Raw genomic sequence first — 57671 nt, forward strand, 5'->3', positions numbered from 1 at the left:
AGCATTTATTACAGCGAATCCTATATTTCCGTTAGCAAACCCTGCAATCATATCTGTACCTGCAGGATTTATCGGAGCGTTCTTAGGAACGTATTTAGGTAAAGCGGAATCTGAAGATAAGTTTAGAGAAGTTGAAGTAAAGTCTGTGACAGGTATTGCTCATTCTGAAGTGACACATTAAGCGTAAATTTGGCACCGTGCCAATTTCGAGCAAGAAAAAGAGGGTGAATTTGGCGCCATGCCAATTTCACCCTTATACTTTATCTTTCTTTTACTAATTTTCCGCCTTCTAATCTTAATATATGATCTGCATATTTAAAGATACGTTCGTCATGTGTAATAATAATACATGAACTGTTATTCTCTTTCACACGTTCTCTGATGACTTCAACAACTTGTACAGCACGTTCAAAATCTAAACTCGCTGTCGGTTCATCTGCTAAGATGAGAGAAGGATGGTTCATAAACGCACGTGCAATCGCGACACGTTGTTTCTCTCCGCCTGATAAGCTCTTAGGGTAAACTTTCGCACGATGTGATAACCCAAATGTTTCGAGCAAATCATCTGCTTTTTTCATCGCTTCTTTTTTATCTATACCATTTTCTAATGCCACATGTAAGAGTTGTTCTTTCACAGTAAGGAAGGGGACAAGATGAGAGGCCTGAAAGATAAATCCAATATCATCAAGGCGCATCTTTGTAATTTCGGTTTTTGATAAGTGTGATAACGATTTATCATTGATAATTACTTCACCGCTCGTGGGTTGAAGGAGTGCACCGATAATCGTAAGTAGTGTACTTTTACCAGAACCAGAGGGTCCGTACAAGCATACAACTTCCCCATCATTTACTGTAAAGTTAATATCTTTTAGTACTTCAGTTGTAGTATCTCCTTGTTTAAAGGATTTAGATATATGTTTTACGTCTATCATAATTATTCTCCTCCGATTGCTTGAATTGGATCAATTTTTAGTACTTTATATATTGAAAGCATTACACCGATTAATGCGACCACTAAGAATAAACCGATAAGTAAGAAAATAAGGTTAGGATTCAGGAAAAACGGCATTGTTGCCGGTAAATTCATGTTGATGATATAAATAACGCCGATGCTTATGAGCACACTAACCATTACAACAACGATAACTTCCTGCATAAGTTTGAAGATAAGCTTTCTATTACTTGTGCCAATGGCTTTTAAGATACCGTACTCTGTTGTTTTTTGAATTGTGATGACATAGAAGAATACAGTAATCACGATTGCTGAGATTAAGAATAAGAAGATAACCATTAAGTTTAACGGCATTTGTTCTGCTTCATAACTTGGTATTCCTTTCATCGCTGTATCAGGTGTAATCAGTTTTGCATCTTTTAAGTCATCATTAAGCTGATTCATATCAGACTTTGACATTGATTTGATAATACCGGCATTTACGGGGGCCTCTTTGAAGTAGTTGTTATAAGTTTCCTGTGAAACGAGTCCGACAGGCATATGTGCAAACATTTGGTGACGTGTGAATTCTGAAATTTTTAGTTGTTTGTCTTGATCTTTAAGTTTTAAAGTATCGTTTTCTTTAAATGTCTTTGAAGCATGTGAATCAAGATTAACTGTGTTGTCAGCAGGTAGCTTCATATAGTCTTCAGTTACTGTTGCTAATAGAAACTTTTCGTTTTTTTGTGCCTTTACCGGTTGTAACTTAAGTAACGGTATATTTTTATCTTCTAATACTTTTTGGTCATGTTTAGACAAAGGTGTATTCATTAGATTGTTATCTGCATCTTTAGATATTACATAATGACTTGCATCGATTTGTTCGATGAATGATACGTTATCTTTTCCAAGTCCTTGTGCTAAACTAGATACAAATAATACTAAGAATGAGAGTAAGAAGATAATTGCTGCAATCAGCAAGTATTTCACTTTATAATATTTAATTTCTTTTAGTGCTAAGTTCATAATGATCAACCTTTCGCTTTGTTTGTAATACATATATTAAAGGTTGAATATGAACGGAATATGAACGGAGGACATATTGTGCAAAATAATATATTAGTTGTAGATGATGAAATGGCTATTCGTCGCGAAGTTAAAGAAGGTTTTTTGCACCATGATTTTCAAGTGTATGAGGCTAGGAACAGTGATGAAGCGATTAATCTGCTGGATAATGAAAGTATCGATTTATGTATCGTCGATATTATGATGCCAGGTATTGACGGATTCCAGCTGTGCGAGCAAATTAAACAGCTCTATCAACTGCCTGTTATAATGCTTACTGCACGAGATGCATTGGGGGATAAGAGGATTGCGTTTCAAGCAGGAAGTGATGATTATGTTACTAAGCCGTTTGAGATAGAGGAAGTTATCTTTAGAGCACAAGCAATATTAAAGCGTTATGAGAAGGCGGTAGAGAAGATTGAATTCGGCGAGCTGATAATCGATGCAGAAAGTTATGAAGTGATGATGGAAGACGAGTCTTTATATCTTCCAAGAAAAGAATTTGAACTTCTATATTATTTAGTCAGACATTATCCGAAAGTTGCAACGAGAGAACAGCTTATAGAAGAGATATGGGGATATGACTTTGATGGAGATGAACGAACAGTAGATGTACATGTGAAACGTATTCGTAAAAGGTTAGGTGCATTTGACAGTGGTGTAGAAATTCAGACTGTACGCGGTGTAGGGTATAAGGTGCATCATGTTTAAAAGACTGTCTACCCGATTTATAATTGGTACATTCCATGTCATTCTCGTCAGCTCATTACTTTCGTTTATCATCGCAAACATTTATTATCACTTAACGCTAAAAGAACAGAACGACACACGTATAACGAACACTTTAATAACACAGAAGAAATATATCGAATCACATCCAGAAATAAAACCGGAAGCATTTTTCACACAACTCGCAAATTTAAATTTTCAAGTAGTAACAGTCAAGGATGGTAAGAAAGCTTTCTATGGTACACCGTTTAGAGTGAAAAATTTACCGGATAATAGCCCGTTAACGGAAACGTATCATGGAATTAAAGAACGGCCATTTAATGTATTTATTACGGGATTCTTTGATAATGAGACTAGAAATACAGTCGGTATGCCGATGAAAGTTAATAATGAAATATATGATGTTTACATTAGACCAGATGTCGGAGCGAGTATGCATGAATTTAGAATTTTTCTTGCAATACTGTTTCTATGTATTATTGTATTTTCCATCTTATTTGTATTTATTTCATCTAAATATATCGTGCGTCCTGTTGTTCAGCTAAAGGAAGCAGCCCGCAAAATTGGAGATCAGAGTGGTTATCAGACGCAAGTAAAACGTAAGGATGAAATCGGTGTATTAGCACATGAGATGAACATAATGAGTGCTAAAATACTGCATCACGAAGAAATGAATCAACGTTTTGTTGCAAATGTCAGTCATGAAATTCAATCACCTATAACTAATTTACTTGGACAAATTAAACAACTCAGACAAACGAAAGACTTTAGTTTGTTAGATGACATTGAACACCAGTCACAACGTTTAAGTGGACTAACGAAACAATTGCTGATGCTCGCTTCTCTTGAGAAGACTGATACTATAATCGACAAAGAACATTTCAATGGAAAAACACTCATTCAGGAAGTTATACGTAATCATATGTATGCTCTTGATCAAAAAGAAATTTTTGTTACAACGAAACTTAAAGATATTGAAATACTTGGTCATCGAGATTTATGTTATCAAATGATAAGCAACCTACTTTCTAATGCGATTAAATACAGCCCTGAAGATACTCAAATTAAGTTTGAATTAGGAGAGGGAACGTACAAATACATAAAGATTTCAGATGAAGGTTACGGTATGTCTGATAAAACTAAGGAATTATTGTTTGAAAGATTTTATAAAGCTGAAGTACATGAAGATAAAGCACCGTCTAATGGTCTTGGGATGGCAATTGTAAAAGAAATTGCTGATCTACATGACTTTGAAATAGAAGTGGAGAGTGAATTAGATAAAGGGACAATAATTACTATTAAGCTCTCATAAAGAGTACCAGATTGATAAATAATCTGGTACTTTCTCTATCTCTTTGATGTATAGTTTTATACCCTGGATAATTAAACAAGCAACGATAGGGTATAGGTAATTATACAAATCAAGGAGGTCATACTATGTCAAATCCATTAAATAAATATTATAATACGTCTTATGAAAAGCAACCACAAGCATACCCAGGTATTCAGAGTGAAATGAAGCCGGTACCAGATTGTGGCGAACATTCATATAAAGGGACAGATAAGCTTACTGACAAGAAAGCATTCGTTACCGGAGGAGACTCAGGTATTGGTAGAGCAGCTGCAATTGCTTATGCTAAAGAAGGTGCAGATGTCGCAATCAACTATCATCCAGATGAACAAAAAGACGCAGAAGATGTAAAGCGTGTCATTGAAGCTGTAGGCAGAAAGTGTGTGTTATTGCCCGGTGACTTACGCGAGGCAACATTTGCGCGTGAAGTAGCAATTAAAGCATATGAAGCATTAGGCGGATTAGATATACTAGTATTAAATGCAGGTATGCAGCAGTTCGAATATGATATTGAGCAATTAGATGAACAGCAAGTACGAGATACGTTTGAAGTGAACGTTTTCTCAAATATATTTACAATTCAAAGTGTATTAAAACATTTAAGACCTGGTGCCAGCATTATCATGACAAGCTCAATTCAAGGTGTAAAACCAAGTGCACATCTTGTTGATTATGCTATGACGAAAAGCTGTAGCATATCTATGACAAAGAGTTTGGCAGCGCAACTTGGACCTAAAGGCATTCGAGTGAACAGTGTAGCGCCTGGGCCAGTGTGGACACCACTTCAAATAAGTGGAGGTCAACCACAGGATAATATCCCAGAATTCGGTAAAAAAGAACCGCTTGGTAGAGCAGGGCAACCCGTAGAGCTCGCAGATGTTTATGTTTTACTTGCAAGTGACAATGCAAGCTATATTACCGGACAAGTTTATGGTATTACCGGTGGCTCACCAATCAACTAAAATCTCCCGTTAAGGGAGATTTTTTTGTCAAATATACTTATATAGTATCAGTTTTGATTTTTTGCGATATACTGTATTATCAAACCATTATTGATTTGAAAGGAACACCCTATGGTCTTAATGAAAAATATGTTGAAACGCTCAGGATTACAGTGGTTTTCATACAGTTTGACTTTAATCATATGTATTGGAGTAATTGTATTCACGCTTAATAATGATGCACTTTACAAGCTAACAATTGCGAAGGTGACTCATGTGGAAGTTATATCGAAAGAAAGTACAATTGATGCGAATCACCGCAAAGATATTGTATATAAGCAAGTTGTAGAAATGATAGGTACGAATCATAACCATAAAGGTGAAAGGTTCATTGTTACGAATACATATACTAAAAGTAGTGCTTATGATGAGCAATATAAAAAAGGTCAGAAAGTATTTATAAAAGCCGGAGATAAATCGCAAATTATAGGTGAGAAGAGGGATACAGTTTTAGTGACTGCGCTTTCTGTGTTTACGCTACTGCTTATCATTATGGTCGGTAAGAAAGGATTCTATTCATTAATCAGTTTAATTTTAAATTTCTGTATTACGTTATTTGTATTTAATTTCTATTTATCACATAAACATATTCCGATGATACTAATAGCGAGTGTTGCAGTTGTATTATGTACAATACTCACACTCACATTCATTAATGGATTTACGAGGAAAACATGGATTGCGATTGTCAGCACACTCGCAGCCACTTTAGTAACATTGCTCGTTGTGCAAAGCGTGATATATTTAACCTCAGCTGAAGGAATTCGCTATGAAACAATGTCTTACTTGACGATTCCGCCAAAGAAAGTATTTTTGACGACCATCCTTATCGGAACCCTTGGAGCTGTTATGGATATAGCGATCACAATTACGTCATCATTACACGAGATAAAAGTAACGCAGCCTTTATCGAATACCAAGTCACTACGTGCATCGGGGTATGAAATTGGAAAGGATATCATCGGTCCGATGACAAATATTTTATTATTCGCATATTTAAGTAGTGCGATGCCAATTATTATATTGTATTTAGCAAATCATTCACCGATATGGCAGACGTTTAGTTTACATTGGTCGCTTGAACTTGCTCGTGCAGTATCCGGCAGTATCGGTATCGTACTTTCAATACCAATTACGATATGGATCGCGAGCGTGATGCTTGGAGGCGAGGTGAGGCGATGAAGACATTAACATTACTTATTATTATATTATTCATTCTCATGGCAATCGTTGGAGGTAAAAATGGAATAAAAGCTTTTCTTGCAATATTTATGAATATATTCATGTTGGCAGTCGCGATACTTTGTGTTGTGCTTAATGCAAATGTCATATTGGTGGCACTATGTTTCAGCATAATAATGGGATTATTTAATATATTAATCATTAATAAATATGACAATGTGAGTATCTCTGCTTTGATTTCAACATTTATTACGTTTATTATTTCTCTTATCTTTATATATGGAGCAACAAAATTCGGTATGATTCAAGGGTTCCCGATGGAAGATGGGGAAGAGATTGCGACATATTCATTACGTATAGGCGTATCGTTCTTCAATGTCATGCTCTTTGTTATTATGATCAGTGTGTTAGGTGCAATCATTGATTTGTCTGTTTCAATTGCATCAAGTATGGAGTATATTTATCTGAATGAGCCACATTTAACGCGTAGCGAACTGTATCGTTCCGGATTGAATGTTGCAAAAGACATATTATGTACGACAACGAATACATTATACTTTGCCTACTTAGGTACAGGGATGACACTGATAATATGGTTTAAAAATGTAGGTTATACATTTGAACAAATTATTAACTCTAAAGTATTTTCCCAGGAAATATTAATGATTATTTCTGGAGGAGTTGCGGTTGCAATCGCAATTCCTGTGACGTGTGTAACAGCAAGTTATATTATTTATCATCAATTAATAGAGCACAGCGTGTAATTACGCTGCGCTCTACTATTTCAATCCATTATGAATTGTTTTTATATTATGTTCCATCATTTTATAATAACTATCTCCGTCAGTGCCCTTTTGACCGATAGAATCTGTATAGACTTCGCCATAAATCGGTGTTTTAGTCATTTCGCTGAGTGACTGCATACTACGTTTATCGACACTCGTTTCGACGAATAAAGATTTAACCTGATGTTTTTTGACAAAGTTTATTGCTTGTTTCATCTGTTCTGGTGTACCTTGTTTTTCCGTATTAATCTCCCATATATAAGCGTGGCTCAAATCATAGTCTCTACTGAAGTATTTGAACGCGCCTTCACTCGTAATTAAATGACGCTCTGACTTTGAAATATCATTGAATTTATCTTTATACTGCGCGCTTAATGTAGTTAAGCTTTTCGTGTATTGCTCCATATTATTATGGTACACTTTTGAATGATTTTTATCTGCTTTCTCAACTGCTTCAGCGATATTTTTGCTATAAATAATCCCATTATCAATACTTAACCAGGCATGTGGATCAATTGCATTATCGTCATGACGCTCATTTAAGAAAATTTTCTTAACGCCATCACTCACAGCGATAACATTGTCATCGTCTAATTTCTTATCACCTTGTTGTAATGCTTTTTGAAACCACCCGCTTGAAGTTTCTAGGTTTAAGCCATTAAATAACACTAAATCAGCATCAGTAATTGCTTTAATATCTTTCGGTTTAACTTCATAGTCGTGCGGATCTTGTCCAATAGGTACGATATTAGTAATGATTGCATGATCACCCGCAATCGTTTTAGTCATATCATAGATAATAGAGTTTGATGTTACAATTTTTAATTTTCCTTCTTTTTTATCTTGTGAACATGCGCTTAATAAAATTGTTGCCAGCGCAAAGAAGACAATTATTTTAGAAAAATTTTTTGTGTTCATGAATTTCATCCTTTCGTAATAAATATTTTCGTTGTTTTATTGAGTGTAAATATAATGAGATAGATTATAGTTGCGATAATAACAATACATGCGCCACTTGGGACGTTCAATATATAGCTGATATAAATGCCGGTAACTGCACTGAATAATCCAAATGCAGCAGATAAAAGCATCATCTTGTGTAAGCTTTTAGAAATTAAATAGGCGCTTGATGCGGGTGTAATCAACATTGCAACGACGAGTATGATGCCTATTGTTTGTAAGCTAACGACTGTAATAAGTGCTAACAGTATCATTACAGTATAATGCCAGAAGGATGGATTAATACCATTCATTCTGCTGAAGATTGGATCGAACGTCGTTAATTTAAGTTGTCTATAGCAGACAATAATAACGAGGAGTACAGCGAGACTGACAAAGAGCGTTGTATACATTGCTTCTTTCGTTACCGTAAGTATATCTCCGAACAATATGTGATATAAATTTGTCGTCGTCTCCATCATGCTGATCATTACGACACCAACAGAGAAGAATAGAGTAAACGCAATACCAATTGCAGCATCTTTTTTCGTTTTAGAGTGGTCAGTTATTGCGCCGATAAACAAGCTTGTTAATAGACCGGTGAATAATGCTCCAATAAACATTGGTATATGCAATAGAAAACTTAGAGCAACGCCTGGCAATACAGCGTGACTCATCGCGTCACCCATTAAACTTAATCCACGTAATATAATGAGACATCCGACTACTCCTGCTGCGATTCCGACAATCGCTGCTGTAATTAATGCACGTGATAAGAAAGGATAGTTTGAGATTTCAGTAATAAAACTCATTTAAACACCTCCTTGTACAAAATATGTTTGTTTAATATTATCTTCAGTAAGTATGCTTTTAGTGGGTCCTTCAGCAATAATCCCTTTATTCAGTAGAATACATTCATCAAACAAATCAGAAGCTGATCTTAAATCATGATGAACGATAAAGATAAGTTTATGATTTGATTTTAATTTAAATATGCAATCTTTAATGATTTCATAACTTTTGAAATCAATACCAACAAAAGGCTCATCCAGAAAGTAAATATCTTTCTCCTGCATAAGGCTTCGTGCAATCAATACACGTTGTAATTGTCCGCCACTTAAATCGCTGATCAGTTTATGCTGAATATCATTTAATTCCATCAAAGTCATTAATTCATTTACCTTTTTATTATCAGAACGATGTTTCATTAAAGATGAAGCGTATAAACCAGAATGTATTGTATCAATAACAGTGATAGGAAATTCGATATCAATAGATGATTTCTGAGGGATATATGCACAACGTGTGAGTTGCTTAATTAATGGCTTATTATTGAGACTTACTGCTCCGGTTGAGCGAATAAAACCAAGCATACCTTTAAATAATGTAGATTTTCCGGCGCCATTCGGGCCTAAAACTCCTATAAGCTTTCCTGTTAATTGTTGTGTATAATTAATGTCATGAAGAATATGACGTCCATCTATAGAAACGTTTAAATTATGAATTGAAAGCATAGAGACCATCCCTTTTACAAATTTTAAAAATAAGTTTAGGCAAACCTAAACTATATTTAATATAATACTTAAAAAATAATAAAGCAATGGGAAATTTTTCATAAAATTTAAATTTTGGAGGAAGAAGTATGTTAACTGAAGAAAAAGAAGATTATTTAAAGTGTATTTATCATAACAATGGTTTAAATGACTATGTTTCGAATAAAAAAATTGCGACACATCTTGGAATCAAGCCACCGTCTGTAACTGAGATGACGAATCGATTAGAAAAAGAGGGGTATATTACTACTAAACCTTATAAAGGTGCAATGCTGACAGAAGTTGGAGAAAAAGAAGTAGCTCGAGTTGTAAAACGTCATCGTTTAATTGAATGTTTTCTGATTGAAACATTAGGCTATCGTTGGGATGAAGTACATATTGAAGCAGAAGTTCTCGAACACCGTGTATCAGACTTATTTATAGAACGTCTCGATGAAATGTTAAGCTATCCTAAATATTGTCCCCATGGGGCATTAATTCCAAGAGGCAGTTTACAGGAAGAGACACTCCATGCTATTACAGAACTGAATACTGGTGATTCATTCACACTGTCAAAAGTTCGTGATGAAGTGAGGTTGTTATCATACCTATACGAAAATGACATAAAGATCAATGATACATTAGTAATTCAATCTATAGACGAAGCGAATCATATTATGTATTTGAATAAAAATGATCAGCTTGTAAGCTTGAGTATGGAAAATGCGAAAAAACTATACTATAAATAATAAAAACGCCGAACTCTAGTTCGGCGTTCATTATTATCCTTCTATTTCATTTCTACTTCCGTTTAAATATGCATAAACAAGTCCTACAAAGATGCCGCCTCCGATGTAGTTACCGATATAAGCGAAAACAATATTTTTTAGAACATCAATCCATGATAATGCATCGATGTTATAGAACATCATTCCTGCAAACAACCCTGCATTGTAAACAACGTGTTCGTATGCCATAAATACGAATATTACAACACCGACACCGATAAAGAATACTTTTGCCAACATTTCTTTGCATTGAAGTGAGATATAAATTCCGATATTGATAAAGAAGTTTGCGAAAATCCCTTTTATTAAAATTGTAAGCCACGTAGAATCAATCGTTTTTGCGTTAACCGTTTTTGTAAGTGCAGCGACCATTTCCGGCGTCATAACTTTAGTTCCTGTCATCATACCGAATAGTATGAAGCCCCCAATGATGTTACCTATAAAACAGTATGTAAAAATCTTCATCACCTTAGGCATTGAAATAACTTTATAATAAAGACCAACAGTCATGAACATAAAGTTACTCGTTAGTAGTTCCGAGTTTGTCAGCACAATCATAACGAGTGCGATACTAAATGAAATTGCACCAAGTAAATTAATTAAACCTGGATTCGCCCCTGCAAACTGTGTTTTGACTGCGAGCATTAACACCGTCATAATTGCAAGTAAAAATCCAGACATGACAGACTTCAGTACGTATCTGCCCGGTGCACGGTCAACCATGATTTCTTTTGTAGCTACTTGACCAACAATATTTTCGATATTAGGTTTTGAAGCGTGTGTATCTTCAAGTGTTTTTACAGGTCGTTCCAGTGTCATAATACCCCTCCATATGTATGTGCATCATTTCACAATAATTTTAACACAATCAATCAATTTTATATATAGTAATAATACAATTATTATACAATATATTTAAGGATTAATAATGACAAAAAAATTAGGATAATTATTACTATCTCTAAATGAGAATTATAGGAATTAAATGATAAAATTTAATAGGATAAAACAATTCAATAATGCTAGTGACAACTTTAATTAAAATAATTATAAAATTAAATGTCTTTAGTTGACTTGTATTACCCATCATGTATAATAAGAAATGTAGAAATTAGAATTATTCTAAATAAGAATTTTATTAGAATTTCAGGAGGAATTTATTTATGTCATTAATCAACAAAGAAATTTTACCGTTTACAGCACAAGCGTATGATCCAAAAAGTGATGAATTTGTAGAAGTATCAAATGAGTCAATGAAAGGTTCTTGGAGCATCGTATGTTTCTATCCAGCGGACTTCACTTTTGTATGTCCAACTGAATTAGAAGATTTACAAGATCAATATGCAACATTACAAGATTTAGGTGTGAACGTATACTCTGTATCATGTGATACACACTTCACGCACAAAGCTTGGCATGATCACTCAGAAGCAATCTCTAAAATACAGTACACTATGATTGGTGACCCATCACATGTGATTGCACGTAACTTCGATGTGTTAGATGAAGAAGCTGGTCTTGCACAACGTGCTACATTCTTAATCGATCCAGACGGCGTTATTCAAACGATGGAAATTAACAACGATGGTATCGGTCGTGAAGCAAGCGTGTTAATTGATAAAGTGAAAGCTGCTCAATACGTAGCATCACATGATGGTGAAGTATGTCCGGCGAAATGGAAAGAAGGATCTGAAACTTTAACACCTGGTTTAGACTTGGTAGGTAAAATTTAATTATTTAACTTAGCGTTAATATCTATAGTGCCACAACGTATATATTGCGTTGTGGTCTCTATTATCTTTAAGGTGTATAAATATACAATAAAAGGAGCATAAGTAAATGTTAGACAGTAGTTTAAAACAACAATTAAGTCAATACCTTGAGTTACTTGAAGGTGAGATTATTTTAACAGCAAGTAAAGGTGAAGATAAAACTTCACAGGATATGATGGCATTATTAAATGAAATTAGTGAAATGTCGGACAAAATATCTATTAAAGAAGCAGTGCTTAAGAGAACACCTAGCTTCACAGTTGCGCGTCCTGAAGAGGAGGCACGTGTTACTTTTGCAGGTGTACCGTTAGGTCATGAATTTACATCGTTAGTGCTTGCTTTACTGCAAGTGAGCGGCAGAGCTCCAAAACTTGATGAAGCGGTAATCAATCAAATTAAAAAGATTAATCAGCCCTTAAATTTTGAAACGTTTGTAAGTCTAACTTGTACAAAGTGTCCTGATGTTGTCCAAGCATTGAACGTAATGTCGGTGCTTAATCGAAACATTACGCATACAATGATTGATGGTGCAGTATTCAGAGAAGAATCGAAAGATATTATGGCAGTACCTAGTATTTTCTTAGATGGTGAAGAGTTTGGCAGCGGCAAAATGACGGTTGAAGAGATCGTTAATCAAGTTGGTGGAGGCGCTGATGCATCAGAATTTGATGCAAGAGAGCCTTTCGATGTCCTTGTTATTGGTGGAGGACCTGCAAGTGCAGCAGCTTCAATCTATGCTGCGCGTAAAGGTTTAAGAACTGGTATTGTTGCAGAACGTATCGGGGGACAAGTAAATGATACTGCTGCAATTGAAAACTTTATTTCTGTAAAAGAAACGACAGGTCCGGAGTTTGCTCAGAACTTAGTTGATCATATTAAGAGCTATGATATTGATGTGATGAATGCAGTGCGTGTAGAATCGATTGAGAAAATTGATGATATGAGTTATGTCACACTTGAGAACGGTGGAAAGCTTTCAAGTAAAACATTGATTATTAGTACAGGTGCAAAATGGCGTAATATGAACGTGCCAGGTGAAGCTGAATATAAAAATAAAGGTGTAGCTTATTGCCCGCATTGTGACGGTCCTTTATTTGAAGGTAAACGTGTTGCAGTTATCGGTGGCGGAAACTCTGGTGTAGAGGCTGCGATTGATCTTGCTGGTATTGTAGAGCATGTCACTTTACTTGAATTTGGTGAAGAACTAAGAGCTGATAAAGTATTGCAGGACCGTCTTGCTTCGTTAAAAAATGCAGAGATAATTAAATCTGCAGCTACGAAAGAGCTAACAGGTACAGATAAGCTTCAAGCCTTAACTTATATAGATCGTACTACAAATGAAGAACATACAGTTGATTTAGAAGGTGTCTTTGTGCAAATTGGTTTAGTGCCAAGCACTGAATTTGTTGGAGATTTAGTAGAGCGCAATAACCGTGGTGAAATCATCGTTGATCGCAATGGTGCTACAAATGTTCCGGGTATATTTGCAGCAGGGGATTGCACGGATCAAACATATAAACAAATTATTATTTCTATGGGTGCAGGTGCAACGGCAGCATTAAGTGCCTTCGACTATTTAATTAGAAATTAAGATTATCATCAATACCACTTAAGTAATAACTTACATTAAGTGGTATTTTTATTTTGTTTGTGCTTATAATAAAATGAGGAGGAATATTATGAAAAAATTATTTATCATTCTATCAGCAGTTTTATTATTAAGTGCGTGCAATCAAACAGAAGAAATTAAGCAGCAAAAAGATAAAAAGATCATTACGGTATCTGCAGCAGCAAGCTTGAAAGATGCGCTGAATGAAATTGAACAAAAATATGAAAAAAAATATCAGGCGATTGATTTAAAATTTAACTATGGTGCCTCAGGAACACTTGCTCAGCAAATAAAATCAGGTGCGCCTGTGGATATATTTATTTCTGCTGCTGAGGATAAAGTAGACATGCTCGTTGAAGATAATAAAATAAATAAAGATGAGAAAAAATCACTACTTAAAAATCATCTCGTACTTATCTCTAACAGTCCAATCAATAATGTACATGATTTAACATCTAATAAAATAGATAAAATTGCACTGGGCAACCCTGAATTAGTTCCTGCAGGAGCATATGGTAAGCAAATGCTTGAAAATGCTAATCTTTATCAGAAACTAGAAAATAAATACATATTAACTAAAGACGTGAGACAAGTTTTGACTTATGTTGAGACAGGGAATGTAGAAGCTGGCATTGTATATGCCTCAGATTTGAAATCTAGCGAGAAGATAAAGTATTCATTTACAATTAAAGATACATTGCATGACAAAATTATATATCCAGTAGCGATTATAAAAGATACGCATCACAAAGAAGAGGCACAAAAATTCTTTAACTATGTAGCACAGCCAGATACACTTAAAATATTTGAGAAATATGGCTTTGATCCAATAATATAAGGGATGAAATAGAGAAATTAAAATTAATCGTATAAAAAGTACCGAGATAAAATTATGATCGGTAAAGGAATCATGGAGTCAATTTAAAAGCTTGATAGAACTATCTATCGAGCTTTTTATTATTGATATGCATCGAATCACAAAATTAAAGATTCGAGAAGCGAAATGTTCAAACTATATTTAAATCTTTCTAATGTAAAGATGACGTATTCAAATGCATACGGTGAATTTTCAGCTAATAAACAGGTGTTAAAATATTATTATTTAATAATATTTTTAAAAGAACAAATCACATTTTTATTAAACAGACAATTAAGGGATGGACATACAAGATGTATAGATGACGAAGTACTAGGTCATTATTTACTAGCATTTGAAAGGGTGGCGCAACAGCTAGAAAAAGGTATTTTGTTTCCTTCAGTAACACTAGAACCAATTGAGGGTTCGCATCAATTACAACAATTATTAAGTGAACTCCAACAAATAAAATTATTGAAATAAAAAGAAATTTACACTTGTTACAGAATTTATAATAAATTAATGTTATCATCCTAGAATATATATATTATTATATATATAAAATAATTTTAGGAGAAACTATGAAAAAAGATATTAAATTAATGCTATCATTACCAATTTTAAGCTGGGCACTTTATGACTTTAGCAACACTATTTTCAGCGCCAATATCATTACATTATTCTTTCCTCAATTTGTAACAGAACACTTTGGTCAAAATCCGGTAACTGAGCAATTAGCATCTACTTGGATTGCATATTCAGCAAGTATCTCGGCTTTATTGCTTATTATATTGAGCCCGATATACGGTATATATATTGATCGGACGAATCATAAGAAGAAGTGGGTTATTATATTTACTTTGATAGTATTTTTATGCACATTTGGTATGGGTTATGTCTATAAGCATCCTTTAGAAGGCAGCTTTTTAGATGTACCCTTAACTTTTTTAATCATTATAATCTTGTTCACTATTGCTAAGTTTATGTATAACTCAAGTCTTGTATTTTATGACGCAATGATGCCGAGTTTAACAAGTAAAGAAAATCACTCTGTCATTTCTGGTTACGGTGTAGCATTGGGGTATATGGGAACATTATTTGGTGTAATTTCAATCATGACGTTTGTAGGGACGAAAGAAGCTGGAGAGACTTTTATCCCAACCGCGATAATGTTTCTTGTATTTAGTCTGCCGATTTTTATGTTCGGTAAAGACGGAAAAAGACAAAAAGAAGTGCATCACACTTCATTGAAATCTGGATATAAAGAAGTGGTAGAAACATTTAAATTAGCGAAATCAAAGCCAGCAATTTATATCTTTTTGATTGTCTACTTCTTCTTAAACGATGCGCTAGCAACAGCAATTAGTATGATGCAACCTTATGCTACAACGGTTGTCGGTTTTACGAGCCAGCAGTTTATAGTTGTATTCATGGCAGCAACAGTATTCAGTATCATCGGGGCATTTGTGTTTGGATATATCGCAAAACATATAGGATCATTAAAGGCGCTGCATTACGTCGGACTCATATTGATGATTGCATTAATACTAGCGAGCCTACCTCTGCCTAAAGAAGTCTTCTATATATGTGCAGTGCTGTTCGGGATTGCGATGGGTTCGATATGGGTAATTTCCAGAACGTTAATTATTGAATTAGCACCGGAAGAACACGTCGGACAATTTTTCGGTTTGTTTTCGATGAGCGGGAAGTTGTCAGCAGTAATCGGGCCGTTTATATATGGAACCATCACACTGTTGTTAAAAGACTATGGCCCGCTTGCGAGTAGAATAGCGATATTATCTTTATTTATTATGGCGTTATTTGCATACATTCTTCATTTCAAAGTTATTAAAACGTCAAAAGTTCAATAAGATAATTATTATTTAAATAAAATATAATATTACATGGCTATAGTTAGTTAAATATAGCGCTTATGAATTTTTGTATTAAATTCAAGGGATTATATATAGAGTAACAAAATAATATAAATGGATTTATTTTGAAGATAACTATTTAAGATAAAAATAAAGTCTGATATGATTGAGTTAACAAACCAAGGAGGATTATCATTTATGAAGAAATCTAAAGGCTTGATCATCGGACTTATCGCGGCACTCGTATTGATTGGTGGAGGCGCAGCTGCATACTTTTTTATGACAAATACACCAAAAAATGCTTACCTATTAAGCGAGAAAAAATCGATGGATAACATGTCGAAGTATGTAGAAATGAGGTTTCCAGAAGAATCTAAATTTCAGCAAAAACTAAAAGATGAAAGTTATGCATCTAATTTAAAATTAGGTGTAGATGTTCCTGAGAATTTAACGGATGGATTAGGTGTTTCTAAATCCATGATTGATTCATCGAACATTATTTTAGATTTAGCGCATAATGGTAAAGAGAAAAAATCGAAGATAAGTCTTACTCCGACAATTGCGGATAACAATATAGGAGCATTTACGTGGAGTGCAGATAAAGATAATCAATATTTGGATGCACCTGTACTAGATAAACCTTTAAATGTTCCTAATAATAAGATTGTTGATACGCTTGAAAAATTAAATCCAACATTGGTAGAAGAAGGCATGACGAATGAATCGTTGAATTTAAACAATATATTAAGTGGTGCAACGATTTCTGAGGAAGATGTTAACAAAATTGCTGAGCGTTACATTAAGATCGTTGTCGATAGCGTCAAAGATGAAAATTTTAAGAAAGACAAAGAAAAAGTAAGTGTCTTTGGTAAAAATATGGATCTAGACAAGCTTACAATGCATCTTAAAAGAGAGGATGTTAAGAAAGTTGTTCTCGCAGTGCTTGAAGAAGCAAAGGATGATAAAGAGTTACAAGAATTATTAAAGTCTCAGAATCAAGGTAAGGATGTAAAGCAAGAGATAGAGAAATTAATTAAAGATGCTAAGAAAGAAGAAGTGAAGAACTATCCTGAAATCAATTCAATTATTTATGTTGATGGAAAGGATATATTGAAACGTGATCTAACAATCAAAGGGCAAGATGATAAAGATGTAAAGGTTCTAGGGTCTTCTCAAATCAATGATAATCTTAAATTAGACTATCATCTTTCAGCAGGTGATGAGGAGATTTTAATTGTAAAAGGTGAATCTAAAAAATCAGACAAGAAATTTGAAGATTCATATCAGCTGTTATTTAATGACGGTGAAGAAAAGGAAGTATCGTTTACAAATGTGTCTACAGCAGATGGCGGAAAGCGAAATGATAAAGGGACAGTCGACCTTACACAATTGGCAGGTAGCGATATGGTACTGAATTTCAATAATGAGATGAATACAGATATAGGTAATAATGAACAAAAACAAAAAGCGGAAGTATCATTTGATGTTGAAGGAGAGGCAGTAAAAATCCTGCTTGATAGCAATACAAAGCTGAAACAAGATTTTAAAGTGGCTAAGAAGGATGCGCGTAATTTAAATACGATGTCAGATAGCGAATTATCTGATTTGCAAACAGAAGTAGAAGATAAATTTGATGAGATTTTCTCAGATGTTACGCAAGACTTTGAATAAATGATAAAGGAGTGATAAATGTGAACTATAAGTTGTTTAACATTTATCACTCTTTTTTATATAAAAAATGGTATTTGCTGCTCTATCTATTGTTACTGTTTGCTACGATTGTCGGTGTCATGATGGTTATAACGTATACTCAAACGAAAGATGAGCGATTTCGTATTGGACTTGTCGATAATGATCAGTCTTCTGAGACACGATTAATCTTAAAGTCTATTGGAGATGGCAAGAGTATCGGCAATAATCTGGAACTTAAACAAATGCCGGAGCATAAAGCAGAAAGATTATTAAAACAAAATAAGCTGGATGGTTATTTTGTTTTAGATAAAGGAATGACAGATTCTTTCTATAAATATGGAACATTGCCGATATCCGTCTATACTTATGATAAGTCATCTGTAAGAAGTGTCGTGATTTATCAGCTTACAGATTCAGTATATAGTAGGCTGATGTTATCTATGGGTGGCATTAAAAGTTACAAAGTGCTGTATCCTGAAGCCTCAAGGGAAGAAATGCTTGAAATGATGACAGATATGCTTTTTACAGGATTGAATCGCAATGGTGCATTTGATGAACAACCTGTGAAACTATATAATTCATACGCATACTATACAGTGAGTGCAATATTTATTTCAATTTATTTATTCTATTTATCATTATTTTCAGTGCTTAAGATGAATCAAGAGCATGCACTGCTTGATCGTTTAAGTCTTTTAAGATTTTCAATCGAAAAATTAACATTTGCACGAAGTATCGTAACATTATTTTATACAATAAGTTTTACGGTTTTTATGTTACTTATTTCTAATATGATGATGAACTATAAGTTTGAATACTATAATTTACAAGCATTGATAACGATAATGGTCATGTATGTAATATTAATTTCGGGACTGCTATTTTTCATAGACTGCTGCTTTACAGGGATGTTAAACATTTTATTTAAGGCAATACTGACAATAGTTATTATATTGTTCTCTGGTGCTACGATACCTTCTGTTTATTTTAAGGGGCACAACGATTTCTTGTACGAACAGCCATTCAGCTATATATTCAATCAACTCGTTGAACTGCTTCTCAATAATTATTTAATTGATCAACCAGGTTACTTATGGCTTTATTTAGTCCTTAGTGTACTTACTGCCTTCATCATCTGGGTATGGAGGTATAGAAGATGAAACCTCTTATTAATTTAATATTTTTAAAGCAATGGAAAGCGTATATAGTACTTCTGACAATCCTGATATCTGTAATATGCACTACACAAGTAGTGCAACAAGCTGTGAATCAAGTATTTAGTATGCCGATTGCAATACAAGATATGGATGAGACCCCAGAGTCTCGTAAGTTGATTGATAAAGTTAAGGATGCTCCTTTCATTAATACGCAATTAATCGAGAAAGATGAAGCCTATATTGATGATGTAATTAAAAGAAAAGAAGCGATTGTTGCTTTTACAATACCAGAAGGATTTTCAAAGCGATTATCAGAACATGACATGAGGGATGCGCTTCCGTTATTTTATAGAGATGACTTTGCGGGATCTATTGCCCAGGAAATTGTAAGTAAGGCACTATATGATATGCAGATTCCATACATCGTTAAGAAGTATGTCGATAAAGATCACGAAGTCAATAGAGATAATGTAGTGCAAACATATAAAAAAGAAACACCAAAGAGCAAAATTAAACAGTTTGCAGTCAATCGAGTTGAATCACATTCAGTATCGATGAATTTTATAGTCAGTCTATTATTACTCTGTGCATCATTACAAATTGTATTACATCGAAATATTGCACAACACGCAGCATTATCGAGAATATTCATGTTTCCTCATACACGCATACAGTACCATTTATTATATGTGTTAATCCACACATTGCTTATTATGTTTTGTGTCGGGGCTGCGAGTATTATTCTTGATGCTCAGATGAGCTTATATTTTTATATTGTTGTACTCTTTACAGTAATCATTTATGAATATGTATTATCTGCACTGCTGATTTATATTAAGACGATAAGTCATAAGATGTTTATGACGGTAACTTTTTCTTTAACAATTATTACGGTATTAAATCTCTTACTGTTTGGGTGATATTATGATAACAATAGACAATTTATACAAGAAATATAAACGTAAAGTTATATTCGAAGGATTGAATACAACGTTTCGTGATAAATCATTGACCATGTTACTTGGTGAGAATGGTGCTGGAAAATCAACATTACTTCGCATGATTGCAGGGCTTGAAAACCAAGATGAAGGATACATCTTTTATAATGAACAACCATTAGATAAAAAACACATACATAAAATCCTTGGTTATATTCCACAAGATATTGCATTGTTTGAACATATGTCTGTAGATGACAACATTCATTTATTCAAAGGATTGAATCAACAAGTATTAGATGAAGATACAATTAATCGATACAAGAAGCTACTTAATCTTAATGAAACGACAGCATTAATCAATACGTTATCAGGTGGGACGAAACGTAAAGTGAACTTACTGATCGGGCTCTTAGGGAAGCCAGAAATAATTATTTTAGATGAGCCGACAGTCGGCATAGATATGAAATCTAGATATGATATCCATCGCCTGCTTAATGAATTAAAGCAACACACTTTAATGATTATGACGACGCATCATATGGATGAGGTAGAGGCCATAGCAGACGAAATTAAATTAATTGGTAAAGATCCTTTCTACAAAGAGGTACTCGCAGACTCAAACTTGCATTTTGAAAATATGTTGAAAACAGAGGATGACAATGGAACAATTTAGTGAATATCTGGAAAGTATTCAAGATGCACAAAAAATCGAAAAGATTATTCGTTTCAATATTGAAGCCAAAAAGATGTCGATACGTTCTGGAGAAAATAATAAATTTTACACTTTGAAATTAATCGGTTGATTTTATTATATTATATGGTATATTAAATATACCGAGTATATTAATTAAATCAAAGGGAGTAATTTATTATGACAAAAGTATTATATATTACAGGTCATCCAAATGACGAAACAGTTTCAAATTCTATGGCAGCAGGTAAATCATTTATCGAAAGCTATAAACAATCAAATCCAGATCACGAAGTTGTGCATATCGATCTTTATGACACATTCATTCCATTAATCGATAAAGAAGTATTTGATGGTTGGGGTAAATTACAATCAGGTAAAGGATTCGAAGCGTTATCTGAAACAGAACAACAAAAAGTTGCTCGTTTAAATGAATTAAGTGACGAATTTGCAGCAGCAGATAAATACGTATTCGTTACGCCGATGTGGAACCTGTCATTCCCAGCAGTAGTTAAAGCATATATCGATGCTGTCGCTGTAGCGGGAAAAGCTTTCAAATACACAGCAGAAGGTGCTGTAGGATTATTAACAGACAAAAAAGCATTACTTATTCAATCACGTGGTGGTATTTATTCAGAAGGACCAGCAGCAGACTTGGAATTAGGTAACCGTTACTTACAAACAATTCTTGGATTCTTCGGTGTGCCAAGTGTTGAAGAATTAGTTATCGAAGGCCATAATCAAATGCCAGAGAAAGCAGAAGAAATTAAAGCAGACGGTGTACGTCGTGCAGAAGCATTAGGAAAAACATTTTAATATAAACGAATGAAGCGGAGAGACTGTAACAATCTCTCCGCTTTTTTATGTTACGCAATATGTTTGATAGGGTCTATCTTTCGGCCCGGGCTGCTTATATCTATCAGCATGATCTGGATTAAAGGGCTGTGATAGTACTTGCAGTAAAGCTTTTACAGCAGATAAATCGCCGTGAATGGCATCATCTAAAGCTTCTTCTACAATATGATTTCTAGGAATCACAACTGGATTAACCTTACGCATCAATTGAATTGGATCTTTTTCGGTTTTGAGTCTATCTTGCCATTTCGTTATCCATGATGATAAAGATTCAAGTGAAGATGTTTCTTCATTTTGTAAAGCTAGAAAAGTATTTGTATAGTCCATTTCATGTTGCTCCATAAGCGATAACAGCTCATCAATCAGCACCATATCTTCTTCGCTCGGTGACTTAATACCGATTTTCTGTCCCATCATTGTTCTGTAATATACCGTATAGCTATGCTGAAACTTCTCAAGTGCGGACTCGGCTAGATGAATCGCTTCATGTTCATCAGTATGAATTAAAGGTAATAAAGTCTCGGCAAATCGAGTTAAATTCCATAACCCAATTGCAGGCTGATTGATATAAGCATAACGTCCTTGCATATCGATAGAACTAAATACAGTATGTGTATGATAATAGTCCATAAATGCACATGGCCCATAATCTATCGTTTCCCCGCTGATTGTCATATTATCAGTATTCATTACACCATGTATAAAACCAACAGACTGCCACTGTGCAATCAACTGCGCTTGTTTGTCGATTACAGTATCTAATAACTTCAAATACTTATTATTTGTGTGTATTAAATCAGGAAAGTGTCTGTCGATTGTATAATCTGCAAGTTCTTTTAAGTGTTCATATGCTGTACGGGCAGCATATTCAAATGTTCCTACTCGGATATTACTGTTAGCAGTTCTTGTAAGGACCGCACCAGGCAGCATGTTTTCGCGTAAAACTTTTTCTCCTGTTGAACAAATTGCAAGACTTCTTGTTGTAGGTATATTTAAGTGATGCATGGCTTCACTGATGATATATTCACGCAGCATCGGTCCGAGCGTAGCTTTTCCATCCCCAGAACGAGAGAAGCGCGTGCGACCAGATCCTTTAAGTTGAATATCGTATCGTTTATTTTGAGGTGTAATGTGTTCACCTAATATATGCTGTCTGCCATCTCCAAGCATCGTAAAGTTCCCGAATTGATGTCCTGCGTAGGCAGTAGAAAATGGACGTGTTCCATCAATAACAGTGCTTCCTGTTAATATTTCAGGGTGTGCCTTTAGTTGGAGAGATATATTTAGTTCACGAGTTAATCCATCATTAAATAGCACATATTCAGGATGAGAAAAAGGGTGTGGATTATTAATCACATAAAAAATCTCATTTAAATTCGTATAGGTTGTATCAAAGTTAAAAAAATTCATGAAGTACTCCTTTCATGGAATATTTAACAATATTTTCAATAAAATTTAACATTTTAATATTGTTGTTAATTGATAAAGCGTGTATTATTAAGAATGTGTAACAAATATATTACAGAATTGTTAAAAGGATGGCTAGACATATGAATCGAAAATATCTTCCTGGATTAGATGGGATTAGAGCAATTGCAGTTATTGCGATTATAATATTTCACTTAAATCCAAAATGGCTGCCCGGGGGGTTTCTTGGCGTTGACACTTTCTTTGTTATATCTGGTTATTTAATTGCAATGTTATTGATAAACGAATATGAAAAAACTGGAACAATCAATATTCTCCAATTCTGGATACGCCGAATGAAACGACTTTTCCCACCTGTATTATTTATGATACTTATCGTGATTCAATATATCATATTTTTTGATCAATCGTTATTATATCAACTTAAGAAAGATGTTATTGCAGCATTATTATATATTTCGAACTGGTGGTATATATTTGATGGACTTAGTTATTTTGAAAGTTTTGAAGCTAGACCACTTGAACATTTATGGTCGCTTGCCATCGAAGAACAGTTCTATTTGTTATTTCCGTTAACATTGATGCTACTCCTTAACAAATGGTCTAAAAAGAAAATACTGCTATTATTTTTTGTTGTTTCTATATTGTCAGCGATATTGATGTTAACACTCTATGACCCTGCTGCAAACGTGTCGCGTATATACTTTGGTACGGACACGCGTCTTCAGACATTGCTGTTAGGAGTAATGTGTGCATTTATATGGCCGGCATTTAAATTGAAGCAAGATGCACCGAGAATTTTAGTAGTCATCATTGATTTTCTAGGCTTCATAGGTTTAATAGTCTTAATGTATAGTATCTATAAGCTAAATGAGCACAGTGCATTTTTATTTAATGGTGGATTCTATATACTTGGGATCTTTACATTATTGATTATTATGGCAGCAGTTCATCCATCATCTATAATGAGCAAGCTACTTGGTATAAAGCCGCTGACGGTGATTGGGAAATATTCATATAGTTTATATTTATGGCATTATCCGGTGATAGTATTGATGCAGAAACATTTTGTTCAAGGGCAAATTCCTATTTATATCCATATTTCATCTGTGATGCTCACAATCGTGCTGGCAGTATTGAGCTATAAGTTAATTGAACGTCCATATCGATTAAATGGTTTTAAAGTATTTACAATAATGTCTATTAAATATTTTATTACAGTTATTGTAACTTTGTATTTATGTATTTCTACACCTTACTTATTATCTGTCGTTAAAGCCGAACAACCGCAAATGCATCATGAAATTACGAAGACACTATCTAATATTCCTGATATAAAACGTATTAGCCCATTGACACCGGATGAAACGACTGAACAATTAGTGAAGAATGCTACGCCGTTACTTATCGGTGATTCTGTACTTGTTGATATAAATAATCAATTGAAAGAAGTATTGCCGAATGCTACTGTAGATGGTGAAGTAGGGCGAAATATATATAAAGCATTGAATGTTGCCGATAAATATCACTCATTTAATCATAAGGATGGAGTCGTCATCCTATTTATCGGAACAAATGGAGATTTTGAGGATGTTCAGATGAACATTTTGTTATCTAAATTTGATAAAGCGCAAGTATTTCTTGTGACTTCCAGAGTTCCAAAAGATTATGAAGCACACGTTAATGAAGAGATGTATAAAGCTGCTCGTTTATATAAGAACGTCCATATTATTGATTGGTATGAAACTTCACAGGGCCATACAGAATACTTTGCACCTGATGGTATACATCTTGAGTATCCAGGGAGTAAACGTATGGTGTCGCTCATATATGAAGCACTTATTAACTTCGAAGAAAATAGGGAATAATATTTCTTTTTCTGACAAGCGCTAATTGTTCACGTTATAATGATGGTGGAGGTATATTATGTTTAGTTTGTTTATTCTATTGTTAGAGCGTGTTGGATTGATTATTATTGTCGCATATTTATTGATGAACGTCCCTTACTTTAAGAAGATGATGTCTGAACGCTCAAAGCTATCTTCTCAAATACAATTATTAATCGTATTTGGTTTATTTGCAGCTGTATCCAACTTTACAGGTGTTGAAATACGTAATAATGAAATATTATCAAGCCAGATATTCAGTAGGATATCAGACGATGCAGTTATTGCGAATACACGCGTACTTACAATAAGTGTTGCGGGCTTAATAGGTGGACCTATTGTCGGTATCGGAGTTGGGATTGTATCAGGAATTACTCGTTATCTAATTGGTGGGATAGATGCATATACATATGTTGTATCATCGGCACTTATTGGTCTTGCTTCGGGGTATTTCGGTTATCGTGCGATGAAAAATAATCGTTATCCTAATGTCTTTACTGGAGTAATACTCGGTGCAATTATGGAAGTTATTCAGATGATCTGTATCATTGTTTTTGCTTCGAATACAGAATATGCCTTAGATATTGTGAAACTCATTGCTTTACCGATGATACTGATTAATAGTTTGGGTGTTGCTATATTCTTGTCCATTATTATTTCTACAATTCAGCAGGAACAACGTATGCGTGCTGTACAGACGCATGATGTATTGAACCTGGCGAATCAAACATTACCTTATTTCAGAGCTGGATTGAATGAAGTATCTGCGACACAGGCAGCGCAAATTATAAAAGACTTAATGAAAGTATCGGCTGTATCAATCACTAATAAGACGGATATATTAGCGCACGTCGGAGCAGCAAGTGATCATCATGTGCCGCGCAAGAAAATTATTACTGACCTGTCGAAACAAGTTATTAAATCCGGTGAAATTAAAGAAGCACATAATAGGCATGAAATTGGTTGTACGCATCCTGGATGCCCGCTTGAAGGTGCGATTGTTATCCCTTTATATGTACATAACGAAGTAACAGGCACATTAAAACTGTACTTTACCGATAGCAATAAATTAACTTATGTCGAACGACGCCTTGCTGAAGGATTAGCGAATATATTCTCAAGTCAGATTGAACTCGGTGAAATAGAAACGCAATCTAAATTATTGAAAGACGCGGAAATTAAATCATTACAAGCACAAGTGAATCCACATTTTTTCTTTAATGCGATGAATACAATATCAGCGCTTATCCGTGTAGATAGCGAGAAAGCAAGAGAACTTCTGCTTAATTTAAGTAACTTTTTCCGTTCGAATTTACAAGGCGCAAAAAGTACGAGCATCACAATTGAAAAAGAAATTCAACAAGTAGAAGCTTATTTATCGCTAGAACAAGCACGATTTCCCGAACGTTTTAACATTCATTTTGATATAGATGAAGGGTTAAAGTATGCAAAAGTGCCGCCATTTATCATTCAAATATTAGTTGAAAACGCATTTAAACATGCGTTTCATAATAGAAAGTCTGGTAACGATGTTTACGTAAAGGTGAAAGAAGGACATCAGACAATTGAAATATCAGTAGAAGATAATGGATTTGGTATTCCGGAAGAAAAACGCGTGCATATCGGACACAATGAAGTTGCGTCTACTTCCGGGACCGGGAGCGCACTTGAGAACTTAAATAAACGTCTTATTGGATTGTATAATAGCAATGCGCGACTGAATTTCACGACAAGTGATACAGGTACTAAATTTTATACATCTATACCTTTAGAGAGGGAGGAAGATGCATGAGAATATTAGTTGTAGATGATGAACCCCTGGCAAGAAATGAATTACGTTACTTACTCAATAACATTGATGGTACATTAGTTATTGATGAAGCGGATTCTATAGAAGAAACATTGACCTCATTATTATCAGAAACGTATGAATTGTTGTTTTTGGATATCAATTTGATTGATGAAAGTGGCCTTGAACTTGCTGAAAAGATTAACAAGATGAAGCATCCGCCTAAGATTGTCTTTGCTACAGCACATGATAGTTTTGCTGTGAAGGCGTTTGAATTGAATGCATTAGATTATATATTAAAACCATTCGAACAAAAGCGTATTGAGGCAGCACTTAATAAAGCAAAAGTCTCATCTATAAACACAAATCAAGAGTCGAAATTGCCAACCTTATCGATACAGATCGATGACAAAATCTATGTCATTAATATACAGGATATTATCGCCTTGTATGTAGAAGAAGGGCAATTAAATATCGTCACTGTAAACTCAGAATATGCGATTCATGAACCATTAAGTGCATTTGAAAAGAAGCTTCCAGAGAATGTATTTATGCGCATACATCGATCTAGTATTATTAACAAGCATCATATTAAGTCAGCAGAACAATGGTTTAATTACACCTATCAAGTGAAGTTGACGAAAGACATAAAATTACAGGTTTCAAGATCATATATAAAGCAATTTAAGCACGAAATAGGACTCGAATAATTTGAGTCCTATTTTTTTGCATTTCAGCATATGATTTTTGCATTTCATCGTGAAAGCTCTCACAAATCAATGTTTAAGCGGTATGATGTACTCAAGATAAAACACGGGAGGTCATTTAAAATGACAAAAGAAAAAACATATAATTTCTTTCATCAAGTATCAGTAATCTCAGTTGTGTTACTTATTTCCAAGATGATTGAAAGCTTCATGCCAATTCCAATGCCTGCATCAGTTATCGGACTTATACTGCTCTTCATCTGTTTATGTACTGGAATTATAAAGCTCGGGCAAGTAGAAACCGTTGGAACCGCACTTACAGATAATATCGGACTGTTGTTCGTACCAGCAGGAATCTCAGTAGTAAAATCATTAGGACTAATAGCTGAAAATCCAATATTAATATTAGGTCTGATCTTTATCTCAACCTTATTATTACTATTATGTACAGGATTCTTCTCTCAGATAATCGTGAAGATGACAGAATCAAAAGTAGAAGAGCCAAAAGAAACAAAAAACTTAAAAGGAATAGAGGTGCGCTAATATGACATTACTTGACCATTTAGGTATTAACTCTGTATACTTCGGAATATTATTAACGATATTACCTTTTATGTTAGGTCAATATTTATTCAAAAAAACAAATGGCTTTTTCTTATTTGCACCACTCTTTGTCGGAATGGTGTTCGGGATTGCATTCTTATCTATAACAGGTATCAGCTATGACACCTATAGTAAAGGTGGAAGTATTATTAGCTTCTTCTTAGAACCTGCAACGATTTGCTTCGCGATTCCTCTTTATAAAAAGCGCGACGTATTACAAAAGTATTGGTTACATATCATCGGTGGTCTGTCACTTGGTACAGCGGCTGCGATGTTAGGTATATATGGAGTAGCAAAACTATTTGGATTTGGTACACAGATTATTGCATCAATGTTACCTCAAGCAGCAACAACAGCAATCGCTTTACCAGTATCTGCTGGTATTGGTGGGGTGCCAGAACTGACATCATTGGCAGTTATTCTAAATGCAGTGATTATTTATGCCCTAGGAAATAAAATGCTGCGTTTCTTCAAAATCTCTAATCCAATTGCAAGAGGTCTTGCACTTGGTACGAGCGGACACGCACTAGGGGTGTCAGCAGCAACAGAACTAGGAGAAACGGAAACGTCTATGGCAAGTATCGCACTCGTTCTTGTAGGTGTTGTAGTGGTTGTTATCGTTCCGATATTAACAAGTATTCTCCTTTAACAATTAGATATAAAAATTAAAAATATATCATCAATTCACATACCGAGACAAATATGTCTCGGTTTTTTTAGGTGGAAATTCTTATGCAAAATTAAAATAAGTAGTATGATATGAATAGACATAGTAAAGGGAGGAATATAATGTTTTTAGCGTGGAAAGAAGTGATACATAACAAATTGAAATTTAGTCTGATTATCGGTGTACTCGTGCTTGTGTCCTATTTGCTGTTTTTAATTTCTGGTCTTTCTAATGGACTTATGGGAATGAACCGTGAAGCTATTGACACATGGAATCCTGACGCGGTGATTGTGACAAAAGAATCAAATCAGAACGTTGCGCAGTCGATTATGGATGAAGATGCTATAGAGGGTAAATTTGATAAAGTCGCAGGTGTAAAAAATTTACCTGTCATTATTGCTAAAAGCAATAATAAACAGAATACATTGCTATTTGGAATAAAGAAAAATGAGTTTTTAAAACCAAAAGTGACAGAAGGAAAACTGTTTAATAAAAACTTTGAAGTCGTTGCCAATGATTCCCTTAAAACGAAAGGATTTAAGCTTGGTGACACGCTAGATATCGCAGGGAGCGATGAAGATTTAAAGATTGTCGGTTTTACTCAAAACTCAAAGTATAATGCTGCAGCAGTATTATATGCGAATGATGCTACATTAGACCAGTTATCTATGAATAAATTAAAAGGTAAAGAAAATGCATTCTTTGTTAAAGATAAAGCGTTTAAAGATAAAGTGATCGATAACGATCTACAAATGATTGAGAAAGAAAATTTTATCAAAAAGCTTCCTGGATACACAGAACAAAAGTTGACATTGGATATTATGAGTTATTTCTTATTTGCGATATCAGCATTTATTATCGGTATATTCTTATATGTCATTACAATCCAGAAAGAGCCTGTCTTTGGTTTGCTTAAAGCGCAAGGCATTAGCAACAGTTTTCTCGCAAAATCATTAATGATTCAAACACTTATTCTATCAATTATCGCAGTATTGATTGCCTTATTACTGACGATAGGTACAGCTATGATTATACCTTACGTGGTGCCGATCAAGTTTGAATGGGATAAAATCGCAATCTTTGGATTAACAATTATGATTACAGCAATCATCGGTGGACTCTTCTCGATTCGCTCAATTCGAAAAGTAGATCCCCTTAAGACGATAGAGTAGGAGGGATAATATGATTCTTGAAATGAAACAAGTGCGTAAAAGCTTTGGTAAAGAGCAAACATATGTTGAGGCGTTGAAACCAGTAGATTTTAGTATAGATAAAGGGAAGCTCGTTGCAATTATCGGACCATCAGGTTCTGGAAAGAGCACATTATTGACGATTGCAGGTTTGCTGCAAGGTCCTACAGAAGGTGAGATAATCATCAACGGAAAAGATGTTTCAAGCTTTAGTGAAAAGAAGCGCTCCAAAGTAAGATTGAACGAAATTGGATTTATTCTTCAAGCTTCTAACTTAGTGCCTTTCTTAAAAGTAAAAGATCAATTTAAATTGCTGGATAAAGTAAAGAAAGATCATATGTCTGAGGGAGAGTTAAAGCATGAGCTTGAACATCTTGGTTTAAGTAAAGTGTTGAATCAATTACCAAATGAACTCTCAGGCGGTCAGAGACAGCGCGTGGCAATCTTAAAAGCATTATATACAAACCCTTCAATTATACTAGCAGATGAACCGACAGCAAGTTTGGACGGCGAGAAAGCCATAGAAGTAATCAAGTTATTAAGAGAAGAAGTGAAATCAAAAGATAAAGCAGGTATCGTTGTAACACATGACCATCGTTTATTAGAATATTTCGATGAAATTTATGAAATGAATGATGGAAAACTGACAAGGAAATAACCATAAAAATAATCCATAAGCGATTTAAGCTTATGGATTATTTTATTTAACTATTTCTCGCAAAATTGCCATGGACTTCTGTCGTTTGGTATACATTAATAAAGCATTTAGGATCATTCTCTTTTGCGATACGAATCACTTCAGGCAACTCATAACGAGTGAGCACCATCGTAATCATATGCTGCTTATTGTTAGAGTAACCCCCTATTACTTCAGTGATGGTGATACCGCGATAAATTTCGTCGATTAGTCCTTGTTTAACAGCATTGACGTTAGACGTTACAATTGTAGCAGTCAGCTTGATATGAGAAGTGAAAATCATATCAACGGTCTTACCCGTTATATAAATAGATAATAGGGTTAATAGAGCAATATTCCAGTTAAAGAAGAAACCAGAGCAAAGAATGATGATACCATTTAATATTGTCATGACTAGCCCTATAGACATATTACTATGCTGGCTAATAATCATGGCAACAATATCCATGCCGCCAGTAGTACCAGAATGCTTTAATATGATACCAACCCCGATGCCGACTAAGACGCCGCCGAATATAACATTCACAAAAAGTTCATGAGAGACTTTAGTGATAGGTATAAATGTCATAAAGAGAGAGATAAATATTACGCTGAGTACAGTATTAGCAATAATAGAACGATTTAATTTCCATATCCCAAGAAATATCAGGGGTATGTTGAGCAGTAAATTTAAGACTCCTGCATCAAAATTTGTTAATATATGCAGCAACAATGCAATACCACTGACACCACTACTAAGCACTCCGTGAGGTAATAAGAACAAATTGAATGCTACTGCAATTAGAAATGAACCTATTATTGTAATGATTAATTTAAATAGAATATGATTTTGATACTTCATTAAAAAACCCTTTCCTACATAATAATTACTATTATAACAAAGTACATATAGCTATAAAAGCTCGAACAGCAGTTCACTGTCCGAGCTTTAATATAATTTATTCAACAAGATTACTTGCTTTACTTCTTGCATAAAACCCTTTTTTAATCGGTTCAAATCTAGGTTTGAGTGCTAAGCCAAATGCAAACGTTAAGCCAGCCATTAAATAGAGCATACCGAGTTTAGTGAATGCAATTTCAGGAACAATTCCTCCGACCGCTTCACGTAGCAAATCTACAGCATAGGTGAATGGTAAGAATGGATGGATTGTCTGGAAGAATTTAGGTGTGACTTGAATCGGAAATGTACCCCCGCCTCCTGCAATTTGCAATACCATAATAACGATTGCGATAGCTTTACCGATATTTCCTAATAAACTCACAAGAGTATAGACCATTATTGTAAATGCAAGTCCCACAAGTATTGCGAATAGAACATTGTATACCGGATGCTTAGCATAAGCATCCAGAATAAAGAGATTACCTAAGACTACAATTGTAGATTGAGCAACGCTCAGTAATAAGAATAAGATCATACGCCCTAAATATAATTCTCTAAGTGAGAATTTACCGATGAGAGATTTATCTTTAAGTTCAGTCGTCAATAAGTTACCACTTAAGAGCGCACCTACCCATAAAGCGAGTGCTGTATAGAATGGAGCACTTGCAGACCCATAGTTTGGAATAGGGAATACTTGTGTTTCATCTAGTTGTATCGGTTCAGCAAAGTAATCAGATTGATCTTCAAGGTCATTGCGTAATAATTTGATTAATTTGTTGAACGTATCATTTTTATCAAGCTCTCTAAACTTATCAGCAGCTTGTTTAATTTCTTTTTCGATACCTGGTAGTTCTTCATTCGAGAATACCGCAAGTTCATGAATCTTATCTTGTGCACCTGGTAAGTTGTTCTGTAATAACTTTGAAGCTTCATTGTACTTAGCCATTACACTTGGCAAATCTTTTGCAGCAAAGTTACTTAGACGATTTAGATCTCCTAGTACAGACGGGAGCTCGCTTTCTACAAAATTTGATGCTTCTCCGACTTTAGATTTAAAGGTAGGGAAGTTAGCCTGAGCTGTCTGGTTAATACGGCTGAATTTTTGTTCTAATGCCGGAAGTTCAGCATTAATCGTTAACAGTGTCTCGTGTGCATTACTTGTTATTTGAACAGCATCAGCCAGTATTCGATCTACATCATTCGCAAATTGGCTAGCGTTTGATAGCTTCCCAGCTATCGTATCCAGGTTGCTGTCAATAGAGGCTAATCCATCTGTAAGAATTTGCTTCATATCAGCACTTGCAAATGCTTCAAGTGACGAGAGTGCTTTTAAAGCGTTTTGGATAGCGCTATTGTCAAAACTTACTTTACCATTACCTCGTGCACCATTTAAAGTTGTGTCTAGTGATGCATTAAGTTTTGTCAAAGCATCGATAGATTGATTTAACTGTGCATTAATCTTTGATGTATCCCCAAGTCCAAGCTTTTCAGCCTGATTCATCAGTTTGATCACTTCATTATAGTAAGCGATAGATTGTTCTAAATTATGTTTATACACTTCAATATTTTTGGCAAGAACCTCAGAACTTCCTGGGCTTTGTTTGCTCAGTTCATCAAGCTGATTGATAGTATCTTGCGTCGCTGCAGCTTCTTCTTTCGTTAACTCACTGATGGCAAGCAACCCATCATTTAATGCTTGTTTAGCAGGTAATAGATCTGGTTTTTTTAAAGCTTCTGTCTGTTTTGCTTCCTCTTTAACATTTTTTTCGCTTGAGGGTTGTTCTATTGTTGCATTTTCTGAAGATGCTTGTTCAGAAGAAGGTTCTTCACCTGAAGGTAGAGATGTCTCTGTGCTATTTTTAGTCTTAGATTCGGTACTATTTTCTAGTAATCGTTCGGCTTCACCTGCTGCACCTTGTACACCTTGTGTTACGTTTTGAGCATTACTAATTTTTTCATGTACTCCGGGCATTGCACCTTGTGCACCAGTGATTGCACTTTGAGCTGTGCTCGTAGCCTGAATGCCTTTAGCGACAGCATCATTGATTTGTGGGAACTTTTGCTCAATAGTATTTGCTTTTTGTAGCGCATTTTCAATTTGGGGCATATTGTTATTAATATTGATGATCATTTGCCCAGCAGCGTTAATATCTGCGGCATGCTCATTTGCTTTAATTAATTTTCCCGCACCATCATTGATTTTGCCTTCAAACTCACTGAGTTGATAGAACTCATCAGCGTATTTTGTAATATCACCTTGATGGCTATCAATTTTATTGACTGTTTTTTTAAATTTTTGCATCTCAGGAATTGCCTTTTCTGCTTCATATACTGAGTTTTCAATTTTATGGTAAAGTGGTAATTTATCTTCTATCTTAATTCCAACACGATTACTTTCATCGAGTAGCGCTTTTGTTGCACTATCTACAAATTTTTCGTTCAGTGATTGTGTGATGGCTGTTGCCCCTGCGTTAGTCATTTTAGGTGCAATGGCATTAATTTTTTGATTCACTTTATAATCGATATGTGCACGTTTTGGCTTTTTGCGAAGTATACTCGTAACGTCATCTGAGAAATGCTTTGGAATATGAATGATAGCATAGTAATTCCCATATTCTAGCTGTTTATTCGCTTCTTTTAAATCTTCTGTAAATACCCATCCGAACTTTTTATTTTCTTTTAAGTTGGTGACGAGTTGATTACCGACATTTACTTTCTTGCCTTGGACCTCTGCGCCAGTATCGTGGTTAATGACAGCAACCTTTAAATATTCTGTATTGGAGTATGGATCCCAAGAAGACTTCAAATTAAACCACGCATAAAACGACGGTAAGATTGATAATCCAAGTAATAGTATGATAAACGAAGGTGTACGTTTAATGTTTTTTAAATCATGTAAAAAGAGTTGAAAGGCGTTTTTCATCTAATCTCCTTCTTTATATTAGTATAGTAAAAAAAATCATTCATTTGGCATTGTCAAATTTTGAAATAGCATATACTAATATAACAAATGACACTGTAAAATACAATTGATTTGTAATTATGTGACCATTCTTATTATAAATTTAAAAAACATTGAATCTACTTAAGGAGGAGGAGTATAATTTTACCTATTAAATTATACTGATATAGTGAAAAGGCTAGAAATGATTGACTTTGCTTCTGCTTTACTATATACATCATAAATGATAATATGTCCATCTTTCAACAAATGTACAGTTACATGATCTACTTTAATTATTTTAAATAAAGGTGTTGATTTTACAGTGTTTGGTATTTCTTTATGGAAGATATTACTAGGCAACTTGATAGAGTATTTACCGTAACACATCTTAGTCATATAGTGAGTATTGCTCGTAGTAGCTGGATAATCATGCGTTCCACATGTTTTACAGTTGTTATTGCGGAAAAATGTTGCCTCTGTTGATTTAAATTTCATATTAAAACTGTCGAATGTAATGAAGTGATTAGAGAAGCGACCCTTTGCAATATATTTCATTACTTCTGAAACTTGTAAGCTAGCAGTAAGATGTGCTGTTTGAGGGAGTATTCCCTCTAATGAACAGTTCTGACCTGTATCCGGTGGGTCGGGTAGTAGGCAACGTAGACATGCAACTGAATAATCTATGGCATAGACTGTTCCCTTAGACCCGAGACAAGCACCGTATATCCAAGGTATTCTAAGTTGGTGACAAATATCATTGATGACATAACGTGTATTAAAATTATCTGTACCATCAATCACAATCTTTGGTTGAAACTTTTCAAGCAGTTGCTTCAAGTTATCACTTGTAATCTCTTCGGGGATAGCGGTGACTGTTACTTCACTATTAATACGGGAAAGGTGACGTTTTACAGCATCCACCTTTAATTCATATTGGTGAACATCTGTTTCATCATATAAACTTTGTCTATGAAGATTAGACAAACTTACAATATCCATATCACATATAATGATTTCTGCGGCTCCGCTTCGTGCAAGCATTTCACTGACTGTACTTCCGAGCGCACCTGCACCAATGATAAGAAATTTAGATTTTGAAAGATTGTCCTGACCTTGTTCACCAAACTGTGATGCTTTTATTTGTCTGTCATAGCGACTCATAGAAATTCCAGGCCTTCCGTAGGGCTCGATGCTTGTGCTGTATATTTCTTAGGGATTCTCCCGGCAGCAGCGCCAAGGAAACCGGCATGAACTGCGAGTTTCATCGCTTCAGCCATCTTCACAGGGTCTTTCGCGTGACTCACTGCTGTATTTAATAGCACGGCATCTGCACCAAGCTCCATCGCATATGCAGCATCGCTTGGTGAACCGATACCTGCGTCTACAATAACAGGTACACTGATGGCATCAATAATATAGCTTAAGTTCAAGGCATCATTAACACCTAGACCTGTCCCGATAGGTGAGCCGAGTGGCATTATTGCATGTGCACCAAGCGTTTCAAGTTTCTTCGCAAGTACAACATCACATTGAATGTAAGGACAGACAATAAATCCTCTCTCTAGCAGAATTTCACACGCTTTATACGTCTCAATCGCATCGGGTAATAATGTTTTACCGTCCCCGATAATTTCAACTTTGATCATATCGCACATCCCTGCAGCTCGGGCGATCTCAGCAATTTTTACAGCCTCTTCTGCAGTCTTAGCGCCGGCTGTATTAGGGAATGTAATATATTTATCTAAATCAACAGATTCTAATGGATTCGGTAAGTCTTTATCATAGAGGTTCATGCGTCGCACAGCGAACGTTAATGCATTCGTTTCGCTTGTATCTACCGCTTCACGCTGTATATCACCATTTTCAAATTTTCCTGTACCAAGGATGAGTCTCGATTCAAGTTCTATTGGTCCAATCTTTAGCATATTAACCGCCTCCTACAAATTCTAATAATTCTAATCGTTGTTCTGGTCTAATTTCAGTCTCATCCCACTTGTCTTTTTGTACGGGCATATCATCGATTACGATAACCGCACGCTTTAAATCGATATTCAAAGTTTCTAAAAATGGAACAAGCATCGTTTCTTGTGTTTCGTACAATTCATCATTTAAGTATAGTTTCATGTATATCCCCCAGTTTAAAATGATCTTTATATTTCATTGCAAGCGGATGCTGTTTATCGAACATAAGTTTATGCATCAGTGCTCCGGTAATCTTCGATAAGAGGATGCCATTACGATAATGACCGGTTGCGACAAATAGATTATCACGGACCTCATCGATTACTGGTCGCTGCAGTGGGTTATCGGGACGAAAGCCGCATCTGCTATCGACAATTTCACCATTCATGAGTTCTGGTAATAGGTCCAGCGTCATTTCTTTTAGCCAGTCGATACCTTCTTCACTTACTGTGTTGTCACCATTCATCGATGTCGTTGCACCTATCACATATAAATCATCTGACTTCGGTACGATATAATGCCCATTTGTCTGGAACAATGTCTCTTTCATATCTAATGTATGGTGATGTATCGTCATCACTTCACCTTTTACACCGTGCATTTCAAGATGGATACCAAGAGATTTAAGGATGTCACCTGAATACATACCTGCTGCAACGACGATTTGCTGTGCTTCATATGTTTGCGAGCTGGTACGCACATTAAATCCATCATTTGCTTTCACGTCTATTACGCGATCGTGAATAAACGTAACATCTTCATTTAATGTCATGAGTGCCTGATGGTATTTAACAGCATTGACTTGTCCATCTGTCGGAATCCACATCGCAAGGTCATGATTGCGGATATAACCATGTGCAAACTCATCCAAACGATTTTTAACTAACTCTGTTGTCTTAAACTGTGCATTAAGAAAATCATACTGTTGAAGTAAAGATTCATGCTCGCCATGTGAAGCAATCTTTAATAAACCATGCTGCTGATAATCGATTACATAACCTAAATGTGCCAATTCATCAGCAAAATCTTTCATCATATGTTGCCCTTCCATAGAAAACTGGAAGAGAGGGGAATCAGAATAAAATTCATTTTGTGCACCAAGCATACCGCCAGCAGCATGCGTCGCTCTGCATCTACTAAAATCATCAATAATGGCAATCGAAATACCTTCTTGTTTTAAGTGATAGCATATACTCTGGCCAATAATGCCGCCACCGATAATTAAGACATCGAATTTCGTAATAACCACTCCTTTCGAACGTGCTCAAGATGTGCCTTATGCTGAAACAAACGAATACCACTGAATCCACTAAATCGAGTATCAAGCTGATGTATCGTATGTTCATCGATACCACCGATTGCAACAATCGGGATATCATATGAAAGTACTGTGCCAATTACAGACGCACTTTGAGGTGTGAGACCTGGCTTTGAAGGCGTAGGGAAGACGTGACCGAATATACAGTAATCAAGCACGCCATCAATCAGGCGCACGCTGTCCTCACTGTGCACACTCATACCGACACGAAATTCAGGATGTTGTTGCTTGAATGCTATCGCATCACCAGCACGCTCCTTAAAATGGATGCGTGTCAGACCATGCTTTATCATCAAATGAGGTGTATTATGCACAATAATCTTAGAAGGATCTATGTGCCGTTTCAACTGCATAATAAATACATCCAGCGCATCATCACACGCATCTAGACGTAGAATCACACCATCAATCAAAGCTTCTACATCCACAATCGACTGTATAACAGCATCACTCGGTTCCACGAATGGTGTAATCATATAAAACATAAGCAACCTCCAAAAAAAGACCACCCGCAAACAAACTACGGGTGGTCAAAATATATAAAAAATATATAAAAAATATATAAATATTTATAATTATATAAATGATAACTGCTTCCCTACGTTGGAATTATCCAAATCAGGTTATGAGAGTCAGACAAAGTCTTCTCAGCTCTAAGAGCACCCCTAGCCATATTCGATTATGTAATTAAGAATAGCACTCAATGGCTGATAATTCAAACTTCTAAATTTAAATGATAAAATAGAAAAAGAAAGGGGATTTAAAGATGAATGAAATAAATGAAAAACAATTAGCAGCATTGCTAGATGAACACGCTGAACTGCGTGAAAATATGAGTAACGGTGAACGAGATGATATAGATGAAGCACAATTAAAACAAGTAACGATGGGTAGATTACAAGAAGAACGCATGACATCTGAAGAAATATTAAGAGAAATCGATGAACAGGAATCACTAGATATAGAGAACGAAATCGCACATAAAGAAGTGCATATCTTCAAATATGTAATGTATACGATTGAAATCTATAAAGACGTCGAACTTACACTAGACAGACTTAGAAATTTAATGGCACATGAATATGCAGAGATGACAGAAGAAAGTCTGATGCATTATCTTAAAGACTATGAATCAGCAGGATATATCCGACTGAACGAAACAAAAACAGGTGTTACAGTATCTAAAACATTTCTCGGGGAATGTGCTTTAGCGTTAGTGAAATAAAGAAGCGGCTTGATTAGTGGCTTTTATTTGCTTACAAAAATATAAATATTAATAATTTATAATATCAAATACTTAGAAGAAAGATTAAGACATGCCTGTCATTCCAACAACTCAATATGTATAGATTAACCATAAAATAAACTTTTATAAATAATTATAAAGATATAAGGAAGGATAGCATGAATTCTAAAATAAGAAGTATGACTGAAGATGATATTCCAAAGATACAACACATTGCAAAACTCAGCTGGCATGATACATATGAAGGAATAATACCGCTTCATATACAAGATAATTTTTTAGAGATGGCCTACAGTTCATCTATGTTAGAAAAAAGGTTAGCGTTGACGAAAATGTATGTAGCAGAATTCGAAGATCAAGTTGTAGGCTTTGCAAATTTCAGCAAACCAGATGAGAATGGTATAGCTGAACTGGCTGCTATTTACTTACTCCCGGACTACCAAAATTTAAGGATAGGTAGCGCGCTTATAAAGCATGGAATTTCACAGATGGAAGGAATAAAGTTTATAGACGTTGTAGTAGAGAAAGAAAATAAGGTTGGCTATAATTTTTATAAAAAATTTGGTTTTTTAGTACAGGACGAATTTGAAGATGATTTTGACAGTCACATATTGAAGTCGGTAAAAATGAGGTTAACATTATGAATACATTCCATATAGCTCTTAAACGTTTACCTGAAGAAGTGCAGGAGATGATTATGGACAAAAAGTTAAATGATGTACTTATGTATTTTATGGAACATGAAGTACAAGATTATTATTTGATGAAATACTTATCAAATATTGCACATCTTAAAGATGAAGTAGAATATCATGAAATGGTCGCAAGTATTTACCATTTTCATTTCAACTATGAAGTTGATGCATATGATGCAGCTTATTATCATTACTGGCGTTCGTTAGAGCTTACATCTTTTAACGATATAGAATTATTAGAAGAGTTTCTTCAAATTCTGGATGAACCTGATTTTGATATTATAGAAGAGGAAAATATTGAATATGTAAAAAATCAGATCAGACTATTAGAAAAGGAGTCTATTATCAGAATTTGATGATACGATAAAACCCCAACATATAAATGTTGGGGTTTTATCATAGTCTTTATAGAGTACGATTCTCTCATATCATTTGTTGCCTATAGAATATCATATTTCATTATGAATGACTTCTCTTGTTCTGTCTTGCGCTCGTAATAAAGCCGATTGCTAATATTGAAAGTAGTACACCCCAGAAGATTAACTGCCATGGTAATGAATGTGGGAAATCATGTGGTAATACGTGTATCGAATCATGTGCGAGCACCAGTACAACAAGTTTCACACCGATCCATCCTACAATAGCGAATGCTGCTGCTTCAAGTCCTGGATATTTCTCAAGCAACTTGATGAAGTATGTTGCAGCGAATCGCATTAAGATAACACCTAACATTCCTCCCGTAAACATTACTGCAAATTGTCCTGCATTAAGTCCCATAAAATCCGGACCAACGTGAGGTAGTGTAACAGCAATTGCGATTGCTGCAAGCATTGAGTCGATTGCAAAAGCTATGTCTGCGAACTCAACTTTCAGTACAGTCATCCAGAAACCGCTGCCTTTCGATTCGTTACCTTCTTCTTCAGCAATATTCGGTACGGATGGATCATCTGCGTGATCTTTCTTTTTAAAGTATGTGTATAAACTCTTCGCGGACATAAATAGCAAGTATGCTGCACCAGCTGCTTGTATCCACCAGTACTTCGCAAGTACTGTAATAAAGAATAGTGCAATTAATCTAAACACAAATGCACCGACTAAACCATAGAATAAAGCTTTCTTTCTTTGTTCTTCAGGTAGGTGCTTTACCATTACTGCCATTACGATGGCATTATCTGCTGCTAGCAACCCCTCTAATAATACTAATACGACAATTACCCATGCATATGCTAATAAAATACTTGGATCCATATGTTCACTCCTTAAATTTTGAATATAAAAAGACCCATGCCAAAAAGTATTGGCAAAGGTCTCGCTGAATGTACATTCTTATAATGCCGGAAGTGTGTACTTCGTAATGACGACATTATAATCGGGTTACCCCTTAGCTACTCCCCTTCGACATAAGTCTTAGGATATTCGATTGATTTGATATAACTATAGCACATATTTTTTTAATTTACCATGTTAATGAAATGGTAATTATTTTTTGCGTTTATACAGATAGATAACGACTGCAATTATCAGTATTGCCATTACGATATAAAGTACATTAGAGTACATATCAAAATATTGCAGTACTTTCTCCCAGTTCTGTCCAAGCGCCATACCTAAGTATATGAGAACGGCATTCCAGGTAATTGTTCCGACTGTTGTGTAGAGTATGAAAGGAACGATGGACATCTGACTGAGTCCTGCCGGGATAGAGATTAAGCTTCTGATAAGGGGAACAAAGCGACATAAGAATACTGCTGTATAACCATATTTATTGAACCATTTGTTTGCTTTATGAATATCTTCGATGTCGAGTCTTAAGATGAAACCATATTTATCGATAATCTTTTCTATTCTTCTGAGGCCTAGGATATGACCTAAATAATAGAGGATGACTGCACCTCCAACTGCGCCGAGCGTAGAAGCGATGAGCATTCCAGCAAATGATAGTTTTGGGGACTGATCAACCATAAATCCGCCAAACGTTAATATAACTTCTGATGGAATCGGGGGAAACACATTTTCAAGTAGGATGAGTAAGAACACACCAAAGTAACCGAACTGTTCCATGACATCCATAATCCATTGCTGCATAATAGCCTCCATATAATTCTGTATAAAAGTAATATAACCCAAATGTTTAGGTTTATAAAACGAAAACAAATAGGTATGGCAACGATTTTAAGTGATTTAAAACAAATCGATATCATAAATAGGATAGAAAAGGGTATATTTAAAACAAATAAAAATTATTTTAGGAGGATATTATGGCACAATTTAGAAAAATATCAGAAGAAGAGTTATTTCCAACGGAACAATTAGGACCAGAAATCGAAGGGACGGTATTATTCCCGACACCTAATGGTATGAGTGAATTGCAAGGTGCGTACATTGCAACAAGTGAACGTTTATTTATGAATGTTGATATGGGAGAGCGTGTTTATGAACGAGTGGTTGGCATGCATGAAATTCACGGAGTTGCAAGTGAAGAGGATACATTGACTATAACGTTCGATATTGGACCGATTAAGATGGTGAATTTAAATGCTGAAGAATTGCGAGTTTTTACTGACTTTCTACAAAGTTATATTAAATAAATGATTTCAAAGCAGAGTATATGGTATCTCTGTCGTTTTCATGTGGTGAATGTTATATTAATAATAAACAGTTAAATAGAGAGGGAGTACAAGATGAAGTTTTGCGAGTTACAACCAGATGAATTTGAATCCTTTGTGAATGAGCATTTCAGTCATTACACACAATCAAGAATTCATTACGATTATAAAGTTGAGCATAATGAACCTGTACATATTGTTGGGGTTAAAGAGGGAGATGAAGTACTTGCTGCATGTCTATTAACGAGTGCACGCGCTTTTAAGTACTTTAACTATTTCTACTCGCATCGTGGTCCTGTGATGGATTATTCAAATAAGGTGCTTGTTGATTTATTCTACACAGAGCTAAGAAAGTATTTAAAATCACATAATGGTTTATTTGCATTGATAGATCCACATATTATTATGAACTATAGAGATCACGACGGTAATATTACGGAGTCAAATGATGTGGAAGGCTTTATTGGACAGATGGAAGGTTTAGGGTACCACCATCGTGGATTCCCAGTTGGGTATTCTAATGATTCACAAGCCAGATTCTTATCAGTGCTTAATCTTGAAGGTAAATCTGAAGATGAATTATTAAAGGAAATGGAATATAAAACGAGACGTAACATTAAGAAAACGTATGAGATGGGTGTTCGTTTAAGAGATTTATCGGTTGAAGAAACAGATAAATTCTTTGAATTATTTCAGATGGCTGAAGATAAACATGGTTTCTCGTTCAGAGACTTTGATTACTTCGTTAAGATGCAAAAGATATACAAAGATCAATGTAGGCTTGTATTAAGTTACATTGATTTAGATGAGCATCTTGATATTCTGCATAAAGATTTAAAACAGAAAGAAAACGAATATAATAAAGAGAAATTGAAGTTGGATGAAAACCCTGGCTTCAGAAAATTACGTAATAAAGTTGATCAGCTTTCCAAAGCAGTTGATAAAGAGAAGAAGAAAGTTGCAGAAATTGAATCTTTAAAGCAGACAGATGGCAGAATTCTTCACTTAGCAAGTGCATTGTATATTCATAATGAACATGAATTATATTATTTATCAAGTGGTTCTAATCCTAAGTATAATCAATTTATGGGGCCCTATAATATGATGTTTGAAATGATTAAGTATGCCAAGAGCCTGAATTTAAAAACTTATAATTTTTATGGTGTAACGGGTGTATTCACTGAAGATGCTGAAGATTATGGTGTACTTAAATTTAAGAAAGGCTTCAATGCACATATTGAAGAATATATTGGAGACTTTATTTTACCCCTTAGCCCGTTTTATAAATTATACGAACTAAAACAGAAACTCTAATTAATAAGCCGATACTTCTTAGAAGTATCGGCTTATTGATCTATTGTATTACTCTACGATTTCTAATGCGATTTCCATCATATTAGTGAATGATGTTTGACGCTCTTCAGGTGTCGTTTCTTCGTGTGTTAGTAAGTGGTCGCTTACTGTGAAGATTCCAAGTGCACGAACGTCTCCACCAGCATAAGCAGCATTCATGTATAATCCTGCAGATTCCATTTCAACAGCTAAGATGCCCATTGAACGCCATTTATCAGTTGCGTCTTCATTCGCATTGTAGAAGATATCTGATGATAATACGTTACCAACGTGACTGACAGCACCTTTTTCATCAGCTAATTGTTTCGCACGTGCAAGTAAATCGAAGTTAGCGATTGGTGCGAAGTGACCAGGTAGTCCGTATTGCGCCACGTAGTTAGAGTCCGTTGATGCACCTTGAGCAATGATAATATCGTATACGTTAATATCTTCTTGCATTGCGCCACAAGAACCTACACGAATTAAATTTTTCACACCAAAGGTATGAATCAATTCATAAGAATAGATGCCGATAGACGGAATCCCCATACCAGTACCCATAACTGAGATACGCTTTCCTTTATAAGTTCCAGTGTATCCGAACATATTACGTACTTCATTAAATTGAACAACGTCTTCTAAATATGTGTCTGCAATAAACTTAGCGCGAAGTGGATCTCCAGGTAAGAGAATTGTTTCTGCGATTGGATTGTTTTCTGGTTTAATGTGTGGTGTTGATTTAGACATTATGTTTTCTCCTTTAATAAATATATTTGATCACTTTTAGTCTACCTTACAATGCTATCTTCTTTCAAGCAAAGGTATTATAAAGTGTAGGTTTATAGAGATTTATTATTTTCTTAATCGTTGTGTGGCGATCATCATGAAGAATGACATCACAATCATTATGAAAACCCAGGCGTATGCAAGATGCAAATCATTATTTTCAATTGCTACATATATTGCTGTCGGCATCGTCTCGGTAACACCAGGTATATTGCCGGCGAATATAAGTGTTGCACCGAACTCTCCGATTGCGCGTGCAAAGGCTAACAAAGTTCCAGTTAGCAAGGCCGCTCTCGATAAAGGTAAAGTAATATGTGTAAACATGCGAAACTTTGAAGCGCCATCAAGCTGGGCAACATGATATAAATTTTCCGGAATCTGTTCTATACCTATTTTTATTGATTGATACATTAATGGTAAAGCGACAAGAGTAGATGCGGTAATAGCGGCATAAATTGTAAAGATAATTGGCTGGTGAAAGAGTAGGTCTATAAATCTCCCCATTACGCTTTGTTTACCAAATAAGATGAGCAGTAAAAATCCTACAACGGTTGGAGGAAGTACCATTGGCATCATAATGATAGCTTCTAAAATCGTCTTTCCTTTAAAATATTTCCTGGATAATAAATAATGTAATAAAAGTGCCAATACGAAACTTAATATTGTTGCACTCACTGCGACTTTGAGCGAGATGATTATGGGTGATATAAAGTTTTCGTCATTTAATAAACTGGATAAAGTCATATTTTTCGTCCTAATTGTTAATTTGTTAATATCATTATATATGATTATATGAATACACGCTTATCGAAAATGATAGTTGTAAATAAAAGTGTTACAATTTCAATGAGAGGAGAATGACAGCAATGGAAAATGAATTATTTCTTGAAAGCAGCATCGAATTAAAATGGAAAGCATTATTCGAAGCAAACAGAGAGTGGTTAGAACGAACGGCCGCAGAAGCTGATAAAAAAGGAGTGCTTAACAATCAGCTTATCGATTGGTTGATTAAACATGAGTATCACATGCTAACTTTGCCTGTTGAACATGGTGGTGCTGGGTGTAATATTAAAGAACTTATCGTGATTCAGTCTTTACTTGGATATTATGATGAATCAACAGCCTTATCCATTGGTTGGCATCTTGGTGTTGTGGGAGAAGTATTTGAGTTAAACCTCTGGTCGGAAGAGATGATGTTGCAATTTGCTGAAGACGTAAAAAAGGGTGCAATCACGAATCGCGTTGTATCCGAAAGCGAGATGGGAAGCCCGACGCGAGGAGGTCGTCCTTCTACGAATGCGGTACATGCTGGAGAGAAGTATGTAATTAATGGCACTAAGACCTTTGCATCCATGAGTCATCGTCTGACGCACATGCTTGTAGGAGCTTACGATACTGAAGCGTCTGCTATGGGGTTCTATTATGTCCCAGCTGATAGTGCTGGTATTGAAATCGTTGAGACATGGGATACGTTAGGGATGCGTGCAACGGCTAGCCATGATGTCATTTTTAATGATGTGAACATCAATGAACGCAACAGAGTTGAAATTAATAAAGAAAAGCTTGCGAATCCATGGTTGATGCATATTCCGGCAGTTTATCTTGGTCTTGCACAACGTGCACTAGATGAAGCAGTACAATTCAGTAAAACGTATCAACCAAACTCTTTGCAGACGACCATCAGTGAACTTCCTCATATTCAGGATAAACTCGCTAAAATGGAGATGCTGATGATGCAGTCTCGTCATTTCATTTATCATGCATGCGATATGCACTTGGAAGGTAAGACAGAACATCTCGGACTTACATTCCAGCTGTCAAAACATATCATTGTCAATAATGGACTTGAAATTATTGATTTAGCAATGCGCGTATTAGGGGCAAAGAGCCTGGAACGTACAAGAATATTAGAAAGAATATTAAGGTCGATGAGAGCAGGCCTGCATAATCCACCGATGGATGATGCTGTTGAACGCAATATTGTGACTCAATTATTAAAAACACATGAAATCAATGCGCATTAATGCATTGATTTCATGTGTTTTTTTGTACTTTTTTTTCTTTAGAATTAATGATGGATATAAAGAGGACGACACCTAGTATAATCATCATTCCAATAATCTGAATAAAATTAAATGGCTGTTTCAGCCAAAGGATACTCACGATAATAGCGGTAAGTGGTTCTATACATCCAAGTAATGCAGTAAGTTGTGGATCGATATATTTCACGCTTAATAAATATAAGAAGAATGCAAGTGCAGTTCCTACGATAATCACAAAGATTAAATATCCGATGGCCACACTTCCCATCGCAAAAGGGTTAATATACCAATGTCTATTGAAAAGACTGATAAATATTCCTGCAAAGAGCATTGCCCATCCAATAATAACTAATGGTTTATTATGAACAAATAGTCGTCCAGCATACATTGTGTAGAATGCAGCTGCCACTGCGCTGAGCAATCCCCAGATGATGGCTTTGGGTGGGACGACAACGTTATTAATATTACCACTTGTAAGAAGTAGAAAAGTCCCGAATGTAGATACAGCGATGACGATAAAATCAATCAACCTAAAATTAATTTTACGTGTGCTAAGCAAATAAATTAAAATGACAATAGGTGCTAAATACTGTAGTAAAGTAGCGACAGCAGCATTTCCGGCTTCTATTGAGGCAAGAAAAGTATACTGTACTGCAAGCATTCCGAATATTGAATATATAATTAGATGTATCATAGTATAGCGATCTTTAAAGAGGTTGAAAATATTTTGTTTTCTAATAACAGCAAGTAGCAATAAGAATAATCCACTGAATATTAATCTTACAGTAATAAACCAATCAAGAGGAAGTTTAAAAGTCTGGAACATTTGTTGTGATACTGTCCCGCCTACACCCCAGAATATTGCCCCTAATGTAACAAGAATGATGCCTTTTGTCGTATTATTCATGATAGCCCTCCTTAAATTGCATATTACCTCGATTATAGAGATAGAATATATGAAATTCAATGTAATAAAAGATATAAAAAAGATATTGCTTTTGTCAATGATTGTTCATATAATTAATTGGTAATGATAATCAATATCAATTGGAGGGAAAGTAATGAAAAAAATATTAATATTATTCATCGTATGTATTATCATGCTCGCAGCATGCGGGAATAAAGATAGCAAGAAAGAGCAAAAAGAAACAACAGTAGAATTTAAAACAGATAGCGGCAAAACAATAAAAATTCCAAAAGAACCAAAACGTATCGTTGTTATGGGTGCAAGCTATGTTGGGAATTTAATTGATTTAGGTGTTACTCCGGTTGGAGCAGATCAATATGCATTCCAATCTGATATATTAAAACCGAAGCTTAAGGGTGTAGAACAGTTAAATCCAGGCGATGTTGAGAAAGTCGCTAAACTAAAACCAGATTTAATTATTTCATTTGATACTGATAAAGATAATAAGAAGTATGAAAAAATTGCACCAACAATTCCTTTTACATATACAAAGCATGATTATTTAGAAGTACACGAATTATTAGGAAAAATTGTTGGTAAAGAAAAAGAAGCAAAAGCATTTGTGGATAAATGGAATAAAGAGACGAAAAAAGATGGTAAAGAAATTAAAAAACATCTTGGTGAAGATAAAACTTATTCTATCTTCCAGTTCTTCCAAAAAGAAATCTATGTGTATGGCGATAACTGGGGCCGTGGATCAGAAATTATTTATCAAGCGTTTGACTTGAAGATGCAGGATAAAATTGTTAAAGATGTTAAACCGACAGGATGGAAGAAAGTTTCTTCTGAAAGTTTGAGTAGCTATGCAGGAGATATTGTACTCGTGTCAAGTGATGCAGGGTCTGCTACAAATACAGTAACTGAATCTAATTTGTGGAAGAACATGGATGCAGTTAAAAATAACCGCCTCGTTGAATATGATGCTGAAGATTTCTGGTTTAATGATCCAATTTCTTTAGAACATCAAAGAAAAGTTCTGAAAGACAAGTTAATGAATTTGAAATGATGAATGGCTGGATATTCCAGCTATTTTTTTATATCCATTGTTAACTTTTTGTACTAAAAGGTTAACGAATAGTGTAGAATAAGTTTATTCTGTTGAAATGAGGTTTAAGAAATGAAATTGAAAGATTTAGTGATTATCGCAATGTTTGCAGCTTTAATCTCTGCGATGGGTATTATCCCTCCAATTCCTGTGCCTGGTTTGCCTGTTCCGATTGTTCTTCAAAATTTAAGCATAATGCTGGCAGGCTGTTTGTTAGGACGTAAGAAAGGTACGTTTGCTGTATTATTATTCTTGTTGCTTGCAGCAGTGGGTGCACCTGTATTATCTGGTGGCCGCGGAGGATTCGCATTATTTTTCGGTCCGACAGGTGGCTATTTATTATCATATGTTATTGTTGCCTATTTAATCGGCTTATTTACAGATAAGATGAGACACTTTTCAGTGTGGAAAGTATTTATTGTTAATGCGCTTATCGGTGCAATTTTATGTAATTTAATTGGTGGGGCATTCATGGCGCAAAACTTAAAAATAGATCTAATGAAAGCTTATACTTCTGTATTGGTTTTCTTGCCAGGAGATTTTATTAAAGCATTACTTGCAGCACTACTTGCTGTATCTTTAAGAAAGAACCCACAAATAAAAAGAAGTTTAAATATATAATAAAAAGCGCTTAATCGGCGCTTTTTATTATGCAGAAATTTATATAATTAAGCGTTCGGGGTGACTGTATACATTAAAGCTATCCTCTCTTATAAATCCAATTGCGGTAATGTTTAAATCATCGGCAAGCTTAATTGCAAGATCTGTCGGAGCAGATTTACTTAATATTATCCCTACACCAATTTTAGAGGCTTTTATCAGTATCTCAGAAGAGATTCTACCTGAGAATATTAATATTTTATCTTTAATCGGGATGCGATTTAATATGCAATGCCCATATAGTTTATCCATTGCATTATGTCGACCGATATCTGTGCGGTGTAAGTAGAAGGCATCGCTATCGCTGATTGCTGCGTTATGTAGGCCTCCCGTTACTTGAAATGCTTTACTTTCACTTTGAAGATGCTGCATCATACGAATGACTTCACTTGGCGTAATCGTCTTCTCAGTTGTAGATACTTTAGACGTTTGCATATCATTAACAAAATAAAACTGTCTGCTTTTCCCACAGCAAGAACTGATCATACGTTTTGAGTGATTTGCATGAATCGAATGTATCTCACGCGTGAGTGTAATATGACACAGTCCTTTAGAATCATCAAGATGGAATTTCTCGATATCGCTAAACTTTCTTATCATACCTTCTGAGGCTAGAAACCCTATGATAAGTTCTTTCATATAATCAGGTGTACACACTATTGTTGCGAATTCTTCGTTATTGATATAAATCGTTAATGGGAATTCAGTAGCAATCTGATCATGCTCCTCACGTAATCCGTCACGATTATACTTCAATATATTATTTGTAACATAAACTTCATGCGTCATTATGATTCCCCCCTTAATTATATCATATCAAATTAAGCACATAACGTATTTGACAATTGCTTCAAAATAAAAATTTTGAATATATTATTGAACGGTTATCTATAGGGATTCCCCTACACACTTTAGGACATTCCCCAATGGCTCTAACTTGTGAAGAGTTTCATAATCTAAAGTAAGAGGGCGAATGTCTAAAAGGAGTGTTATAAATGGCAATTGGAACAGGATTACGTTTCTTTAAACCAACAGAAAAATTCAATGGAAATTGGTCAGTATTAGAAGAAAAAAGTCGCGAATGGGAAAAGATGTACCGTCAGCGCTGGAGTCACGATAAAGTTGTAAGAACAACGCATGGCGTAAACTGTACAGGTTCATGTTCATGGAAAGTCTTCGTTAAAAACGGCATTATCACATGGGAAAATCAACAAATCGACTATCCATCATGTGGTCCGGACATGCCTGAATTCGAGCCTCGTGGCTGTCCACGTGGTGCTTCATTTTCATGGTATGAGTATAGTCCGTTACGTATTAAGTTTCCTTATGTTCGCGGGGTGTTATGGCGCATGTGGCAAGAAGCTTTAGAAACGATTGGAGATCCCGTACGTGCCTGGCAGTCAATTGTAGAAGACGAAGCAAAGGCGAAGGCATATAAACAAGCACGTGGTATGGGTGGTCATGTCCGTGTGAACTGGCGTGAAGTAACGCAGCTTATTGCAGCACAATTAATTTATACGATCAAGAAATACGGTCCAGACCGTATCGCAGGTTTTACGCCAATCCCTGCGATGAGTATGATTTCATATGCATCAGGTGCGCGTTTCATCTCGTTACTGGGTGGGGAAATGTTATCGTTTTATGACTGGTACGCAGATTTACCGCCAGCATCTCCGCAAGTTTGGGGTGAGCAGACAGATGTTCCAGAATCGAGTGACTGGTATAATGCCGGATATATTATTATGTGGGGTTCTAACGTACCACTAACACGTACACCAGATGCTCACTTTATGACAGAAGTAAGATATAAAGGTGCGAAAGTTGTATCAGTAGCACCAGACTATGCTGAAAATGTTAAGTTTGCAGATAACTGGTTAGCACCGAATCCTGGTACCGACGCAGCACTTGCACAGGGTATGACACATGTAATACTTGATGAGTTTTATGAAAAACGTCAGGAACCGATGTTTATTGAGTATGCAAAACAATATACAGACATGCCGTTCTTAATTATGTTAGATAAACATGAAGATACATTGAAAGCAGGACGTTTCTTACGTTCGAGTGATTTAGGAGATACTTCTGAGCATAGTGAGTGGAAACCAGTCGTATATGATGATTTATCGGAATCAATCGTTGTGCCTAACGGTACGATGGGACAACGCTGGGAAAAAGATGTGAAATGGAATATTAAATTAGAAACAGCAGACGGTACAAAAATTGATCCTGCAATGACTATTAAAGATAAAGGTCATGAAGTTGTTGAGGTTGTGTTCCCGTTCTTTGATAACGCAGGTAATGGAACATTCAAACGTCCGATTGCAGCGAAGAAAGTCACACTTGATGATGGTACAGAACAATATGTTGCTACAATTTATGATTTAATGTTGTCTCAATATGGTGTAAACCGTTTTAACACAGATTTAGAAGCAAAAGATTATGATGATGAAAGTTCTATCTATACACCAGCTTGGCAAGAGAAGATTACAGGTGTAAAACCATCCATCGTTGTTCAAGTTGGACGTGAATTTGCACAAAATGCAATCGACACTGGTGGACGTTCAATGATTATTATGGGCGCGGGTATAAATCACTGGTTTAACTCAGATACAATTTACCGTTCAGTATTAAACTTAGTTACATTATGTGCAACACAAGGTGTAAATGGCGGAGGCTGGGCACATTATGTCGGTCAGGAGAAATGTCGTCCGATTGAAGGATGGTCCACAATTGCATTCGCAAAAGATTGGCAAGGACCACCAAGATTACAAAATGCAACGAGCTGGTTCTACTTTGCTACTGATCAATGGAAATACGAAGAATCTGGTGTAGATGCATTAACATCACCACTTGCAGAGAATGTAAAACATCAGCATCCAGCAGATTATAACGTGCTTGCTGCACGTCTGGGATGGTTACCGTCATATCCGCAGTTTGATACGAACAGTTTACTGTTCGGAGAAGATGCGCGTGAAGCCGGCAACTTTACGAATGAAGAAATATTAAAACGTGCAGTTGAAAGCGTGAAATCACGTGAAACGAAATTTGCAGTAGAAGATCCCGATAATAAGAAGAACCACCCGAAAACATTATTCGTATGGCGTTCTAACTTAATTTCTTCTTCAGCAAAAGGACAGGAATACTTTATGAAACATCTATTAGGTACAAAGCATGGATTACTTGCTGAACCTAATGAAACAGAAAAGCCTGAAGAAGTCGTATGGCGTGAAGATACTGAAGGTAAGCTAGATCTACTAATAGCACTTGATTTCCGTATGACAACAACGCCACTTTACGCAGATATCGTATTACCAGCTGCGACTTGGTATGAGAAACATGATATATCTTCTACAGATATGCATCCGTTCGTTCATCCATTTAATCCAGCCGTAGATCCACTTTGGGAATCAAGAAGTGACTGGGATATCTATAAATTTATCGCGAAGACGTTCTCTGAAATGTCAGAACGTCACTTAAAAGGTACATTCAAAGACGTTGTCACTGCACCACTTGCACATGACTCACAGCAAGAAATTTCTACACCTATGGGCATTGTTCGTGATTGGACTAAAGGTGAAGTAGAAGCAGTTCCGGGTAAAACGATGCCAGGATTTGCGATTGTAGATCGTACGTATACGGAAGTGTACGACAAATATATATCAGTAGGACCTTTGCTGGAGAATGGTAAAGTAGGCGCGCACGGCGTAAGTTTCAGCGTTAAAGAAGAATACGATGAATTACGCTCGATGGTGGGTACGTATGAAGATGATACAGTGAAAAATGGATTGCCAAGAATTGATACAGCAAAACGCGTTGCAGATGTTATTCTGAACGTTTCATCGGCAACAAACGGCCATGTATCACAAAAATCATATGAAGATCTTGAACGACAAACAGGTATGGAATTAAAGGATATTTCAGCAGAACGTGCAGCTGAGAAAATTACATTCCAGAACATTACAGCACAGCCACGTGAAGTGATACCAACTGCAGTATTCCCAGGTTCGAACAAATTAGGTCGTCGTTATTCACCATTTACGACGAACATTGAACGACTCGTTCCATTTAGAACGTTAACAGGGCGTCAAAGTTACTATATTGACCATGAAGTATTCCAGCAATTTGGTGAATCACTGCCTGTATACAAACCGACATTACCACCAATGGTATTTGGCACGAAAGATAAGAAGATTAAAGGTGGCGTAGATAGTTTGGTTTTACGTTACTTAACACCACACGGTAAATGGAATATTCACTCAACATACCAGGATAATCAACACATGTTAACATTATTCCGCGGTGGTCCAACAGTATGGATCAACAATGAAGATGCAGCACAGCATAACATTAACGATAACGACTGGTTGGAAGTATATAACCGTAACGGACTTGTTACAGCTCGTGCTGTGGTTTCTCACCGTATGCCACGTGGTACGATGTTCATGTATCATGCACAAGATAAACATATTCAAACACCAGGGTCTGAAATTACAGATACGCGTGGTGGTTCACATAATGCGCCAACACGTATTCACTTGAAGCCAACGCAACTTGTTGGGGGTTATGCACAAATTAGTTACGGATTTAACTATTATGGTCCAATTGGTAACCAACGTGATGTTTACGTTGCTGTACGTAAGATGAAGGAGGTTGATTGGCTTGAAGATTAAAGCACAAGTCGCAATGGTAATGAATTTAGATAAATGTATCGGGTGTCATACATGTAGTATTACATGTAAAAGTACCTGGACGAATCGTCCAGGTGCTGAATACATGTGGTTTAACAACGTAGAGACAAAACCAGGTATCGGCTATCCGAAGCGCTGGGAAGACCAGGAAGTATATAAAGGTGGCTGGCAGTTAAACAGCAAAGGAAAATTAGAGCTTAAATCAGGTTCTAAACTTTCTAAAATTGCTTTAGGGAAAATCTTCTACAACCCAGATATGCCTGAAATGAAAGACTATTATGAGCCATGGACTTACAATTATGCTAATCTTACGAACGCGAAAGAACAAAAGCATTCACCAGTCGCAACGGCTGAATCATTAGTATCAGGTAAAAAAATGGACTTACAGTGGGGCCCGAACTGGGAAGATGACTTAGCTGGTGCGCACATCACAGGACCAACAGATCCAAACATTCAAAAGATTGAAGAAGAAATTAAGTTCAATTTTGAACAGTCGTTTATGATGTACTTACCACGCCTATGTGAACATTGTTTAAATCCATCTTGTGTGGCAAGTTGTCCGAGCGGTGCAATGTATAAACGTGATGAAGATGGTATCGTACTTGTAGACCAAGATGCTTGTCGTGGATGGCGTTATTGTATGACTGGCTGTCCTTACAAAAAAGTTTACTTCAACTGGAAAACGAACAAAGCTGAGAAATGTACCTTCTGTTTCCCGCGTGTTGAAGCAGGACTTCCGACAGTATGTTCTGAAACATGTACGGGACGTATGCGTTATTTAGGTGTATTACTGTATGATGCTGACCGTGTATTAGAAGCAGCGACTGTAAAGGATCCGCAAGATCTATATCAAGCACAACTCGATTTATTCTTAGATCCTCATGACCCAGAAGTGATTGCTCAGGCAGAGCGTGATGGTATTGCACAAGACTGGATTGAAGCAGCACAAAACTCACCAGTATATAAGCTTGCAATTGAATACAAACTCGCATTCCCATTACACCCTGAATATCGTACATTACCAATGGTATGGTACTGCCCGCCACTTAGTCCGATTATGAACTACTTTGAAGGTAAAGATTCTATCAAGAACCCAGATATGATCTTCCCTGCAATTGAAGAGATGCGTTTACCAATTCAATACTTAGCAAACATGTTAACCGCAGGAGATGCACAAACTGTAAAAGAAGCGTTGCAACGTATGGCGATGATGCGTAGTTACATGAGAGCCGTTTCAAGTGGTAAAGACTTCGACGCGTCACGTTTAGACCGTATCGGCATGACAGCGCATCAAGTGAAACAAATGTATCGATTACTTGCAATTGCAAAGCATGAAGACCGCTTTGTCATCCCGACATCACATAAAGAAGGATACATGAATACGTATAGCGCTCAAGGTGGCGAGGGTTATACAAGCGATAACTTCGGCGCAGATTGTGACGGTTGTGGTCCAGTACCTGCTGGTAAGTCTGGTAAAGAAGTTTATGAAGATAACTTCTATGGAGGTATTTGGCGTGATTGATTTAAATAAACTTTATGATTATAAACGTGCATTTGGATTCTTTAGTCACCAGCTCGTTTACCCAGAAAAATTAAATTTTCATCCAAGAGAATTCGACGGGGTGTTTGCAGAGGATCATCCTGCTTATGAAGCAATCAATCAGTACTGGAATAATATGCATGAAATTAGCTTGTCTGAAATTCAGGAAGTGTATACGTCGACATTTGACTTTGAAAAGAAGACGACGTTATACATGACATATGTTAAATTCCAGGATAAGAAAGAACGCGGACAAATGCTTGCACGACTTAAAGTATTGTATGAAATGTTTGGACTTGAAATGCCTTCATCAGAACTGTCAGACTTCTTGCCATTAATGTGTGAATTTATTTATGCAGCGGATTGGCGCGGAGATGAACGTGCAGAGGAAAGCATGGGGTTGTTATTAATGGTCATTGAAGATGGTACGTATAATCTGCTGCAAGCATTAGAACATATTAAGAGCCCATATTATCATTTAATCTTGGCGATAAGAGAAACATGTAAGGCATGTTTGATTAAAGATGAGAATGAGGTGACGTTAAATGGGTAATCAATTATTGTGGGTAATATTCCCCTATGCGTGTATTGCGATTTTTATTATTGGTCATATTTTTAGGTTTAAATATGATCAGTTTTCATGGACGGCAAAGTCAAGTGAGTTTGTAGAGAAGAAGTCGTTGATGTGGGGGAGTATTTTATTCCACTTAGGAATTATCCCGGTTATATTAGGGCATGTCGTAGGTCTAGGTATTCCTGCAAGCTGGTTGCGTGCAATTGGTGTGAGTGATCATTTATATCATATCGGTGCCGTATATATCGGAAGCATCTTCGGAATCGTCACGCTTATTGGTATGTTATTGTTGACAGCACGTCGTGTAACAAATGAAAACGTAAGAAAGCTAAGCTCGTTATCAGACATTCTTGTTAACTTTCTATTACTATTCATCGTATTTATCGGCTGTTATTCAACAATCGTAACGAATGCTACATTACCAGACTTTGATTATCGTAATACAATCTCTGAATGGTTCCGCGGATTATTAATATTAAGACCTGAAGCAGGATATATGGAAGGTGTTCCATTATCTTTCAAGATTCACGTAATCACAGGATTCTTAATTACAGCATTGTGGCCATTTACTCGTCTTGTCCATGTATGGAGTGTACCTGTAAACTATGTCGGACGCAGTCACATTATATATCGTAAACATAAATAATAAGTTATAATCAGAAGGCAAAGGAGTGTAAATGATGCATGATTATCAAGCGATGATAGACCAGCTTAGAGAATCACTGAATGTAGATTTTATCGGACTCGCGATGCCTTCTGATTTAATTTTACAGACAGATATTCACTGGCGCCATGTTTCGGGTGAAACAAATGAACGTTACAAGAAGATTGAACTAAAAAAAGGTAAGGGTGTCGCCGGTATCGTAATTAAAACAGGGCGAGACTGGATTGAGCTTGATATTGAATCCAGTAGTTTGAATGCACACCTATTTGATTTTCCGATTATTCGTTTTGAAAAGTTAACGAGTTTTATCGCTGTACCATTATGGAAATACAATAAAGTTGCAGCTGTACTTCTTATTGGGAATAGAAGTAAACGTCCGTTTACTTTAACGATGCATGAACAGCTCAAAAAAAGTCTTGAGCAAGGACTCGGTACTTTTTATTGTAAGGATGTGATCAATAGTGTCGAAACTTGAGCGTGAAATAAATGATGATGGATTGGTTGATGCCTTTTATAACGATACCGATGAACTCATCATATTTATAGATGAAAAGAACAATATACTCACAATGAATCAAGCCGCTCAAAAAGTGATTGATTTACATGACAATATTGATGGTCTGACAAGAAATCTTTGTCGCACATGTTTAGGAGTTACAAGTGAAAATGCAATAATGGAGTGCAGAGACTGTTTTATTAAACGTGAACAAAATAATCAGTCGTTTCAATTATTTCTAAAAGATGAAAATGGGGAGCCTAAACCGTATTCAGCATCTTACGTCGTGCTAAAAGAAAATAACGGCACTAAAGTACTGACATTGCAAAATATTTCCCAGCAAATAAAAACGCAGGAAATTCTTCATCAGAAAACAATTACACAAAAAATTATTAGTGCGCAGGAAAATGAAAGAAAAAGAATCTCACGAGAATTGCACGATAGTGTGATTCAAGAGTTGCTTAATGTATCAGTTGACATTCGTTTGATGAAATATAAGACTGAAGAAG

General features: G+C 35.6%; 59 protein-coding genes and 1 riboswitch (2 of these 60 running past the window's edge). Of the genes, 39 read left to right on the forward strand and 20 right to left on the reverse strand.

The features are described from left to right. Positions 1–181, forward strand: the end of a protein-coding gene (locus QNJ52_RS05665; protein ID WP_219493526.1) for a solute symporter family protein. Its footprint begins 1367 nt before the window's first position; 181 of the gene's 1548 nt are visible here — the last part of the coding sequence; its start codon lies off the left edge, out of view; its stop codon occupies positions 179–181. Between the two features lie 79 nt (positions 182–260). Here QNJ52_RS05665 and QNJ52_RS05670 read toward each other — a convergent pair whose 3' ends face one another. Together QNJ52_RS05670 and QNJ52_RS05675 are read right to left on the reverse strand one after the other, a co-directional pair. Next, the gene (locus tag QNJ52_RS05670; protein ID WP_481817291.1) at positions 261–932 is read right to left on the reverse strand and encodes an ABC transporter ATP-binding protein; all 672 of its coding nucleotides are present in this window, start codon (positions 930–932) and stop codon (positions 261–263) included. Between the two features lie 2 nt (positions 933–934). After that, complete coding sequence (locus tag QNJ52_RS05675) at positions 935–1957, reverse strand: FtsX-like permease family protein (RefSeq protein ID WP_219493527.1); 1023 nt, start codon at positions 1955–1957, stop codon at positions 935–937. Between the two features lie 78 nt (positions 1958–2035). Between QNJ52_RS05675 and QNJ52_RS05680 the strand changes: the two genes are divergently transcribed. From QNJ52_RS05680 to QNJ52_RS05700, 5 genes are all read left to right on the forward strand, one after another. Continuing rightward, the gene (locus QNJ52_RS05680) at positions 2036–2707 is read left to right on the forward strand and encodes a response regulator transcription factor (RefSeq protein ID WP_219493528.1); all 672 of its coding nucleotides are present in this window, start codon (positions 2036–2038) and stop codon (positions 2705–2707) included. Further along, positions 2700–4037, forward strand: coding sequence for a sensor histidine kinase (locus tag QNJ52_RS05685; protein ID WP_219493529.1), 1338 nt, complete (start codon positions 2700–2702; stop codon positions 4035–4037). Before QNJ52_RS05680 ends, QNJ52_RS05685 begins: the two co-directional genes overlap by 8 nt. 125 nt (positions 4038–4162) lie before the next feature. Further along, the gene (locus QNJ52_RS05690; protein ID WP_219493530.1) at positions 4163–5038 is read left to right on the forward strand and encodes an SDR family oxidoreductase; all 876 of its coding nucleotides are present in this window, start codon (positions 4163–4165) and stop codon (positions 5036–5038) included. A 111-nt stretch (positions 5039–5149) separates the two neighbouring features. Beyond that, positions 5150–6259, forward strand: coding sequence for a YibE/F family protein (locus QNJ52_RS05695; RefSeq protein ID WP_219493531.1), 1110 nt, complete (start codon positions 5150–5152; stop codon positions 6257–6259). Continuing rightward, a complete protein-coding gene (locus QNJ52_RS05700; RefSeq protein WP_219493532.1) occupies positions 6256–7023 on the forward strand; it encodes a YibE/F family protein in 768 nt (255 codons plus the stop codon). The genes QNJ52_RS05695 and QNJ52_RS05700 overlap by 4 nt, the downstream gene beginning before the upstream one ends. Before the next feature lie 15 nt (positions 7024–7038). Here QNJ52_RS05700 and QNJ52_RS05705 read toward each other — a convergent pair whose 3' ends face one another. Genes QNJ52_RS05705 through QNJ52_RS05715 form a run of 3 tightly spaced genes read right to left on the reverse strand, consistent with a single transcriptional unit; the run spans position 7039 to position 9497 of the window. Continuing rightward, positions 7039–7962 carry a metal ABC transporter solute-binding protein, Zn/Mn family gene (locus QNJ52_RS05705; RefSeq protein WP_283722067.1) on the reverse strand — a complete coding sequence of 308 codons (924 nt, stop codon included), beginning with the start codon at positions 7960–7962 and terminating at the stop codon, positions 7039–7041. Between the two features lie 5 nt (positions 7963–7967). Beyond that, entirely contained in the window at positions 7968–8795 is an 828-nt protein-coding gene (locus QNJ52_RS05710; RefSeq protein WP_219493536.1) for a metal ABC transporter permease, read from the reverse strand. Continuing rightward, positions 8796–9497, reverse strand: coding sequence for a metal ABC transporter ATP-binding protein (locus tag QNJ52_RS05715; protein WP_283722068.1), 702 nt, complete (start codon positions 9495–9497; stop codon positions 8796–8798). It lies immediately after the preceding gene. Between the two features lie 128 nt (positions 9498–9625). On the opposite strand from QNJ52_RS05715, the gene QNJ52_RS05720 reads away from it, so the two are divergent. After that, complete coding sequence (locus QNJ52_RS05720) at positions 9626–10264, forward strand: metal-dependent transcriptional regulator (protein ID WP_219493539.1); 639 nt, start codon at positions 9626–9628, stop codon at positions 10262–10264. 33 nt (positions 10265–10297) lie between these two features. Here the strand turns inward: QNJ52_RS05720 and QNJ52_RS05725 are convergent, their stop codons facing one another. Continuing rightward, positions 10298–11122 (reverse strand): formate/nitrite transporter family protein, encoded by an 825-nt coding sequence (locus QNJ52_RS05725; protein ID WP_283722069.1) that lies wholly within the window; start codon positions 11120–11122, stop codon positions 10298–10300. 344 nt (positions 11123–11466) lie between these two features. On the opposite strand from QNJ52_RS05725, the gene ahpC reads away from it, so the two are divergent. The 11 genes from ahpC (at position 11467) to QNJ52_RS05780 (ending at position 21711) form a co-directional block, all read left to right on the forward strand. After that, positions 11467–12036 (forward strand): alkyl hydroperoxide reductase subunit C, encoded by a 570-nt coding sequence (gene ahpC, locus QNJ52_RS05730; protein WP_012656009.1) that lies wholly within the window; start codon positions 11467–11469, stop codon positions 12034–12036. 106 nt (positions 12037–12142) lie between these two features. Beyond that, on the forward strand, positions 12143–13666 hold the full coding sequence (gene ahpF / locus QNJ52_RS05735) for an alkyl hydroperoxide reductase subunit F (RefSeq protein WP_283722070.1): 1524 nt from the start codon (positions 12143–12145) through the stop codon (positions 13664–13666). A gap of 88 nt (positions 13667–13754) precedes the next feature. Next, positions 13755–14522 carry a molybdate ABC transporter substrate-binding protein gene (gene modA / locus QNJ52_RS05740; RefSeq protein WP_241427466.1) on the forward strand — a complete coding sequence of 256 codons (768 nt, stop codon included), beginning with the start codon at positions 13755–13757 and terminating at the stop codon, positions 14520–14522. 165 nt (positions 14523–14687) lie between these two features. Then, complete coding sequence (locus QNJ52_RS05745) at positions 14688–15023, forward strand: hypothetical protein (RefSeq protein ID WP_283722071.1); 336 nt, start codon at positions 14688–14690, stop codon at positions 15021–15023. 98 nt (positions 15024–15121) lie between these two features. Further along, positions 15122–16411, forward strand: coding sequence for an MFS transporter (locus QNJ52_RS05750; RefSeq protein ID WP_219493547.1), 1290 nt, complete (start codon positions 15122–15124; stop codon positions 16409–16411). Positions 16412–16612: 201 nt separating this feature from the next. Then, entirely contained in the window at positions 16613–18085 is a 1473-nt protein-coding gene (locus QNJ52_RS05755; RefSeq protein ID WP_283722072.1) for a flagellar basal body-associated FliL family protein, read from the forward strand. 20 nt (positions 18086–18105) lie between these two features. Then, positions 18106–19266: an ABC transporter permease gene (locus QNJ52_RS05760; protein ID WP_283722073.1), complete on the forward strand. Its 1161-nt coding sequence runs from the start codon at positions 18106–18108 to the stop codon at positions 19264–19266. After that, a complete protein-coding gene (locus tag QNJ52_RS05765) occupies positions 19263–20183 on the forward strand; it encodes an ABC transporter permease (RefSeq protein WP_283722074.1) in 921 nt (306 codons plus the stop codon). Before QNJ52_RS05760 ends, QNJ52_RS05765 begins: the two co-directional genes overlap by 4 nt. Before the next feature lie 4 nt (positions 20184–20187). Next, positions 20188–20877: an ABC transporter ATP-binding protein gene (locus tag QNJ52_RS05770; RefSeq protein ID WP_041635758.1), complete on the forward strand. Its 690-nt coding sequence runs from the start codon at positions 20188–20190 to the stop codon at positions 20875–20877. Further along, positions 20864–21007: a hypothetical protein gene (locus QNJ52_RS05775; protein ID WP_219493554.1), complete on the forward strand. Its 144-nt coding sequence runs from the start codon at positions 20864–20866 to the stop codon at positions 21005–21007. The genes QNJ52_RS05770 and QNJ52_RS05775 overlap by 14 nt, the downstream gene beginning before the upstream one ends. A gap of 68 nt (positions 21008–21075) precedes the next feature. Then, positions 21076–21711, forward strand: a complete 636-nt coding sequence (locus QNJ52_RS05780; RefSeq protein ID WP_283722075.1) for an FMN-dependent NADH-azoreductase — start codon at positions 21076–21078, stop codon at positions 21709–21711. Positions 21712–21756: 45 nt separating this feature from the next. On the opposite strand, the gene QNJ52_RS05785 is transcribed toward QNJ52_RS05780, so the two are convergent. Next, on the reverse strand, positions 21757–23160 hold the full coding sequence (locus tag QNJ52_RS05785) for a protein adenylyltransferase SelO (protein WP_283722076.1): 1404 nt from the start codon (positions 23158–23160) through the stop codon (positions 21757–21759). 140 nt (positions 23161–23300) lie between these two features. Here QNJ52_RS05785 and QNJ52_RS05790 point away from each other — a divergent pair, with 140 nt between their 5' ends. From QNJ52_RS05790 to QNJ52_RS05820, 7 genes are all read left to right on the forward strand, one after another. After that, complete coding sequence (locus tag QNJ52_RS05790) at positions 23301–25046, forward strand: acyltransferase family protein (protein ID WP_283722077.1); 1746 nt, start codon at positions 23301–23303, stop codon at positions 25044–25046. A 58-nt stretch (positions 25047–25104) separates the two neighbouring features. Then, the gene (locus QNJ52_RS05795; protein ID WP_219493558.1) at positions 25105–26856 is read left to right on the forward strand and encodes a sensor histidine kinase; all 1752 of its coding nucleotides are present in this window, start codon (positions 25105–25107) and stop codon (positions 26854–26856) included. Then, entirely contained in the window at positions 26853–27563 is a 711-nt protein-coding gene (locus QNJ52_RS05800; protein ID WP_219493559.1) for a LytTR family transcriptional regulator DNA-binding domain-containing protein, read from the forward strand. The genes QNJ52_RS05795 and QNJ52_RS05800 overlap by 4 nt, the downstream gene beginning before the upstream one ends. A gap of 120 nt (positions 27564–27683) precedes the next feature. Beyond that, on the forward strand, positions 27684–28103 hold the full coding sequence (gene lrgA / locus QNJ52_RS05805) for an antiholin-like murein hydrolase modulator LrgA (protein WP_219493560.1): 420 nt from the start codon (positions 27684–27686) through the stop codon (positions 28101–28103). 1 nt (position 28104) lies between these two features. Next, complete coding sequence (gene lrgB / locus QNJ52_RS05810) at positions 28105–28812, forward strand: antiholin-like protein LrgB (RefSeq protein ID WP_120786239.1); 708 nt, start codon at positions 28105–28107, stop codon at positions 28810–28812. Between the two features lie 140 nt (positions 28813–28952). Further along, the gene (locus QNJ52_RS05815) at positions 28953–30002 is read left to right on the forward strand and encodes an ABC transporter permease (protein WP_283722078.1); all 1050 of its coding nucleotides are present in this window, start codon (positions 28953–28955) and stop codon (positions 30000–30002) included. Between the two features lie 10 nt (positions 30003–30012). Continuing rightward, a complete protein-coding gene (locus QNJ52_RS05820) occupies positions 30013–30678 on the forward strand; it encodes an ABC transporter ATP-binding protein (protein WP_219493563.1) in 666 nt (221 codons plus the stop codon). Between the two features lie 46 nt (positions 30679–30724). Here the strand turns inward: QNJ52_RS05820 and QNJ52_RS05825 are convergent, their stop codons facing one another. The 7 genes from QNJ52_RS05825 to QNJ52_RS05855 form a co-directional block, all read right to left on the reverse strand. After that, positions 30725–31558 (reverse strand): YitT family protein, encoded by an 834-nt coding sequence (locus QNJ52_RS05825; RefSeq protein ID WP_219493564.1) that lies wholly within the window; start codon positions 31556–31558, stop codon positions 30725–30727. 97 nt (positions 31559–31655) lie between these two features. Continuing rightward, the gene (locus tag QNJ52_RS05830; RefSeq protein ID WP_283722079.1) at positions 31656–34520 is read right to left on the reverse strand and encodes a YhgE/Pip domain-containing protein; all 2865 of its coding nucleotides are present in this window, start codon (positions 34518–34520) and stop codon (positions 31656–31658) included. Positions 34521–34715: 195 nt separating this feature from the next. Next, on the reverse strand, positions 34716–35702 hold the full coding sequence (locus QNJ52_RS05835; RefSeq protein WP_283722080.1) for a HesA/MoeB/ThiF family protein: 987 nt from the start codon (positions 35700–35702) through the stop codon (positions 34716–34718). After that, positions 35699–36466 (reverse strand): thiazole synthase, encoded by a 768-nt coding sequence (locus QNJ52_RS05840; RefSeq protein ID WP_283722081.1) that lies wholly within the window; start codon positions 36464–36466, stop codon positions 35699–35701. The genes QNJ52_RS05835 and QNJ52_RS05840 overlap by 4 nt, the downstream gene beginning before the upstream one ends. 1 nt (position 36467) lies before the next feature. Next, on the reverse strand, positions 36468–36665 hold the full coding sequence (thiS, locus tag QNJ52_RS05845; protein ID WP_099483314.1) for a sulfur carrier protein ThiS: 198 nt from the start codon (positions 36663–36665) through the stop codon (positions 36468–36470). Then, positions 36646–37752, reverse strand: coding sequence for an NAD(P)/FAD-dependent oxidoreductase (locus tag QNJ52_RS05850; protein WP_283722082.1), 1107 nt, complete (start codon positions 37750–37752; stop codon positions 36646–36648). Before QNJ52_RS05850 ends, thiS begins: the two co-directional genes overlap by 20 nt. Beyond that, the gene (locus tag QNJ52_RS05855) at positions 37725–38306 is read right to left on the reverse strand and encodes a thiamine phosphate synthase (RefSeq protein ID WP_283722083.1); all 582 of its coding nucleotides are present in this window, start codon (positions 38304–38306) and stop codon (positions 37725–37727) included. Before QNJ52_RS05855 ends, QNJ52_RS05850 begins: the two co-directional genes overlap by 28 nt. Positions 38307–38399: 93 nt before the next feature. Next, positions 38400–38498: riboswitch (TPP riboswitch) on the reverse strand. An 89-nt stretch (positions 38499–38587) separates the two neighbouring features. On the opposite strand from QNJ52_RS05855, the gene QNJ52_RS05860 reads away from it, so the two are divergent. The 3 genes from QNJ52_RS05860 (at position 38588) to QNJ52_RS05870 (ending at position 40118) form a co-directional block, all read left to right on the forward strand. Next, positions 38588–39046, forward strand: coding sequence for a hypothetical protein (locus QNJ52_RS05860; protein WP_283722084.1), 459 nt, complete (start codon positions 38588–38590; stop codon positions 39044–39046). Between the two features lie 179 nt (positions 39047–39225). Further along, on the forward strand, positions 39226–39711 hold the full coding sequence (locus tag QNJ52_RS05865; protein WP_283722085.1) for a GNAT family N-acetyltransferase: 486 nt from the start codon (positions 39226–39228) through the stop codon (positions 39709–39711). Continuing rightward, positions 39708–40118, forward strand: coding sequence for a hypothetical protein (locus tag QNJ52_RS05870; RefSeq protein ID WP_219493579.1), 411 nt, complete (start codon positions 39708–39710; stop codon positions 40116–40118). Before QNJ52_RS05865 ends, QNJ52_RS05870 begins: the two co-directional genes overlap by 4 nt. A 103-nt stretch (positions 40119–40221) precedes the next feature. Here the strand turns inward: QNJ52_RS05870 and QNJ52_RS05875 are convergent, their stop codons facing one another. Both QNJ52_RS05875 and QNJ52_RS05880 read right to left on the reverse strand, forming a co-directional pair. Beyond that, positions 40222–41010, reverse strand: a complete 789-nt coding sequence (locus QNJ52_RS05875) for a TerC family protein (protein ID WP_283722086.1) — start codon at positions 41008–41010, stop codon at positions 40222–40224. Between the two features lie 231 nt (positions 41011–41241). Next, a complete protein-coding gene (locus QNJ52_RS05880) occupies positions 41242–41847 on the reverse strand; it encodes a DedA family protein (RefSeq protein WP_283722087.1) in 606 nt (201 codons plus the stop codon). 173 nt (positions 41848–42020) lie between these two features. On the opposite strand from QNJ52_RS05880, the gene QNJ52_RS05885 reads away from it, so the two are divergent. Together QNJ52_RS05885 and QNJ52_RS05890 are read left to right on the forward strand one after the other, a co-directional pair. Further along, positions 42021–42350: a hypothetical protein gene (locus tag QNJ52_RS05885; RefSeq protein WP_219493582.1), complete on the forward strand. Its 330-nt coding sequence runs from the start codon at positions 42021–42023 to the stop codon at positions 42348–42350. A 93-nt stretch (positions 42351–42443) separates the two neighbouring features. Then, positions 42444–43682 (forward strand): aminoacyltransferase, encoded by a 1239-nt coding sequence (locus QNJ52_RS05890; RefSeq protein ID WP_120786227.1) that lies wholly within the window; start codon positions 42444–42446, stop codon positions 43680–43682. A 48-nt stretch (positions 43683–43730) separates the two neighbouring features. Here the strand turns inward: QNJ52_RS05890 and deoD are convergent, their stop codons facing one another. Together deoD and modB are read right to left on the reverse strand one after the other, a co-directional pair. Further along, complete coding sequence (gene deoD / locus QNJ52_RS05895; RefSeq protein ID WP_120786226.1) at positions 43731–44447, reverse strand: purine-nucleoside phosphorylase; 717 nt, start codon at positions 44445–44447, stop codon at positions 43731–43733. A 105-nt stretch (positions 44448–44552) separates the two neighbouring features. Beyond that, entirely contained in the window at positions 44553–45230 is a 678-nt protein-coding gene (gene modB / locus QNJ52_RS05900) for a molybdate ABC transporter permease subunit (protein WP_283722088.1), read from the reverse strand. Between the two features lie 122 nt (positions 45231–45352). On the opposite strand from modB, the gene QNJ52_RS05905 reads away from it, so the two are divergent. Further along, positions 45353–46510: an acyl-CoA dehydrogenase family protein gene (locus tag QNJ52_RS05905; RefSeq protein ID WP_283722089.1), complete on the forward strand. Its 1158-nt coding sequence runs from the start codon at positions 45353–45355 to the stop codon at positions 46508–46510. A gap of 10 nt (positions 46511–46520) precedes the next feature. Here the strand turns inward: QNJ52_RS05905 and QNJ52_RS05910 are convergent, their stop codons facing one another. Beyond that, on the reverse strand, positions 46521–47435 hold the full coding sequence (locus QNJ52_RS05910) for an EamA family transporter (RefSeq protein WP_283722090.1): 915 nt from the start codon (positions 47433–47435) through the stop codon (positions 46521–46523). A 154-nt stretch (positions 47436–47589) separates the two neighbouring features. Here QNJ52_RS05910 and QNJ52_RS05915 point away from each other — a divergent pair, with 154 nt between their 5' ends. Together QNJ52_RS05915 and QNJ52_RS05920 are read left to right on the forward strand one after the other, a co-directional pair. Continuing rightward, positions 47590–48501: an ABC transporter substrate-binding protein gene (locus QNJ52_RS05915; protein ID WP_283722091.1), complete on the forward strand. Its 912-nt coding sequence runs from the start codon at positions 47590–47592 to the stop codon at positions 48499–48501. A gap of 111 nt (positions 48502–48612) precedes the next feature. Further along, positions 48613–49161 (forward strand): biotin transporter BioY, encoded by a 549-nt coding sequence (locus QNJ52_RS05920; RefSeq protein ID WP_283722092.1) that lies wholly within the window; start codon positions 48613–48615, stop codon positions 49159–49161. A gap of 39 nt (positions 49162–49200) precedes the next feature. On the opposite strand, the gene fdhD is transcribed toward QNJ52_RS05920, so the two are convergent. Next, positions 49201–49989 carry a formate dehydrogenase accessory sulfurtransferase FdhD gene (gene fdhD / locus QNJ52_RS05925; protein ID WP_283722093.1) on the reverse strand — a complete coding sequence of 263 codons (789 nt, stop codon included), beginning with the start codon at positions 49987–49989 and terminating at the stop codon, positions 49201–49203. A 206-nt stretch (positions 49990–50195) separates the two neighbouring features. Here fdhD and QNJ52_RS05930 point away from each other — a divergent pair, with 206 nt between their 5' ends. The 6 genes in view from QNJ52_RS05930 to QNJ52_RS05955 are tightly spaced (at most 34 nt apart) and all read left to right on the forward strand, a layout consistent with a single transcriptional unit that may run on beyond the window. Continuing rightward, positions 50196–53870, forward strand: coding sequence for a nitrate reductase subunit alpha (locus QNJ52_RS05930; RefSeq protein WP_481817292.1), 3675 nt, complete (start codon positions 50196–50198; stop codon positions 53868–53870). Beyond that, positions 53860–55410 (forward strand): nitrate reductase subunit beta, encoded by a 1551-nt coding sequence (gene narH, locus QNJ52_RS05935; RefSeq protein ID WP_219493591.1) that lies wholly within the window; start codon positions 53860–53862, stop codon positions 55408–55410. Before QNJ52_RS05930 ends, narH begins: the two co-directional genes overlap by 11 nt. Next, entirely contained in the window at positions 55403–55981 is a 579-nt protein-coding gene (narJ, locus tag QNJ52_RS05940; RefSeq protein ID WP_283722094.1) for a nitrate reductase molybdenum cofactor assembly chaperone, read from the forward strand. Before narH ends, narJ begins: the two co-directional genes overlap by 8 nt. Then, positions 55974–56648 carry a respiratory nitrate reductase subunit gamma gene (gene narI / locus QNJ52_RS05945; RefSeq protein WP_099483331.1) on the forward strand — a complete coding sequence of 225 codons (675 nt, stop codon included), beginning with the start codon at positions 55974–55976 and terminating at the stop codon, positions 56646–56648. The genes narJ and narI overlap by 8 nt, the downstream gene beginning before the upstream one ends. Positions 56649–56682: 34 nt before the next feature. Next, the gene (locus QNJ52_RS05950) at positions 56683–57141 is read left to right on the forward strand and encodes a GAF domain-containing protein (protein WP_219493593.1); all 459 of its coding nucleotides are present in this window, start codon (positions 56683–56685) and stop codon (positions 57139–57141) included. After that, positions 57128–57671 carry the 5' portion of a sensor histidine kinase gene (locus QNJ52_RS05955; RefSeq protein WP_283722095.1) on the forward strand. The gene runs 488 nt beyond the window's last position, so 544 of the gene's 1032 nt are visible here — the first part of the coding sequence; it begins with the start codon at positions 57128–57130; its stop codon lies beyond the right edge, outside the window. Before QNJ52_RS05950 ends, QNJ52_RS05955 begins: the two co-directional genes overlap by 14 nt.

The organism is Macrococcus sp. S115 (genome assembly GCF_030067655.1).
Lineage (GTDB): Bacteria > Bacillota > Bacilli > Staphylococcales > Staphylococcaceae > Macrococcoides > Macrococcoides psychrotolerans.

Bases quoted from the DNA above. Each gene is read 5' to 3' on its own strand.
- QNJ52_RS05875 (WP_283722086.1), bottom strand. From the start codon at position 41,010: ATGGATCCAAGTATTTTATTAGCATATGCATGGGTAATTGTCGTATTA.
- QNJ52_RS05700 (WP_219493532.1), top strand. From the start codon at position 6,256: ATGAAGACATTAACATTACTTATTATTATATTATTCATTCTCATGGCA.
- lrgB (WP_120786239.1), top strand. From the start codon at position 28,105: ATGACATTACTTGACCATTTAGGTATTAACTCTGTATACTTCGGAATA.
- QNJ52_RS05905 (WP_283722089.1), top strand. From the start codon at position 45,353: ATGGAAAATGAATTATTTCTTGAAAGCAGCATCGAATTAAAATGGAAA.
- QNJ52_RS05865 (WP_283722085.1), top strand. From the start codon at position 39,226: ATGAATTCTAAAATAAGAAGTATGACTGAAGATGATATTCCAAAGATA.
- QNJ52_RS05685 (WP_219493529.1), top strand. From the start codon at position 2,700: ATGTTTAAAAGACTGTCTACCCGATTTATAATTGGTACATTCCATGTC.
- QNJ52_RS05775 (WP_219493554.1), top strand. From the start codon at position 20,864: ATGGAACAATTTAGTGAATATCTGGAAAGTATTCAAGATGCACAAAAA.
- QNJ52_RS05670 (WP_481817291.1), bottom strand. From the start codon at position 932: ATGATAGACGTAAAACATATATCTAAATCCTTTAAACAAGGAGATACT.
- QNJ52_RS05675 (WP_219493527.1), bottom strand. From the start codon at position 1,957: ATGAACTTAGCACTAAAAGAAATTAAATATTATAAAGTGAAATACTTG.
- QNJ52_RS05770 (WP_041635758.1), top strand. From the start codon at position 20,188: ATGATAACAATAGACAATTTATACAAGAAATATAAACGTAAAGTTATA.
- QNJ52_RS05690 (WP_219493530.1), top strand. From the start codon at position 4,163: ATGTCAAATCCATTAAATAAATATTATAATACGTCTTATGAAAAGCAA.
- QNJ52_RS05855 (WP_283722083.1), bottom strand. From the start codon at position 38,306: ATGTTTTATATGATTACACCATTCGTGGAACCGAGTGATGCTGTTATA.
- QNJ52_RS05910 (WP_283722090.1), bottom strand. From the start codon at position 47,435: ATGAATAATACGACAAAAGGCATCATTCTTGTTACATTAGGGGCAATA.
- QNJ52_RS05890 (WP_120786227.1), top strand. From the start codon at position 42,444: ATGAAGTTTTGCGAGTTACAACCAGATGAATTTGAATCCTTTGTGAAT.
- QNJ52_RS05725 (WP_283722069.1), bottom strand. From the start codon at position 11,122: ATGACACTGGAACGACCTGTAAAAACACTTGAAGATACACACGCTTCA.
- QNJ52_RS05780 (WP_283722075.1), top strand. From the start codon at position 21,076: ATGACAAAAGTATTATATATTACAGGTCATCCAAATGACGAAACAGTT.
- QNJ52_RS05715 (WP_283722068.1), bottom strand. From the start codon at position 9,497: ATGCTTTCAATTCATAATTTAAACGTTTCTATAGATGGACGTCATATT.
- QNJ52_RS05795 (WP_219493558.1), top strand. From the start codon at position 25,105: ATGTTTAGTTTGTTTATTCTATTGTTAGAGCGTGTTGGATTGATTATT.
- lrgA (WP_219493560.1), top strand. From the start codon at position 27,684: ATGACAAAAGAAAAAACATATAATTTCTTTCATCAAGTATCAGTAATC.
- deoD (WP_120786226.1), bottom strand. From the start codon at position 44,447: ATGTCTAAATCAACACCACACATTAAACCAGAAAACAATCCAATCGCA.
- QNJ52_RS05790 (WP_283722077.1), top strand. From the start codon at position 23,301: ATGAATCGAAAATATCTTCCTGGATTAGATGGGATTAGAGCAATTGCA.
- QNJ52_RS05800 (WP_219493559.1), top strand. From the start codon at position 26,853: ATGAGAATATTAGTTGTAGATGATGAACCCCTGGCAAGAAATGAATTA.
- QNJ52_RS05840 (WP_283722081.1), bottom strand. From the start codon at position 36,466: ATGCTAAAGATTGGACCAATAGAACTTGAATCGAGACTCATCCTTGGT.
- ahpC (WP_012656009.1), top strand. From the start codon at position 11,467: ATGTCATTAATCAACAAAGAAATTTTACCGTTTACAGCACAAGCGTAT.
- QNJ52_RS05695 (WP_219493531.1), top strand. From the start codon at position 5,150: ATGGTCTTAATGAAAAATATGTTGAAACGCTCAGGATTACAGTGGTTT.
- QNJ52_RS05720 (WP_219493539.1), top strand. From the start codon at position 9,626: ATGTTAACTGAAGAAAAAGAAGATTATTTAAAGTGTATTTATCATAAC.
- QNJ52_RS05870 (WP_219493579.1), top strand. From the start codon at position 39,708: ATGAATACATTCCATATAGCTCTTAAACGTTTACCTGAAGAAGTGCAG.
- fdhD (WP_283722093.1), bottom strand. From the start codon at position 49,989: ATGACGCATGAAGTTTATGTTACAAATAATATATTGAAGTATAATCGT.
- modB (WP_283722088.1), bottom strand. From the start codon at position 45,230: ATGACTTTATCCAGTTTATTAAATGACGAAAACTTTATATCACCCATA.
- QNJ52_RS05705 (WP_283722067.1), bottom strand. From the start codon at position 7,962: ATGAACACAAAAAATTTTTCTAAAATAATTGTCTTCTTTGCGCTGGCA.
- QNJ52_RS05825 (WP_219493564.1), bottom strand. From the start codon at position 31,558: ATGAAGTATCAAAATCATATTCTATTTAAATTAATCATTACAATAATA.
- QNJ52_RS05880 (WP_283722087.1), bottom strand. From the start codon at position 41,847: ATGCAGCAATGGATTATGGATGTCATGGAACAGTTCGGTTACTTTGGT.
- QNJ52_RS05785 (WP_283722076.1), bottom strand. From the start codon at position 23,160: ATGAATTTTTTTAACTTTGATACAACCTATACGAATTTAAATGAGATT.
- QNJ52_RS05930 (WP_481817292.1), top strand. From the start codon at position 50,196: ATGGCAATTGGAACAGGATTACGTTTCTTTAAACCAACAGAAAAATTC.
- QNJ52_RS05710 (WP_219493536.1), bottom strand. From the start codon at position 8,795: ATGAGTTTTATTACTGAAATCTCAAACTATCCTTTCTTATCACGTGCA.
- QNJ52_RS05820 (WP_219493563.1), top strand. From the start codon at position 30,013: ATGATTCTTGAAATGAAACAAGTGCGTAAAAGCTTTGGTAAAGAGCAA.
- QNJ52_RS05860 (WP_283722084.1), top strand. From the start codon at position 38,588: ATGAATGAAATAAATGAAAAACAATTAGCAGCATTGCTAGATGAACAC.
- QNJ52_RS05835 (WP_283722080.1), bottom strand. From the start codon at position 35,702: ATGAGTCGCTATGACAGACAAATAAAAGCATCACAGTTTGGTGAACAA.
- ahpF (WP_283722070.1), top strand. From the start codon at position 12,143: ATGTTAGACAGTAGTTTAAAACAACAATTAAGTCAATACCTTGAGTTA.
- narI (WP_099483331.1), top strand. From the start codon at position 55,974: ATGGGTAATCAATTATTGTGGGTAATATTCCCCTATGCGTGTATTGCG.
- QNJ52_RS05915 (WP_283722091.1), top strand. From the start codon at position 47,590: ATGAAAAAAATATTAATATTATTCATCGTATGTATTATCATGCTCGCA.
- QNJ52_RS05920 (WP_283722092.1), top strand. From the start codon at position 48,613: ATGAAATTGAAAGATTTAGTGATTATCGCAATGTTTGCAGCTTTAATC.
- QNJ52_RS05745 (WP_283722071.1), top strand. From the start codon at position 14,688: ATGTTCAAACTATATTTAAATCTTTCTAATGTAAAGATGACGTATTCA.
- QNJ52_RS05830 (WP_283722079.1), bottom strand. From the start codon at position 34,520: ATGAAAAACGCCTTTCAACTCTTTTTACATGATTTAAAAAACATTAAA.
- QNJ52_RS05885 (WP_219493582.1), top strand. From the start codon at position 42,021: ATGGCACAATTTAGAAAAATATCAGAAGAAGAGTTATTTCCAACGGAA.
- QNJ52_RS05950 (WP_219493593.1), top strand. From the start codon at position 56,683: ATGCATGATTATCAAGCGATGATAGACCAGCTTAGAGAATCACTGAAT.
- modA (WP_241427466.1), top strand. From the start codon at position 13,755: ATGAAAAAATTATTTATCATTCTATCAGCAGTTTTATTATTAAGTGCG.
- QNJ52_RS05755 (WP_283722072.1), top strand. From the start codon at position 16,613: ATGAAGAAATCTAAAGGCTTGATCATCGGACTTATCGCGGCACTCGTA.
- QNJ52_RS05815 (WP_283722078.1), top strand. From the start codon at position 28,953: ATGTTTTTAGCGTGGAAAGAAGTGATACATAACAAATTGAAATTTAGT.
- thiS (WP_099483314.1), bottom strand. From the start codon at position 36,665: ATGAAACTATACTTAAATGATGAATTGTACGAAACACAAGAAACGATG.
- QNJ52_RS05765 (WP_283722074.1), top strand. From the start codon at position 19,263: ATGAAACCTCTTATTAATTTAATATTTTTAAAGCAATGGAAAGCGTAT.
- QNJ52_RS05750 (WP_219493547.1), top strand. From the start codon at position 15,122: ATGAAAAAAGATATTAAATTAATGCTATCATTACCAATTTTAAGCTGG.